Here is a 57,424-nt window from a genome sequence, read left to right as displayed (position 1 = left end):
AAGGTGAAGGAGGAGGAGAAGGTCCGCGCCCTGCGCGACGCCGGGTTCGACATGGACCTGGGCGGCGACGACATCACCTCCGTCCAGTACCAGAACGCCAACAACTCCGTCCGCGTCAACGACGAGTTCATGAAGGCCGTCGAGACCGGGTCGAAGTTCGGGCTGCGCTCCCGCCTGACCGGTGAGGTCATCGAGGAGGTCGACGCCAAGGCGCTCTTCCGCAAGATGGCCGAGGCCGCCTGGGCCTGCGCCGACCCCGGCATCCAGTACGACGACACCATCAACCACTGGCACACGTCGCCGGAGTCGGGCCGCATCACCGCGTCCAACCCGTGCAGCGAGTACATGCACCTGGACAACTCCTCGTGCAACCTGGCCTCGCTGAACCTGATGAAGTTCCTCAAGGACGACGACCAGGGGAACCAGTCGTTCGACGCCGAGCGCTTCGCCAAGGTCGTCGAGCTGGTCATCACGGCGATGGACATCTCCATCTGCTTCGCCGACTTCCCGACCGAGAAGATCGGCGAGACCACCCGCGCCTTCCGCCAGCTCGGCATCGGCTACGCCAACCTCGGCGCGCTGCTGATGGCCACCGGCCACGCCTACGACAGCGAGGGCGGCCGGGCCCTGGCCGGTGCCATCACCTCCCTGATGACCGGCACCTCCTACCGCCGCTCCGCCGAACTGGCCGCCATCGTCGGCCCGTACGACGGTTACGCCCGCAACGCCGAGGCGCACCGCCGCGTCATGAAGCAGCACGCCGACGCGAACGCGGCCGCCAAGCGCATGGACGACCTGGACACCCCGGTCTGGGCCGCGGCCACCGAGGCGTGGCAGGACGTCATCCGCCTCGGCGAGAAGAACGGCTTCCGCAACGCCCAGGCGTCCGTCCTGGCCCCGACCGGCACCATCGGCCTGATGATGGACTGCGACACCACGGGCGTCGAGCCGGACCTGGCCCTGGTCAAGTTCAAGAAGCTCGTCGGCGGCGGCTCGATGCAGATCGTGAACAACACGGTCCCCAAGGCCCTCAAGCGGCTGGGCTACCAGGCCGAGCAGATCGAGGCGATCGTCGCCCACATCGCCGAGCACGGCAACGTGATCGACGCCCCGGGCCTCAAGCCCGAGCACTACGAGGTCTTCGACTGCGCCATGGGCGAGCGCGCGATCTCGGCCATGGGCCATGTGCGCATGATGGCCGCGGCGCAGCCCTTCCTCTCGGGCGCGATCTCCAAGACCGTGAACCTGCCCGAGTCGGCCACCGTCGAGGAGGTCGAGGAGGTCTACTTCGAGGGCTGGAAGATGGGCCTGAAGGCCCTCGCGATCTACCGCGACAACTGCAAGGTCGGCCAGCCGCTCTCCGCCAAGAAGAAGGAGGAGGAGAAGAAGGCCGAGGCCGCTCCCGCCGCGGCGGAGAAGGTCGTCGAGTACCGGCCGGTCCGCAAGCGCCTCCCGAAGGGACGTCCGGGCATCACCACCTCCTTCACCGTGGGCGGCGCCGAGGGCTACATGACCGCCAACTCCTACCCGGACGACGGGCTGGGCGAGGTCTTCCTGAAGATGTCCAAGCAGGGTTCGACCCTCGCGGGCATGATGGACGCCTTCTCCATCGCCGTCTCGGTGGGCCTGCAGTACGGCGTTCCGCTGGAGACCTACGTCTCGAAGTTCACCAACATGCGCTTCGAGCCGGCCGGCATGACGGACGACCCGGACGTGCGGATGGCGCAGTCGATCGTCGACTACATCTTCCGCCGCCTGGCGCTGGACTTCCTGCCCTTCGAGACCCGCTCGGCGCTCGGCATCCACTCCGCGGAGGAGCGCCAGCGCCACCTGGACACCGGTTCCTACGAGCCGGCCGAGGAGGACATGGACGTCGAGGGCCTGGCCCAGTCCGCCCCGCGCCAGGTCGAGGCCCCGAAGGCCGGGGCCGCCCAGGCCCCCGCGGCCACCGTCCCGGCGCCCAAGCAGGCGCACAACTCCACCGAGCTGGCGGAGATGCAGCTCGGCCTGAACGCGGACGCGCCGCTGTGCTTCTCCTGCGGCACCAAGATGCGCCGCGCGGGCAGCTGCTACCTGTGCGAGGGCTGCGGCTCGACGAGCGGCTGCAGCTGATCGTCGTCGGCTCCTGAACCGATCAGGGCCGATCGGAGCCGATCAGGGCGGTGGTACCGGTTTCCGGTGCCACCGCCCTGCGGTGTTTCCGGCCCTGGTCTCTGCGCGTTTCTCTTCTCGGCGTTTCCGGCCTTCCGGCCCGCTGCTTCCGGCCTTTCCGTCCCGGCCTCTCGGCCGGCCGCCGGTTCGGGGCGGGCCGTGACACGCGGCTCAGGAGGGCCGTGGCTCCGGGTAGGACTGGAGCTCGATCAACGTCCCGTCGGGCGCCCGCAGATGGGCGGTGCGCAGGCCGGCGCCCCACTCCGGGCGGTCCTGCGCCGCGGCCAGCACCGTGGCCCCGTGACGGACGAGCACGGCGGAGGCGGCCTCGACGTCCTCCACCGGCAGCGCCAGCATCGCCGTGTCCTGGGCCGCCGCGCGGGACGGCAGATGCGCGGTCCCGGTCACATCGGCGACGGCGGAGCGGGTGAAGACGACGAGCAGGGCCTCGTCGCCGACGGCCCACTTGGCGTAGCCGTCCTCCGGAAGGATTTTGACGGGCTCTATGCCGAGCAGGTCGCGGAGCGTCGGCTCCCAGAATCGGGTGGAGATTTCGAAGTCTTCCACGAGCAGGCGTGGGTAAAGGACGTTCATGGGGCGAGGCTAGCAAGTACCGCTGAACACAAGCCATATGAGATGGGCGACGCGGATTTGCGGAGCCGCGGGCGGAACGGGAGGGTCCGCGGAAATGGCGTGGCGGTCCGTCGGGTTGGTGACGAGGGGCGGACGACACGGTCCCGGGCCGCAGAGGAGCGCCCGCCCGGCGACGGAACGGGGGCGGGCCACCCCATCTCGACGCACCCGCCTTCCCCGTTCGTCCCACGGGTGGTGGTACAGAAGACGGAGCCGGATGTGCGAACGACGTTCACGGGCTCGGTGTCGCCGGCCGTGCGCCCCGGCGGCTCGGGCGGTGAACGGGGAGGCGTGACAGGGGAGTTGCGGGAGGGGCGGGCGGGCCGGTTCCGGACCGTGCCGGGCGGCGTGGGCGCGGCGACGCCCACCCGGGTGTACTCCTCGTGTACGTGATGCGCGCCACTGCGGGCGCCGTACGATGGCCCGGTGCTGGTCAAGTGGATCCGCTGCACCGTGGTGGACCGCCGCGGTTTCGAACGGGGGCAGCGAAAATGGGCGGGATTGCTGGGCGAGCCGGGATTCCGGGGGCAGGGGGGAGGGTGGAGCCGGGGCCGTCATGATGTGGCGCACCTCTTCAACTTCTGGGAGAGCCGGGCCTTTTACGACTCCTTCATGGCGCGCTCGCACGACAGACTGGCGGCCGCGCAGGCCGGCACGTACCGGAACGCACAGGTGCGGCTCTTCGAGCACCGGCTCGACGTGAAGGTGGGATTCAGTCCGCAATTCGCGGACGCCGATGTGGTGCGGGTCGCCCACTGCCGGGTCCGCGCGGACCGGGAGGAGCACTTCCGGCTCATGCAGGAGAAGGTCTGGAATCCGGCGATGGCGGGGTCGCCCGGAATGCTGCGCGGGCTGTTCGGCGAGGCGCCCGGCCCGGAATTCCTGGTGCTGTCGATGTGGAACTCCGAGGCCGAACACGGCAAATACCGGGTGGAGCGGGTGGAGCGCCTGGCACTGCGCGCCCAGACCGAGGCGGACGTGGAGGCGATCGGGGGCGACGTGGTCGAGATAGACCCTTCGTGGACGGTGTGAATGGTGCGGATGGTGTGGCCGGTGCGGACGGTGTGAGGGGCCGGTCGCCGGACGATCTCCTTCCGGTGGAAGCCCGGGCTCTGTCCGGTGGGGCCCGGTGCGGGCCCAGTGGGGTCCGGGTCAGGAGGGGGGCGTGGCGCGGGGGCCGTCCGATGCCGGCCCGTCGGTCACCGGCTCCTCGGGCTCTGCCACCGCGTAGGCGCCCGCCCGGGCCGCCGCGAGCGCGGCCGTGACGGCCTGCCCGGTGGCGGCCTCGTCGAGCGGCTCCCGGGTGACGAACAGCCGGAAGTACAACGGCGCGCTGACGGCCCGGGCCACCGCCCGCGCGTCGGTGCCGGCCGGCACCTCGCCGCGCGCGACGGCGCGTTCGACCAGCGGGGCGCAGCGTCCGAAGCGTTCGTCGTAGAAGGCGCGGAGTGCGACGGCGGCGCGGTCGGACTGGAACGCGGCGGCGATGAAGGCGGAGGGCGCGGCCGCGGTGGCGGGGTCGGTGAAGGTGTCGAGGACCTCGCGGGCCAGGGCCGTCAGGTCGCCGTGGAGGGAGCCGGTGTCCGGCGGCGTCCAGGTGTCCTCGCCGGCCAGGTCGAGGGCGTCGGCGACGAGCCCTTCGACGCCGCCCCAGCGCCGGTAGAGGGTGGTCTTGTGGACGCCGGAGTGCTCGGCGACGTATTCGACGGTCAGGCCCGGGTAGCCGTGCTCGACCAGCCCGGTGAGGACGGCGTCGCGGACGGCCGCGCGGGTGCGGGCGGTGCGGCCGCCGGGCCGGACCGTTCCGGGCGTCCTCGGGGACTCGGCATCCGAAGTCAACTGCAACTCCCGTTGTGTTAGGCGGCTTGGGTGTGCCATCCTGATCGTAACGCGACGAGCGTTGCGTTTGACTGCTGCGGGTTGCCCTGTCGCCGGGGGGGCGAGTGCGCAGACCGTGCACCCAGGAGGGGTGGGCATGTTCGCTCGACTGTTTCTGCTGGCGTGGTCGCTGCTGAGCCGGGTGATCGCGCCTTCCGCCGCTTCTGCCCCTTCCGCTGCTTCCGCCGCATGCGCCTCCGCCGTAGGCGCCGCGTCCGGTGCCCAGGGTGCGCAGGGTGCGCCCGGGGCGGCGGCGGGCAGCCCGGGCGGGACCGGTCGGCACGTCCTAGGGTGGCGCCATGGCGCGGCCCCGGCGCATCGTCCTCCTCCGGCACGGCGAGTCGGAGGGCAACGTCGACGACTCGGTCTACGAGCGCGAGCCGGACCACGCCCTGAGCCTGACCCCGCTCGGCCGCCGACAGGCCGAGGAGGCCGGGGCCCGGCTGCGCGAGCTCTTCGGGGCCGAGCGCGTCTCCGCGTACGTCTCCCCCTACCGCCGGGCCCACCAGACCTTCCGCGCCCTGGGTCTCGACCCGCGCCGGGTCAGGGTCCGCGAGGAGCCGCGGCTGCGCGAACAGGACTGGGGGAACTGGCAGGACCGCGAGGACATCCGCCGCCAGAAGGCCTACCGGGACGCCTACGGCCACTTCTTCTACCGCTTCGCGCAGGGGGAGTCGGGAGCCGACGTCTACGACCGCGTCGGGGCCTTCCTGGAGAGTCTGTGGCGCAGCTTCGACGACCCGCGGCACCCGCCGAACGTCCTGCTGGTCACCCACGGGCTGACCATGAGGCTGTTCTGCATGCGCTGGCTGCACTGGACCGTCGCGGAGTTCGAGAGCCTGTCGAACCCCGGCAACGGGGAGACCCGCGCGCTGGTGCTGGGGGACGACGGGCGGTACCACCTGGACCGGCCGTTCGAGCGTTGGTGTACCCCGGAGTCGTACGGCTTCACCGATTAGAGTTCGCTGCGATGACCGCTGACCGATTCCACCGCGCCCTCGCGAGCCTGCGTGGGCTGGCCGTGGGCGACGCCCTCGGCTCCCAGTTCTTCGTCCCCGCCAACTACCCCTCCCTCCGGCGCCGCGAGGTGCCCCCCGCCCCCTGGCAGTGGACGGACGACACCGAGATGGCCTGCTCCGTGCTGGCCGTCCTCGCGAGGCACGGGCGCGTCGACCAGGACGCCCTGGCACGGTCGTTCGCGGAACACCACGACTTCGACCGGGGCTACGGCCCGACCGTCGGCCGCATGCTGCGGCTGATCAGGGAGGGCGGCGACTGGCGCGAGCTGGCGGCGTCGGTCTTCCAGGGCCAGGGGTCCTGGGGCAACGGCGCGGCCATGCGCATCGCCCCGCTGGGAGCCTGGTACGCGGACGACCCCGAGCAGGCCACCCACCAGGCCGAGATCTCGGCGTACACCACGCACCAGCACCGCGAGGCCGTGGCCGGCGCGATGGCCGTCGCCGCGGCCGCCGCGATCGCGGCCGAGGCGGACGGCGTGCCGGTCACCGGCGGCGCGCTGCTGGACGGCGTGATCGCGCTGGTGCCGCGCAGCGCCGTGCAGGCCGGGCTGCGCCGCGCCCGGGACATGCTCGACTACGACGACGCCGTCACCGTCGCCGCGGTCCTCGGCTGCGGCCGGCGCACCAGCGCGCACGACACCGTGCCGTTCGCCCTGTGGTCCGCGGCCCGCCATCTGGGCTCCTACGAGGCCGGGTTCTGGGCGACGGCGCTGGTCGGCGGGGACGTGGACACCACCTGTGCCATCGTCGGCGGAGTCGTCGCGGCGGCCGGCCGGGGCGCCCCGCCCGCCGCGTGGCTGCGCGACACCGAGCGGCTGCCGGGCTGGCTCCCGGACGCCCCGGGCTGACCGCACGCCCGGGGGAGGGGGCCGGGGAGCCGGGCGGCGGCCCCGGGGCGTACCCTTGCTGGCGCCATGCCCTACCAACCGCCCACCCACAGCGTCGAGCGCTCCCTGCGAGCGACGACGGGAGCCAAGGTCGTCGCCGGCGTCGACGAGGTCGGCCGGGGCGCCTGGGCGGGGCCGGTCACGGTGTGCGCGGCCGTCACGGGCCTGCGCCGGCCGCCCGAGGGACTCACCGACTCCAAGCTGCTCACCCCGAAGCGGCGCCTCGTGCTCGCCCGGGAGCTGGAGTCCTGGGTCACCGCCTACGCCCTGGGCGAAGCCTCCCCCGAGGAGATCGACGCCCAGGGGATGACGGCGGCGCTCAGGCTGGCGGCCACCCGCGCGCTGGAGGCCCTGCCGGTGCGGCCGGACGCGGTCATCCTCGACGGCAAGCACGACTACCTCGGGGAGCCCTGGAAGGTCCGGACGGTCATCAAGGGCGACCAGTCCTGTGTGGCCGTGGCCGCGGCGTCGGTGATCGCCAAGGTCAGGCGGGACACGCAGATGGCCCAACTGGGCGACGGCCACACCGACTTCGGGTTCTGCGACAACGCCGGATACCCGTCGCCGGTGCACCGCGCCGCCCTGGAGCGGCTCGGCCCCACGCCGTACCACCGGTTGTCGTGGGCCTATTTGGACGCGCTGCCCCAGTGGCAGCACCTCAAGCGGCCGCGCCTCGTCGCCGAGGCGGTCCGGGAGAACGCCTTGGAGGCCAGGGGCCAGCTCGGCTTCGACTTCTGACCGCCCAAAGCACCACCCGCCGACGCGACTCGCACCGGCGTTTGATAGACATCAACCCATGCCTCTCATCCCCGAGGAGCCTCAGATTCACGAGAGTGTCCCGGGTCCCCGCACTGTGCCGGCCGCCGGCCGCACCGCGCCGACCCCCCGACCCGTTCCTGGCCCCCGACCGGCGGCTCCCCGCCCCGGCAACCCCGGTGCGCGCCCGGCGCCCCCGGCCCGGTGCGGCACGCCCGGGCCGCAGGCCCCCGCGGCGGCCTCCACTCCGCAGGTCCAGCTGATCCCCGCCCCGGCGGAGGGTGCCCTGGACGCCGCGGACGAGGCCGTCGACCTGCTGCTCGACAGCGGCCGTGCCCCCGGCGAGGTCCTGGTGCTCACCACCGGCGACCCGCACCCCTGGGCCGCGCACGAGCTGTCCTTCGGCGAGGCGTCCTACTGGGCGCAGCACGACGCCGCGGACGACGTCTTCTACGCCGACGCCGCGGCGGACCGGGTGGCCGGCCGTCCGGTCGTGGTCGTCGCGGTCAACGGCGGCGCGGACGCCGAGGTGACCCGGGCGCTGCCCGCGGCGCTGAAGCGGGCCGGTGCCCTGCTGGTCGTCTGCGGCGACCCGCAGCGGGTCAACGCCCTGCTGTCCGTGGGCGTCTGACGGCCGGTTTGCGCGGCGGCGTCCCCACGGGCATACGGCCCGCGGGGCGCTCTCGCCTGCCCGCCGGCCGCCCGGCCTCCGGCCCGCGCGTCACCGCGCCGCGGCGCGGCGGTGCACCACGGTCCCCGGGCAGTCGGTGTCCAGGCGCATGGCGGGGCGCGCGGCCGACCGCGGGCGCCGTCCACTGCGGCCCTCGCCCAGGATCCGCCAGCCCGCCTCCGTCAGCGTGATGTACGCGCCGCAGCGCAGCCCATGCAGGGTGCAGGCGTCGCGCAGCCCCCACATCCAGGCGCCGTCCTCCTCCGTCCAACGGCCGTCCCCGTCACGGCAGTAGAGGAGTACGGCCGTCCGCACCGGTGAGCGCCTGCGCAGGTCGTGCGGGATCACCCGGCGCAGCTGGGCGAGGAGTTCGTTGCGCAGCTCCCAGCCGTCGGGCGGACCGCCCCGGCGGGCGAACGAGGCGCTGGCCGCCAGCCGTTCGTCCGGCCCGAGGACGGCGACCACGGCCGTGGAGGGCGTCGGCAGGTGCCGGGCGTGCAGCCCGGTGACGACCTCACGCGGATTGCGCAGCAGGGGAATTCCGGCGGCGGCCCACTCTGCGGGCTCGAGCAGCCGGCCGGGGCGCGTGGCCGGGCCGGCGGACCGGGACGGAGCGGGACCGAAGGCCATGGTTCTCCCTTCGTCTGCGCCCCCGGCGGATCCGCACGGGGAAACGGCAACGAGGACAGGAGACGGCGGCCCGGCAGGCCGTGAACGGGCGGGCGCGGGGAGCCGGTTCAATTCTCGCGGCCCCGGCCGCCGTACGGCAACGATCAATTGGCGCCACTGACCGGTATCCGGCGGTCCGCTTCCGGCCGCCGGCCTCCCCGGCCGCGCCCCTGGTCAGCCCTGCACGGCCAGCACCAAGGGGAACACCCCTTCCGCGCCGGCCCGGCGCAGCAGCCGCGCGGCCACCGCCAGCGTCCAGCCGGTCTCCGTCAGGTCGTCCACGAGCAGCACCGGCCCCTCGGCGCCGGCCAGCGCCGCGGCGAGGGCGGGCGGCACCTCCAGCGCCCCGTCCAGCGCGCGCAGCCGCTGCGCGCTGTTGCTGCGCGGCACGGGGGCGTCCGCCGCGCCCGCGCGGTACTCCACCGAGCCGAGGAGGGGCATGCGTCCCACCGCCGCGATGTGTTCGCCGAGCGAGCGGATCAGCCGGGGCCGGGTGCGGGAGTCCACGGTGACCACGCCCACCGGCCGCGCGGGGGCGTCGGGGGCGCCGGAGGCCCAACCGCCGGGCCCACGGGCCCAGTCGGCGAGCACCGTGACCACCGCGGCGGCCACATCGTCCGGAATCCGGCCGTCCGGCGCGTGGGGCGCCAGCAGGGGGCGGAGCCGGTTGCCCCAGCCGATGTCGGAGAGGCGGCCCAGCGCCCGGCCGGGAGCGGCCTGGTCGCCGGGCGGGATGCGGCCCTTGAGGTCCACCCCGACCGCGGCCATGCCCGTGGGCCACATCCGGCGCGGCTCGACCTCGACCCCGGGCCGGCCCAGCTCGCCCCGGGAGGACTCCAGCGCCTCCGGCGAGACCTCGCCGCCGAAGCGCGGGCCCGCGCAGTTGTCGCACCGGCCGCAGGGGGCCGCCGCCTCGTCGTCCAGCCGGCGGCGCAGGAACTCCATCCGGCACTGCGTCGTCGTCGCGTAGTCGCGCATGGCCTGCTGCTCGGCCGCGCGCTGCCGGGCCACCCAGGCGTAGCGCTCCGCGTCGTACGTCCACGGCCGGCCCGTGGCCGTCCAGCCGCCGCGCACCCGGCGGACGGCGCCGTCCACGTCGAGCACCTTGAGCATGGTCTCCAGCCGGGAGCGGCGCAGCTCCACCAGCGGCTCCAGGGCGGGCAGCGACAGCGGGCGGTCGGCGGCGGCCAGCACGTCCAGCGTGCGGCGCACCTGCTCCTCGGGCGGGAAGGCCAGCGACGCGAAGTACGTCCAGATCGCCTCGTCCTCGCGGCCGGGGAGCAGCAGCACCTCGGCGTGCTCGACGCCGCGGCCGGCGCGGCCCACCTGCTGGTAGTAGGCGATGGGGGAGGAGGGCGAGCCCAGGTGGACGACGAAGCCGAGGTCGGGCTTGTCGAAGCCCATGCCGAGGGCGGAGGTCGCGACCAGGGCCTTGACGCGGTTGGCGAGCAGATCCTCCTCCGCCTGCTGGCGGTCGGCGTTCTCCGTCTTGCCGGTGTACGCGGTGACGGCGTGGCCGCGGCGGCGCAGGAAGGCCGTCACCTCCTCGGCGGCGGCGACCGTCAGGGTGTAGACGATCCCGGAACCGGGCAGCTCGGCCAGGTGGTCGGCGAGCCAGGCCAGCCGGTGGGCCGCGTCCGGGAGCCGCAGGACGCCCAGGCTCAGGCTCTCCCTGTCCAGCGGCCCGCGCAGCACCAGCGCCCGGTCGGCGCCCTCGCCCGTGCCCAGCTGCTCGGCGACGTCGGCGGTGACCCGGGCGTTCGCCGTGGCGGTGGTGGCCAGGACGGGGACGCCCGGGGGCAGCTCGGCGAGCATGGTGCGCAGCCGGCGGTAGTCGGGACGGAAGTCGTGGCCCCAGTCGGAGATGCAGTGCGCCTCGTCCACCACCAGGAGGCCGGTGGCGGCCGCGAGCTTGGGCAGCACGTTGTCGCGGAAATCCGGGTTGTTCAGCCGCTCCGGGGAGACGAGCAGCACGTCGACCGCGCCGGCGGCGACCTCGGCCTGGATCCCGTCCCACTCCTCGGTGTTGGAGGAGTTGATCGTGCGCGCGTGGATCCCGGCCCGGGCGGCCGCCTCCACCTGGTTGCGCATCAGCGCGAGCAGCGGCGAGACGATCACGGTGGGGCCGCCGCCGCGCTCGCGCAGCAGCGCGGTGGCGACGAAGTACACCGCGGACTTGCCCCAGCCGGTGCGCTGGACGACCAGGGCGCGGCGGCGGTCGGCCACCAGGGCCTCGATCGCCCGCCACTGGTCCTCGCGCAGCACGGCCGTGCCGGTGGTGTCGCCCACGAGACGGGCGAGGACGGCGTCGGCGGCGGTGCGCAGGGCTTCGTTGCTCATGTCCCTATGCAACACGAGGCCACTGACAACGCGCGAACGAGGCCGTGGGAGGGCGGTCGCGCGGCAGCCTTGTCCACAGGGATTCGTACGACAATATCCGCGATATCCACAGGGCTGGTGGGTTCAGGCGGACCTGCGGGACGCTCGGGCCATGGCCCACCACAACGAACCAGCCGGTCCCCCGTCCCCGCCGTCCTCCGCCTGGGAACCGCCCGCGGAGACCCACGTCACCCTGCGCACCCCGGCCGAACTGGCCGACGCGCTCCCGTACTTGCTCGGCTTCCACCCCGACGACAGCATCGTCATGATGGCGCTCCACGGCGAGCGCAGGCGCTTCGGCGGCCGGCTCAGGCTCGGCATCCCGGCGGACGCCAGGGAATGGCCCTTCGTCTCCGACCAGCTCGCCCGCACCCTCGTCACGGCGAGCACGAAGCGCGGCACCACCCCCGACGGGATCGTCCTCTACCTCTGCCAGGACCCGGCGGAGGGGGAGACGGGCCAGGCCGTCATGGAGCGGCTGCGGCCGCTCGCCCAGCGCCTGAGAATCGCCTGCGGCGCCCTCGACGTGCCGGTGTTCGAGGCGCTGTGCCTGTCCGGCGGCCGCTTCTGGTCGTACTGCTGCCCCGACCCCCGCTGCTGCCCGCCCGACGGCACCCCCCTGACCACGCCCGGCACCTCGGTCATGGCGGCGGCCGCCGCCTACGCCGGGATGCGGGTCTGCGGATCACTGCGCGAGGTCGAGGCCCGCCTCGCCCCGCTCACCGGACGGGCGGCCGAGGAACAGCGGTGCGCCCTGGACGCCGCCGCGGCCGAGCTCCTCCCGCGCATGCTGGGCGCCGACTGCGGGACCGTGCGGCACGAGACGCTGGCCCTGGCCGAGCTGGTGCTGCGGCGCTTCGACGACACCCCGCCCGCCGGCCCGCCCCCGGAGGCCGACGCGCGGGACGACGGCCTGGTCTCCGCCGACGAGGCCGCGGCGATCGTCCTCGGCCTCCAGGACCGCGTCGCCCGCGACCGCGCCGCCGAGTGGATGGAGGGCCCACGGCTGCCCGCCACCCTGCGGCTGTGGCGCGCCCTCGCCCGCCGCTGCGTGCCGCCCTACACGGAGCACGCCGCCGCGCCCCTGACCCTGGCGGGCTGGATCGCCTGGGCCGGCGGCGAGCACGCGGAAGCCAAGATCACCCTCGGCCGGGCGCTGACCGCCGACCCCGACTACCTCTTCGCCCAACTCCTGCACCACGCCTGCAACGAGGGCCTCGACCCGGAGGCCCTGCGCGAGTGCCTGCGGCGGGAACGGGCGGACCGGGCCGTCCTGGAAGCGGCCGGCGCCGCCGGGGACGACGGCCCCGCCACGGCGGACGGGCCGCACCGGACGGCCGCCTCCCGGCCACCGCGTCGCAGGCCGCGCGGCGACACCGACGGCTCCGGCCCGGCCACGGGCGGGCCGGAGGGGAAGCCGCGCGCCCGCCGCCAGCCGGGACGGCGCGCGGCCCGCGACCGAAGGTGACCCGGGACACGTCCGGACCCCCGTGACCTCGGCGGCGCCCGTGCCGTTCACCTGAGTGGCCTCGTCCGCGGCCGTCGCCGTCCGCCGTCCGCCCACGTCCGCCGTCCCGGCCCGTGACCTCCACAGGGAGCGCAGACCCGTGCAAGGCACCGCCACCCACACACCGTCCGTCCCCCGCCCGGCAGCGCCCCGGCAGCGGCCCGCCGGCTCCGCCCGGCCCCCGGGCCCGCAGCCGGTGCACGCGGCGCTGATCTGCGTCGCCCTGCCCGCCCTCGCGATCTCCGGCGAGCGGGGGCAGCTCACCGGCGAGGGCCTCGACGGCTTCTACCGGAACGGGCGGCGCCTGCTGGCCCGGTGCCTGATCAGGGTGGACGGAGTCGAACCGGTGCCGCTCCAGGGCCGGTTGACGGACGCGGGCCGGGCCCGCTTCGTGGGCGCGGTGCGCACCGCCGCGGACGACGGCCCGGACCCCGCCGTCACCGTCGAGCGGCTCCGCGACGCGGAGGGCACCGAGCGCATCACCCTGCGCAGCGCCGCCGTCCGCGAGGCCAGGCTCGGCGTCGAGGTGTCCCTCGGGACGGACCTGGCCGAGCTGGGCGCCGTCGCCACCGGCGCCGCGGCCCCCGAGCTCCCCGCCGCCGTGCACGCCTCCGGGCTGCGCTGGTCGGCCCCCGGGCTGGACGCGGTGGTGACGGCCGACCCCGCGCCCGACGACGTCCTGGCCTCGGCGGGCCTGCTGTGCTGGGAGATACGGCTGCCGCCCGGCGGCGCACGGAGCATCGAGCTCCGGGTCCGGCCGGAGACCCCCGGCAGGCCGCTCCCCGTCCCCGGCTCCGCCGCCCGCGGCGGCGCCCCCTGGGGGGACGCCCAGGCGGAGGGCGACGATCCCCGGACCGCCGCCCTGTTCGCCGCCACCCTCGACGACCTGCGCGCCCTCCTCGTCCGCGACCGGCAGATCCCGGGCGACGCCCACCTCGCCGCCGGCGTCCCCTGGCGCTGCGGTCACCTGGCCCCCGCCGAGGCCCTGTGGGCGGCCCGGATGACCCTGCCCCTCGGCACGCGCCTCGCCGCGGGGACGCTGCGCACCCTGGCGCGCACCCAGCTCCCGGGCCCCGGCCCCGACCGGGGCCGCATCCCCGGGGCGCTGCGGCACGCCGGCGCCCACCTGCCCCCGGGGTGCACCGGCGTCGAGGCGACGCTCCTGTTCCCGGCCGTGCTCGCCGAGGCCTGGCGCTGGGGGCTGCCCGGCCAGGAGCTGGAGCCGCTGCTCCCGGCCGCGGAGCGCTGCCTGGCCTGGCTGCGCGCGGCGGCCGGCGAGGGCGGATACCTCGCCGACCCCCACCCCGGCGGGCCGTACCGCTGTGAAGTACAGGCCCACGCCCACCGGGCGGCCCTGCTCGGCGCCGACCTGCTGGAGGCGCACGGCCGTCCCGGCGCCCGGGAGTGGCGGGAGTGGGCCGCCGACCTCCGGCGCCGCTTCCGCGAGGACTTCTGGGTCGACGACCGCGGCGGCGGCCGGCCGGCGGCGGCCGTCACCCCCGACGGGCGGCCGGTGCCCCACCTGGGCTGTGCCGCCGCCCACCTCCTCGACACCGGCCTCACCGCCGGCGGCACCTTCGCCCCCGGGCTGCTGGACCGCGTGCGCACCGAGCAGCTGGCCCGCCTCCTGGGCAGCCCGTCCCTCGACTCCGGCTGGGGCCTGCGCGGCCTCGGCACCAAGGAGCCCGGCCACAACCCCCTCGGGCACCGCGGCGGAGCCGTGCGCGTCCACGAGACGGCCGTGGCCGTGGCGGGGCTCGCGGCCGCCGGGTTCGAGCGGGAGGCGGGCGGGCTGGCGCGCGGCGTGCTCGACGCCGCCGAGACCTTCGGCCACCGGCTCCCCGAGATGTACGCGGGGGAGCAGCGCACCGCGGGCAGCGCGCCGCTGCCGCACCCGGCGGCCTGCCGGCCGGCCGCGGTGGCCGCCGCGGGCGTCGTCCAGCTGCTGACCGCCTTCGCCGGTGTGCGGCCCGACGTCCCGTCCGGCGGGGTGACCGTCCGCCCGCCCGGCTCGGCGCCGCTCGGCGCCCTGCGGTTCACGGGGCTCAGCGTGGCCGGGCGGCCGTTCGCCGTACGGATCAGCAGGCTCGGCCTCGGCATGGTCGAGGAGGCCGCCGACGGCCTCCAGCTGGGGGTGTGACCGCATGCCCAGCGGCCACCCGGGAGGCCCGTCGCCGGTCGCGGCCGCCGTTGGACAAGAACCTGATTATCGTCAGGCAGACGACTATGATCGCGTCATGCCCTACGACCCGTCGGCCTTCCCGCCCTTCGCCGTCACCGTCGACCTGGTCGTGCTCACCGTACGCCGCCACGCCCTGTGCGCCCTGGCCGTCCGCCGCGGTGAGCCGCCCTTCCAGGGCAGGTGGGCGCTGCCGGGCGGATTCGTCCGGGGCGACGAGGACCTGGCGACGGCCGCCGCCCGCGAGCTGGCCGAGGAGACCGGGCTGCACGTCAACGACCCGGCCTGCCCGGCCCCCGCCAACGCCGCGCACCTGGAACAGCTCGCCACCTACGGCGACCCCCGGCGCGACCCCCGCATGCGCGTGGTCAGCGTGGCCCACCTCGCGCTCGCGCCGGACCTGCCCGCCCCGCGGGCGGGCGGCGACGCGCACAGCGTGCGCTGGGCCCCCGTGGAGGACCTGCTGGGCCAGGACGGCGTCGAGGCCGCCCCGCTCGCCTTCGACCACGCCCGCATCCTCGCCGACGGAGTCGAGCGCGCCCGCTCCAAGATCGAGTACTCCTCGCTGGCCACCGCCTTCTGTCCCCAGGAGTTCACCGTCGGGGAGCTGCGCCGGGTCTACGAGGCGGTCTGGGGCGTGGCGCTCGACCCGCGCAACTTCCACCGCAAGGTCACCGGCACCCCGGGCTTCCTCGTGCCCACCGGCGGCACCACCACGCGCCAGGGCGGCCGCCCGGCACAGCTCTTCCGCGCCGGCGGCGCCACCCTGCTGAACCCGCCCATGCTGCGCCCCGAGGCATAGCGCGGGTAATCCCCGGGAGCCGGGACACGCCCCTCCGGACACGCGCCGCGTTCCGCAGCAAATAGGACATATCGGGTTACCGTGCTGCGGAACGTCCCACGTTCCCGCGCACCCACGACGCCCGCGCGGGACGCCGTCCCCGCGAGGGAAGTCATGATCCAGGCCATCGGACTGACCAGCGTCCCCCGTCGCAACCGACCCCCCGCCGTCGACGACCTCACCTTCGAGGCCCTGCCGGGGCGCGTCACCGTCCTCCTCGGCGAATCGGGGGCCGGCAAGACCAGCGCCCTGCGCCTCATGCTGCGCCTCGACCCCGGCCGCGGCATCGCGCTCTTCCGCGGCCGCAGCCTCGACCGCGTCGCCCACCCGGTCCGCGAGGTCGGCGTCCTGCTCGGTGACGTCCCCGGTCACCCCGCCCGCACCGCCCGCGGCCACCTGCGGATGCTCGGGGCGGCCGCCGGCGTCCCGCCCCGGCGCGCGGACGAGGTCCTGGAGGTCGTCGGCCTCAGCGGCATCGCCGACCAGCGCATCGGCGACTTCTCCCACGGCATGGACCGGCGCCTCGGCCTGGCCGCGGCCCTGCTCGGCGACCCCCACACCCTCGTGCTCGACGAGCCGGCCGACGGCCTGTCCCCCCGGGAGACCTCCTGGCTGCACGGCCTCCTGCGCGGCTACGCGGACCAGGGCGGCGCCGTCCTCGTCACCTCCTCCTCCCCCGGGGAGGCGGCGCGCCTGGGCGACCAGGTCGTCACCATCCACCGCGGCCGCCTGGTGGCCGACCAGGAGGCCACCGTCTTCGCCCGGGCCCGGCTGCGGCCCAAGGTCGCCGTCCAGTCCCCGTCGGCCGCCAGGCTCGCCCACGTCATCACCGCCGAGTCCGAGGCCGCCGAGCCGTCCCCCGACACCCCTCCCGTGGAGGTCGTCCACGACGGAGGCAGCACGCTGTCCGTCTACGGCCGCAGCTGCGCCGTGGTCGGCGAGATCGCCCACCGCCACGGCATCCTGGTGCACCGGCTCACCGAGGAGACCGACACCGCCCCCCTGCCCCCGCTGCAGCGCGCCGACGGCCGCCGTCCGGCCGACGGCGACCCCGAGGCCGGCGAGGGGCGGACGCCCCCCGGCCCGCCCGCCCGCATCCAGCCGCCCCTCCCCGCCCCGGGCCCGGTCTGGCCCCTCCGCTACGAACTGCGCCGCGCCACCGGCGTGCGGACGGGCTGGCTGGTGGCGGCCACCGCGCTCCTGCTCTCCCTGGCGGCCTCCGTGCTCCTGGCCCGCGCGGGCGCGCCGGACCTCAGCCTCCTCGCCGGCTGGCCCGCCCCGCTGCCGCTGCCGCCCGCCGCCCTCGGCGCGGGAGTGCTCGGGGCGCTCGCCTTCGGCCAGGAGTTCCGCTACCCCGCGCTGGCCCCCGACGTCGGCAGCGTGCCGCGCCGCCTGGCCCTGCTCGGCGGCAAGCTCGCCGTCACGGCCCTCGCCGCCCTGCTGCTGGCCTTCGCCTCGGTCGCCCTGGACGCCGGAGCGGTGCGGCTGCTCTTCGGCGGCACGGTGACCGTCCTCCCGGACGCCTGGGGCACCGCTCTCGTCGGCTGGGCCGCGCTCACACTCGGCTGCGCCTGGGCCGGACTGCTCGCGGCGGGCCTGTTCCGATCGACGCTCCTGGGGGTTGCGGCGGTCCTCGTGGTGCCGGCGCTGGTGGTGCCGATGGTGAGCGCGGTCCTCGCCCGGCCCGCGGCCCGCTCCCTGGCCGGTCTTCCCGAGCGGCTGCGCTCCACGGCCCTGCTCCAGTGGCCGGACGGTATCGACGAGGGGCTCTCGACGGCGCTGCGGGTGATCGCCCAGCCCGTCGGATGGGCGCTGGTCCTGTCGCTCACCGGGCTGCTCACCGCCTACGTCCTCACGCTGCTGAGGGGGCGGCCGCGCTGAGGCTGTGCTAATGCGGACGAGGGGCCGTTCCGGCGCGCCGCCCGGAGGCGGCGCCGACGCAGAGTGACAATCCGTTCGTCGGCCGAGAGGGAAAGATGGTCGTCATGAGCCGGGGATATGCCCGGGGGCAGCCTGTTGACGGTCCGCCTCCGAAGGCCGTGGCCGTAGCTCTGTGTACTCGCTCAACTCCGCAGCGTGCCCAATTGTGTCCGTTTGGGCGTCAATTGTGAGGTAATGGGCGATCACCCTTTCGTGTGCTTTTCACCAAAGACCTCAAGGCCCGTCGGCCCGTCGCCGACAAAGGAAGCGTGAGTACCCTTGCGCACACCATGATGACCGCGGCTCGCCCCGCCGACTCCGGACTGACGGGCCCGGGCGAGCTCGACCGATACTCCTACGCAGAGCCCCCAGGGGCCGACCGCGGCTCCGCGCACGCCTGGGACGGCGACGCGGAGCTGGGGCGCGCCGGGCGCCGGGCGGCCGGCAGCCGCGGCCGGGGGCTGCACGGCCAGCTCGTACAGCAGCTGGGGCAGATGATCGTCTCCGGTGACCTGGGCGCCGACCGCCCGCTCGTCCCGGAGGAGATCGGGCAGCGCTTCGAAGTCTCCCGCACCGTCGTCCGCGAGTCGCTGCGCGTCCTCGAGGCCAAGGGCCTGGTCAGCGCCCGTCCCAACGTCGGCACCCGCGTCCGTCCCGTCAGCGACTGGAACCTCCTCGACCCGGACATCATCGAGTGGCGGGCCTTCGGCCCCCAGCGGGACGACCAGCGCCGGGAGCTGTGCGAGCTGCGGTGGATCATCGAGCCGCTGGCCGCCCGGCTGGCCGCGGGTCACGGCCGCGAGGACGTCCAGCAGCGGCTCGCCGACATGGCGGAGATCATGGGACACGCCCTGGCGCAGGGCGACTCGCTCACCTTCTCCCGCGCGGACGCCGAGTTCCACACCCTGCTCCTCCAGGTCGCCGGCAACCGCATGCTGGAGCACCTCTCGGGCATCGTCTCCGCCGCCCTGCACGTCTCGGGGGCGTCCGCCGGCGGCTGCGACCGTCCGACCGACGCCGGGGTGGGGCACCACCTGCGGATCGTCGACGCCGTCGGCGCCGGCGACGCCGCGGCCGCCGAGTCGGCCATGCGTCAACTCCTCGTCTCCCACCCGGAGGTCGAGCGCGTGGTGCCCGCACCGCGCGAGCACTGACCGCGGAGCGGGGCCGTACGGACAGGGAGGTACGCGCGGGACTGCTCGTCCGCCCCGCGCGTACGGCCGCGGCGGCCGTGCGGACGGCCATCGCGTCGTGGATCTTGGGGCGGGCTGCACGGAGGTGTAGCGATCTGCCCGGTTCCATGGACTTTCAACCTCTATGTGGTGTGACTCGGGCCACGGGGATTGGGCGTAACGCTCCTTGAGGCAGTGCGATGACTAAAGAGGTGGTGGCCGCGGAGGGAATACGAGCCTCGTTCGAGGCGCTGTGTTGCACCGCACCAGCACCCGCGCCGTCGGTCATCCTTGCCGGCGGTCGTCGGCTCCGGTCCGCAGCGGACGGAGCCGGAAGCCGTTTCCATCGTTCCGAGAGGTTGTTCGTGTCGGCCAGCACATCCCGTACGCTCCCGCCGGAGATCGCCGAATCCGAGTCTCTGATGGCGCTCATCGAGCAGGGAAAGGCCGAGGGGCAGATCGCCGGCGACGACGTGCGTCGGGCCTTCGAGGCTGACCAGATTCCGCCAACCCAGTGGAAGAACGTCCTGCGCAGCCTCAACCAGGTCCTCGACGAGGAGGGTGTGACGCTGATGGTCAGCGCGGCAGAGGCGCCCAAGCGCACCCGCAAGAGCGTCGCAGCGAAGAGCCCGGCGAAGCGCACCGCCACCAAGGCCGTCTCCTCCAAGACGGTGACGTCCCGGCAGGCGGCCGCCACGGCCACCTCCTCCGCCGCCTCCGCGGCGGGCGGTTACGGGGACGAGGCGGGCGACGAGGCCGTGGCACCCGTCAAGAAGGCCGCCGCCAAGAAGACGGCCGCGAAGAAGACGGCGGCCAAGAAGGCCACCGCCAAGAAGGCGACGGCCAAGAAGGCCACCGCCAAGAAGGACGCCGACGAACTGCTCGAGGACGAGCTGGTCGAGGAGACCCCGCTCCCGGGCAAGGGCGACGAGGAGGAGGAGACCGGCGAGAGCAAGGGCTTCGTCCTGTCCGACGAGGACGAGGACGACGCGCCCGCGCAGCAGGTCGCCGTGGCCGGTGCCACCGCCGACCCGGTCAAGGACTACCTCAAGCAGATCGGCAAGGTCCCCCTCCTCAACGCCGAGCAGGAGGTGGAGCTCGCCAAGCGCATCGAGGCCGGTCTCTTCGCCGAGGACAAGCTGGCCAACGCCGACAAGCTCGCGCCCAAGCTCAAGCGCGAGCTGGAGATCATCGCCGAGGACGGGCGCCGCGCCAAGAACCACCTGCTGGAGGCCAACCTCCGTCTGGTCGTCTCGCTGGCCAAGCGCTACACCGGCCGCGGCATGCTCTTCCTGGACCTCATCCAGGAGGGCAACCTCGGTCTGATCCGCGCCGTCGAGAAGTTCGACTACACCAAGGGCTACAAGTTCTCCACGTACGCGACGTGGTGGATCCGCCAGGCCATCACCCGCGCGATGGCCGACCAGGCCCGCACCATCCGTATCCCGGTGCACATGGTCGAGGTCATCAACAAGCTCGCCCGCGTGCAGCGCCAGATGCTCCAGGACCTGGGCCGCGAGCCCACCCCGGAGGAGCTGGCCAAGGAGCTCGACATGACCCCCGAGAAGGTCATCGAGGTCCAGAAGTACGGCCGTGAGCCGATCTCCCTGCACACCCCGCTGGGCGAGGACGGCGACAGCGAGTTCGGTGACCTCATCGAGGACTCCGAGGCCGTCGTCCCGGCCGACGCGGTCAGCTTCACCCTGCTCCAGGAGCAGCTGCACTCCGTCCTGGACACCCTGAGCGAGCGCGAGGCCGGCGTGGTCTCCATGCGCTTCGGCCTGACCGACGGCCAGCCCAAGACGCTGGACGAGATCGGCAAGGTCTACGGGGTGACGCGTGAGCGCATCCGCCAGATCGAGTCGAAGACCATGTCCAAGCTGCGGCACCCGTCGCGCTCGCAGGTCCTGCGCGACTACCTGGACTGAGCAGCGGCACACGGCGACATGGCGGGGCCCGGTTCCCTCTTCGGAGGGGCCGGGCCCCGTCGTTTCCGGATGCGGGGACGGCCGGCGGGGTTGACTCTGGGTGTGCAAGGGACTCCCTCGCGTCAGGAGGTCGTATGCGTGCCGTGGGCCGGTCGCTGGCCGTCGCGCTCGCCCTGCTGCTCGTGCTGCCGGGCGCCACGTCCGCGGACGGACGGGTGGTCGTGGGGGGACAACCGGTCAGGACCTCGGACGTGCCCTGGGTGGTGGCCCTGGCGAGCCGCGAGCGGTTCGGCTCGACGCGGTCCGGCCAGTTCTGCGGCGGCGTCGTGGTGGGGCCCAGGACCGTGGTCACCGCGGCCCACTGCCTCACCCGCGAGGTGCTGGGCACCGATCCCCGCGAGGCCAAGGACCTGCGGGTGCTCGTGGGGCGTGACGACCTGCGCGGCGCGGAGGGGACGGAGGTGCCCGTCCAGGAGGCCTGGGCCAATCCCGGGTTCAACGTCATGACGAACGCGGGGGACATCGGCGTCGTCACGCTGGCGCAGCCGCTCCCCGCCACCCATGTGATCGGGATGGCGCAACGCGGCGAGACGGTCTACGGGGCGAACACCCCGGCCGTCGTCTACGGCTGGGGCGACACGGTGGGCAACGGCGCCTACTCCGAGACGCTGCACGGCTCCCCGGTGCTGGTGCTGGCGGACGAACTCTGCGAGCAGGCCTATCCGGGCGGGGTGGAGGGTGCCTTCAACCGCGCCTCCATGCTCTGCGCCGGCTGGCCGGAGGGCGGCAGGGACGCCTGCCAGGGCGACAGCGGAGGCCCCCTCGTGGCGGGAGGGCGGCTGGTCGGGATCGTCTCGTGGGGGAGCGGCTGCGCCCAGCCGGGGCGTCCGGGGGTCTATACGCGCATCTCCGCCGTTTCCAGGATGGTCACGGCGCACAGTGCGGACGGACGGCCGACGGGCGGGCAGGGGCCGCCTCAGACGGGTCGGCCCGCGGTGCCGTCGTGAGGGAGGAACGCACGACGACGGGCGGCCTCCCCCGTGGGGGCCGCCCGTCGCCGCCCGGCCGCAGGGGGCCGGGACACGCTCGTCGTGGGTGCGATGTGTCGGCGTTCCGCCGGGGGATCCGGCAGTCCGCGGAGCGGACTCAGCGGTCCTCGTCGGACGCGGAGGCCGGGACGGCCGTCAGTCGCTCCGTCTCGTCCTGTATCTCCGCGGCGATCTTCTTGAGCTCCGGCTCGAACTTGCGCCCGTGGTGGGCGCAGAACAGCAGTTCGCCGCCGCTCAGGAGAACGACGCGCAGGTAGGCCTGAGCGCCGCACCGGTCGCAGCGGTCAGCGGCCGTCAGCGGGCTCGCGGGGGTCAGAACAGTAGTCACGTCGCCTCTTCTCTAGCTCGACGAGCTGTCGTACCAGGGTCAACATCCAACCAGGCCGAAAACGTTCCCGCTCGTGGCTTTTCCTCGAAACTTCCTTCCGAGTGAGCCGGATCTTGACCTTTGGCGGCGAATGAGCCGTATCGCTTGGGTTTACGGTTTCACATCGCTAGGGGTTTCCGTCCTCCCGGCCGGCTTGCCGGGTTGTTCTTGAGGACGTGCCCGGAGCCTAAATGGTTCATGCCTCCAAGGGAACGTGATGTGCACGTCACCCCATCGAGTCATCGAACCTGCGTTCGATACTCGACTAGCATGGCCGGTGCCGCGGGTGGCGGCACAAAGGCTCTACCGGGCCTCGGTACCCTCTGAACGGCGACCGAGCCAGCCACAGCGCCCCGAGGTGGGCCAGAAGAAATTCAGCGAGGAGCGAACCGCGTGACCGCCGAGACGTCCGTGCCGTCCACTGCATTGCTGACCGGGGCAGACCGGGACGGATCCAACTACACCGCGCGGCACCTGCTCGTCCTCGAGGGGCTCGAGGCCGTCCGCAAGCGTCCGGGCATGTACATCGGTTCCACGGACAGCCGTGGCCTGATGCACTGCCTCTGGGAGATCATCGACAACTCGGTCGACGAGGCGCTCGGCGGCTACTGCGACCGCATCGAGGTGATCCTCCACGACGACGGCTCCGTCGAGGTCCGCGACAACGGCCGGGGCATCCCGGTGGACGTCGAGCCCAAGACCGGCCTGTCCGGCGTCGAGGTCGTCATGACCAAGCTGCACGCGGGAGGCAAGTTCGGCGGCGGCTCCTACGCCGCGTCCGGCGGTCTGCACGGCGTCGGCGCCTCCGTCGTCAACGCGCTCTCCGCCCGGCTGGACGTCGAGGTGGACCGCAACAGCAGGACCCACACGATCAGCTTCCGCCGCGGCGTGCCCGGCATCTTCACGGAGTCCGGCCCGGACGCCCCCTTCGACCCGGCCAACGGGCTCCTCAAGGGCAAGAAGGTGCCCAAGACCCGCACGGGCACCCGGGTCCGCTACTGGGCGGACCGGCAGATCTTCCTCAAGGACGCCAAGCTCTCCCTGGAGACGCTGCACGGCCGCGCCCGGCAGACCGCCTTCCTGGTGCCGGGCCTGACGATCGTGGTCCGCGACGAGCGGGACCTCGACGGCACCGGCGTCAGCGAGGAGGTCTTCCGCTACGACGGCGGCATCAGCGAGTTCTGCGAGTTCCTCGCGCAGGACAAGGCCGTCTGCGACGTGCTGCGGCTGAGCGGCCAGGGCACGTTCAAGGAGACCGTCCCGGTGCTGGACGACCGCGGGCACATGACGCCCACCGAGGTCACCCGGGAGCTCGGCGTGGACGTGGCGCTGCGCTGGGGCACCGGCTACGACACCACGGTCAAGTCCTTCGTCAACATCATCGCCACCCCCAAGGGCGGCACCCACGTGGCCGGTTTCGAGCGGGCGGTCACCCGGACCGTCAACGAGGTGCTGCGCTCGTCCAAGCTGCTGCGGGTCGCCGAGGACGACGTGGTCAAGGACGACGCCATGGAGGGGCTCACCGCGGTGGTGACGGTGCGCCTGGCGGAGCCCCAGTTCGAGGGGCAGACCAAGGAGGTCCTGGGCACGTCGGCCGCCTCCCGGATCGTGGCCAACGTGGTCGCCAAGGAGCTCAAGGCGTTCCTGACCTCGACCAAGCGCGACGCCAAGCAGCAGGCCCGGGCCGTGCTGGAGAAGGTCGTCGCGGCCGCCCGCACCCGCATCGCCGCGCGCCAGCACAAGGAGGCCCAGCGCCGCAAGACCGCGCTGGAGTCCTCCTCGCTGCCGGCCAAGCTCGCCGACTGCCGCAGCGACGACGTGGACCGCAGCGAGCTGTTCATCGTCGAGGGCGACTCGGCGCTGGGCACGGCCAAGCTGGCGCGGAACTCCGAGTTCCAGGCACTCCTGCCCATCCGCGGCAAGATCCTCAACGTCCAGAAGTCGTCCGTCTCGGACATGCTCAAGAACGCCGAGTGCGGCGCGATCATCCAGGTGATAGGGGCCGGGTCGGGCCGGACCTTCGACATCGACGCCGCACGCTACGGGAAGGTCATCTTCCTCGCGGACGCCGATGTGGACGGTGCCCACATCCGCTGTCTGCTGCTGACGCTCTTCCAGCGCTACATGAGGCCGATGGTGGAGCAGGGACGGGTGTTCTCGGCGGTTCCGCCGCTGCACCGGGTGGAGCTGATCCAGCCCAGGAAGGGCCAGGACAAGTACATCTACACCTACTCGGACAACGAACTGCGGCAGACCCTGCTGGAGCTGGAGCGCAAGGGCATCCGCTACAAGGACTCCGTGCAGCGCTACAAGGGGCTCGGCGAGATGGACGCCGACCAGCTCGCGGAGACCACGATGGACCCGCGGCACCGCACGCTGCGCAGGATCAACATCAGCGACCTGGAGGCCGCCGAGCGCGCCTTCGACCTGCTGATGGGCAACGAGGTGGCGCCGCGCAAGGAGTTCATCACCAACTCGGCCGCCACGCTGGACCGCTCGCGCATCGACGCCTGAGCCTCCACCCCCGGGTGGAGAAGGGGCCCCGGGCCGGGGAACGATCTCCACCCGGGGTCCACCCGTACTCCGATCCGTGGCGCCGGAGCGGTCCGTAGCGTCGGGTGTGTCGTTCCGCGGCGTCCGGTGAGGGCCGGACCGCGTGCGACCGTCGTGTCCGCGCTCCACGGAGGTCTCCCATGTCCGGTCCGCTCACCGTGCCGGCGATCGTCGCCCTGGTGGCGCTGCTGGTCGTCCGCCAGATGAAGCCGCAGAAGGTGGCCTCGGGCTCCCGCCGGTGGTGGGTCGTCCCGGCGGTACTGACCTTCGTCGCCCTCCGCGAGCCGGGGCTGGTGGACGCCGGGCACCGGGTCGCGTCCGTGGGCCTGCTGACGGCCGGCGTTCTCCTCGGCATCGCCACGGGCGCCGCCTGGGCGTGGACGACCCGCATATGGACCGACGACTCCGGGGCGATATGGGCCCGGGGCACGAAGGCGACGGGGGCCGTCTGGGCCGGAGGGATGGTGCTGCGCCTGGGCCTGATGGGGATCGGCCTGCTGATCGGTGTCCACCAGGGCGCTGCGGGAGCCATGCTGACGGTCGCCGCCATGCTGCTGGCCCGCTCGGCGGTCGTTCTGCACCGGGCCGGGCGTGGGGTTCCGTCGTACGGTGTCGTTGCCGGTGGATGAGGCCTGCGCCCCGGCGGAGGAGTGGTACGTGCCCATCGAGAACTGGACCGGATGGCCGCCCCGGGAGGCGCTGTCCGGGGTGGGGGTCCCGCGTCGCCGCCGGGCGCTGACCTGGGTCGTGCGGGTGGTCCTGCTCGCGGTCTTCGTCACGGGCATCGTCCACGAGAACGCGCTGCACGGCTGGGGCTACGCGGTGCCGGCCGTCGGCCTGGCGGTCTGCTCCCTCGCGGTCTGGCGGTGTTTCGGCACCACCCTCCAGCAGCGGCTGTGGCCGTCGATCGGCCTGCTGGCGGTGCTGATCGCGACGGGAGGTGTCGCGGAGTGGGCGGGGACGAGCGTCACCGCCACCGGGCTGTGGTGCGTCGCCGCCGTCATCGCGGTGGAGCGGCTTCCCCTCGGACCGGGGCTCGGTGTCGCGGGTGTGGCCATAGCGGCGTATGTCCTGACGAGCCGGGAGACGCCGCTGGGCACCGCCGGGGCGGTGGGACTGGTGCTCCTCATCGGGTATTCGCTGCGGCTGGACGAGGAGGCCCGGGGGGCGGGGTACCGGCTGCTGGCCCAGGAGCGGCTGGCGCGCCGGGCCGAGGCGGAGTCGGCTGCCCTGGCCGAACGGGCCAGGATCGCCCGGGAGATCCATGACGTCCTGGCGCACAGCCTCTCCGCCCAGTTGGTCCACCTGGAGGCGGCCCGGCTGCTCATCGAGAGCGGGGCCGAGCGGCAGCGGATTCTCGAACGGGTCACGGCGGCGCGGGGGATGGCCCGTGAGGGGCTGGCCGAGACGCGGCAGGCGCTGTCGGCCCTGCGGGGGGAGATGACGCAGCCGGAGGAGTTCCTCCGGGAGATCGCGGCGTCGGAGGGGGCCCGGCTCGAAGTGACGGGCCAGGCACGGCGGTTGCCGGCGGAGGCCGGGCTGGCCGTGCGCAGGGTGGCGCGGGAGGCGCTCACCAATGTGCGCAAACACGCGCCGGGGGCCTGGGTGGAGATGGAATTCTCCTATCTGGACGGGGAGGTGGAGCTGTCGGTTCATGACGGGGGAGCGCGTGGGCAGAACCAGGGTCTGGCGGCCTCCGGTGCCGGGTACGGTCTGCTCGGCATGCGGGAGCGCGCCGAACTGCTGGGCGGCACCCTGGAGGCGGGGCCGGCCGGGCCGGAGCGGGAGGGGTTCGTGGTGCGGCTGAGGGTGCCGGCGTGACGGTGCGGTACGGGGTTTGCGGACGGAGACTGGTTGTGGCGCCGGGTTCTGTGACGGGCGAGGCGGGAGCGGTGTGAACGAGGAGAGCGGGCCGGGGCCCGGGGCCGCCCGGGTGCTGGTCGTCGACGACCAGACGGTCGTGCGCGAGGGCATTGTGATGCTGTTGGGCCTATTGCCCGGCATCGAGGTGGTCGGGTCGGCGGCGGACGGGCTGGAGGCGCTGCGGCTCGTCGAGGAGCACTCCCCGGACGTGGTGCTGATGGACCTGCGCATGCCGCGCTGCGACGGGGTGGAGGCCACCCGGCGCATCCGCGCCCGGTTTCCCGCGACCCAGGTGGTGGTGCTCACCACCTTCAACGACGACGACTCGCTCTTCCCCGCGCTGCGGGCCGGTGCGCGGGGCTATCTCACCAAGGACGCCGGAGGGGAGGAGATCGTCCGGGCCATCGAGGACGTCAGGTCGGGGGAGGCGGGGCTGTCGCCGCGGATCCAACGGCGGCTGCTGGAGCGGCTGTCCGCCGCGGAGCGGCCTCCCGGGGACGCCTGGCGGCCGGGCGGGGGCCATGCCGTCCCCGGAAGCGGTGCCGCGCCCGGGCCGGACGCCGGGGCGGGGGAGGCCACGGCCAGCGGGTGGGCGGGGGACGGGCGGAGGGTGGCCGGGGCCCTGCCCGACGGGCTGACGGCCCGTGAGGCGGAGGTGCTCGGGCTGGTCGCCGAGGGGCTGTCGAACGCGGAGATCGCCCGCCGGCTCCATGTGAGCACGGCGACGGTGAAGACGCATATCAACAACCTCTTCGCCAAGTCCGGTGTGCGGGACCGGGCGCAGGCCGTCCGCTACGCCTTCCGCCACGGGATCGCCCCGCCCCCGGGCCCGCCCCGCGGCTGAGGCGGCCCGGTCACCGGCCGGACCAGGCGTAGCGGTGCTCGGGGCGGCCCGTCTCCCCGTAGCGCAGGGTGAGGCTGAGCCGGCCGGACTCCTCCAGGCGCTTGAGGTAGCGCTGGGCGGTGGAGCGGCTCAGCCCGGAGCGGGCGGCCACCTCGTGGGCGGAGAGCGGGCGGGCGGCGTCGGAGAGCACCCGGCGGATCAGCTCGGCGGTCGGGGCGGAGTGCCCCTTGGGCAGGGGAGGGACGGTGGCGGCGGTGCGCAACGCGCCGAAGATCCGGTCCACTTGGTCCTGCTCCGCCTCCTCCGTGCCCTCCAGGGTGCGCCGCAACTGGGCGTACGCCTCCAGCTTCACGCGCAGGCCGGGAAAGGAGAAGGGTTTGACGAGGTACTGCAGGGCGCCGTAGCGCATCGCCGTGCGGACGGTCGCGATGTCGCGGGCCGCGGTCACCATGATGACGTCCGTCCCGTGGCCGCGCTGGCGGATGCGGCGGACGAGCGAGAGTCCCGTCTCGTCCGGCAGATAGTGGTCGAGCAGCAGCAGGTCGACGGGTTCGCGGTCCAGCACGGCCATGGCCTGGGCCGCGTTGTGGACCGTGGCTCTCACCCGGAAGCCCGGAATCCGGCGTACATAGGCCGCGTTGATCTCGGCAACGCGGAAGTCGTCGTCCACGACGAGGACTTCGATCATCGGTGCACTCCTTCGGGCAGGAGCAGCGCCTCCGGGAGTTCCACCGTGAACACCGCCCCGCCGCCGTCTCGTTCGCCGACCCGTGCCATGCCGCCGTACCGCTCGGCCAGCCGGTGGACGAGCGAGAGGCCGAGGCCCCGGCGGCGGTGGGGGACGGGTTCCTTGGTGGTCCATCCGTCGGTGAAGACCAGCTCCCTCGCCTCCACCGGAACGCCCGGCCCGTTGTCGGAGACCCGCAGGACAACGGTGGATCCCGTCGTCCGCAGGTCGACCTCGACCCACGGTTCCACGGGCGGTCGCCCCGCGCCCCGCTTTCCCGCGGACCCGTCGGCGTTCGCCGCCGCGTCCAGGGCGTTGTCGACCAGATTGCCCAGGACCGTGACCAGGTCGCGCGGCTGCGCCACCCCGTCCGGCAGGTGGCTGCCGTGGCTCAGCCGCAGTGCCACGCCGCGTCCGGCGGCGACGGTGCCCTTGCCCACCAGCAGCGCGCCCACCAGTGGATCGTGCACCTGCTCGGCCACCCGGTCGGCGGTGAGCGGGCGTTCGAGGGCCGCGTCCGTCAGTCCGGTCGTCTCCGTCAGGAAGGCCGACGCCTCCTCGTAACGGCCCAGTTCGAGCAGTCCGGCCAGGGTGTGCATCCGGTTGGCGTGCTCGTGTCCCTGGGCGCGCAGCGCCTCGGTGAGGCCGCGGGTGCCGTCCAGCTCGCGCCCGAGGTGCTCGGCCTCGGTCCGGTCGCGCAGGGTCGCCACCGCCCCGCCGTCCGCCGTCTCGCGGCGGTTGACGACCAGGACGCGGTCGCCCCGCACCGCCGGCAGGTCCGTCCCCGTCACCCGTCCCGCCAGGACGTCGGCGGTCCGGCCGGGCGGCAGCACGGCGTCGAGCGGGCGCCCGGCCGCGTCCGGCCCGAGGCCGAGCAGCCGCCGGGCCGCGTCGTTGACGAGCCGGACGCGCCCGTGCCGGTCGAGGGCGACGACGCCCTCCCCGAGGCCGTGCAGGACCGCCTCCCGCTCCGCCAGCAGGGAGGGGATCTCGGCGAGTTCGACGCCGCGGGTGCGGGCGCGCAGCCGCCAGGAGACCGCGACGGAGGCCAGGGCGCCCACGGCCAGCGCCGCGCCGGCGCACAGCAGGACGCCGGGCACGGAGCGCAGCAGCAGGGCGCGGACACCGGCGTAGGAGATCCCGACGGACACGGCGCCGACGACCTTGCCCCGGGCGTCGCGCAACGGCACCTTGCCCCGGGCCGAACGCCCGAGCGTCCCCTCCTCGATGCCCGTCCACTCGTGCCCCGCCAGGGCCGGGCCGGGGTCGGTGCTGACGCGCCGGCCGATGCGCGCCGGGTCGGTGTGGGAGTAGCGGATCCCCCGGGTGTCGAGCACCACCACGTAACGTGCCCCGGTGGCGCGGCGGATGCGCTCGGCGCCCGCCTGGACGGGCCCGTCGGGCAGGGGGCGGGCGGACTGGAGGTCGCGCACGAGGCCGGGCTGTGCGGCGGTCGTCTGGGCGATGGCCAGCGCCCGGTGCGTCGCCTGGTCGTCCAGGCGGGCGGCGAACGGCGCCAGGGCGAGGCCGGCGGTGAGCACGGCGACCCCCGTGACCATCAGCAACTGCGCCGACAGGACCTGGGTGAAGACGCGGCGGGGCCACCACCGGGGGCGCATGCGTGTCCCTTCCGTGTCACGTGCACCCCTGCCGGAGCGCCGAGTTGGGGGAAGCCTGGGGGCAGGTCCGGTCGCCGCGCGTCCCGTGTCGTCCGCCGGCCTCCGGTGTCCCGCCCCCTGTTCTAGCGTGAGCAGAACGAGCAGAACAGGGTTCGTGCGCTCAACCCGCACAGCGCTCACAAGGCTGCCCGCCGTTCACGGCCCGCTCCTAACCTCCGCACGGCGCCCCGCACATGATCGCGGGGCCGAGCGGCGGCGGAGGCGAGCGGAGGCGGACGGATGACCATCGGAGATCCACCGGGTGGTGCCCCGGCCATCGAACTGCGCGGTGCGACCAAGGTGTTCCGCACGCCGTCGGGAGCGGGGCACACGGCCGTCCGCGCGCTCGACCTCACCGTGGAGCAGGGCGAGTTCGTGGCCGTGGTGGGCCCGACCGGGTGCGGCAAGTCCACGACGCTGACCCTGGTCAGCGGCCTGGAGGAGCCCACCGAGGGCGAGGTGCTGGTCGGCGGCCGGCCCGTCGCGGGCATCCCCCCGCAGGTAGGTTTCGTCTTCCAGCAGGACGCGGTCTTCCCGTGGCGCACGGTCCTGTCCAACGTCATGGCCGGGCCGCGCTTCCGGGGTGTGCCGAAGACCGAGGCCCGGGACCGGGCCCGGGACTGGCTCCGCCGGGTCGGGCTCACGGCCTTCGAGGGCCGGTATCCCCACCAGCTCTCCGGCGGCCAGCGCAAGCGGGTCGCCCTCGCCCAGACCTTGGTGAACGACCCGGAGATCCTGCTCATGGACGAGCCCTTCTCGGCGCTCGACGTGCAGACCCGGGCACTGATGTCCGATGAACTCCTCCACCTGTGGGGCGGATCCGGCACCGGCGGCCGCGCCTCCCGCGCCTCCGTCGTCTTCGTCACCCACGACCTGGAGGAGGCCATCGCCCTGGCCGACAAGGTCGTGGTCATGACCGCGGGACCGGCCACCGTCAAAGAGGTCTTCCCCGTCCCGCTCCCGCGGCCCCGCAAGGTCGAATCGGTGCGCCTGGAGCCGCGGTTCGTCGAGATCTACCGGGAGATCTGGGCGTCGCTCGGCGAAGAGGTGCGCATCACGAGGGAGAGGGGGGCCGGCCGTGCCGCCTGAGTCCGTGAGCCTGCCCGTGGCGGCGGAGCGGCCCGTCGGCGACCGGGGCGTCGCCCGGGCGCGCGCCGCCCGCAACCGCCGGATCCTCGTCCTGCTGACCCGGGTGCTGCTGCTCGCCGCGCTGCTGGCCGCGTGGGAGGCGCTCGCGCGGGCCGAGGCGATTGATCCGTTCACCTTCTCCATGCCGTCGGAGATCTGGGACCAGGTCTGGCAGTGGACCGCCCACGGCACGCCGCAGGGTTCGCTGGGCGAGCAGATATGGGTCACCCTTCAGGAGGCCCTCCTCGGCTGGGGGACCGGTGTGGCGGCCGGTGTCGTGCTCGGCATCGCGCTGGGCCGGGTGCCGTTCCTGGCCGACGTCCTTGGCCCGTTCATCAAGGTGCTCAACGCGCTGCCGCGGATCGTCCTGGCCCCGATCTTCCTCATCTGGTTCGGGCTGGGCCCGGCCTCCAAGGTCGCCTCCGCGGTGGTGCTCGTCTTCTTCCCGGTGTTCTTCAACGCCTTCCAGGGGGCGCGCGAGGTGGACCGCGACCTGGTCGCCAACGCCCGCATCCTCGGCGCCGGCCGGCGGCGCGTCATGCTCCAGGTGGTCGTCCCGTCCGCCACCTCGTGGATCTTCACCAGCCTGCACATCAGCTTCGGCTTCGCCCTCATCGGCGCCATCGTCGGCGAGTACATCGGCGCCTCGAAGGGCATCGGCCTGCTGGTCTCCGCCTCCCAGGGCACCTTCAACACCGCCGGGGTCTTCGCGGCGATGGTGATCCTCGCCACCGTCGCCCTGCTCGCCGAGGGGTTGCTGACCTTCGTGGAGAAACGGTTGTTCCGGTGGAAGCCGCAGAGCCGGGACGGGGGGCGCTGACGCCTCGTACGCCCACGCCGCACTTCGTACGCCCCGGCCCGTACGCCCCGGCGTCCGGCCGGTCGCACACCCCCCGATCCGTGCACCACGACCCGAAGGACTCAACGCATGCGCACGTTCCGCACGTTCAGCAGAATCTCCGCGGCGGTGACCGCGGGGGTCCTGTGCCTCGCGCTCGCCGGGTGCGCCGACGACGCGTCCGGCGGCTCGGGCCCGAAGAGCCGGAACGCCCTCACCGGCGAGCAGGTGAGGATCATGGTCGGTGGCCTGGACAAGGTCATCTACCTGCCGGTGATCCTCACCGAACGGCTCGGCTACTTCCACGACGAGGGCGTCTCGGTCAAGCTGCTCACCGAGCCCGCCGGGGTGCAGGCCACCACCGCCCTGGTCTCCGGGGAGGTGCAGGGGGCGGTCGGCTTCTACGACCACACGCTCGACCTCCAGGCCAAGGGCAAATCCGTCGAATCGGTGGTCCAGTTCGCGCAGGCGCCGGGCGAGGTGGAGATCGTCTCGAAGAAGGCCGCCTCCGGCATCGCCTCGCCCAAGGACTTCAAGGGCAGGAAACTCGGGGTCACCGGCCTCGGTTCGTCCACCGACTTCCTGACGAAGTACCTGGCCGTGAAGAACGGGGTGCGGGTCAGCGAGTTCACCCCCGTCGCGGTCGGCGCCGGGCAGACGTTCATCGCCGCGCTCGAGCGGGGGTCCATCGACGCGGGCATGACCACGGACCCGACCGTCGGCCAGGTCCTCGCCCGGGACGCCGGGAAGGTCCTGATCGACATGCGGACCCCCGAGGGATCCAGGGCCGCGCTCGGCGGGCTCTACCCCTCCTCCAGCCTCTACATGAACACCAGTTGGGTCAACGCGAACAAGGACACCGTCCAGCGGCTCGCCAACGCCCTGGTGAGGACGCTGAAGTGGATGTCCTCGCACAAGCCCGAGGAGATCGCCGCCAAGATGCCCGACGACTACGCCAAGGGCGGCAAGGAGCTCTACACCAAGGCGATCGCCAGCACGCTGCCGATGTTCACCGAGGACGGGGTGATGCCGCAGGACGGGCCGCGGACGGTCCACGAGGTGCTCGCGTCGTTCAAACCCGAGCTCAAGAAGGCCTCGATCGATCTGAGCAAGACGTACACGACCGAATTCGTGAAGAAGGCGGGTGAGGAGGGCTGAGCGGGAGGGCCGGCGCCGGGCCGCGTCAGACCACCGGGGCGATGTGGACCACGTCCATGCGGGCCGGTGGGACCGCGGCGCGGCCGCAGCTCTCCGGGCGGGCCGGTGCCGCGGCGCCCTGCTCGACGACGACCTGCCACGACCGTCCGTCGGTGTGGGTCACGGTCACCGTCCAGCGCGGCGCCGCGCCCGTCGTCGCGGACACGTCCAGGGCCTCCGCGGCCTCCTCGCCGGTGAGCGCCCGGACCGCCAGGTCCGCGGCCTGTGCCGGGCGTGCCCAGGCGGAGCGGCCGCGGCTGTTCGCGGTGACGATCCGGCCCTCGCGCGCCGCCTCCAGGGCCTCCTTGGCCGCGGGGGCCGTGGCGCGCCCGTAGGCGTAGCCGTACGGCAGGACGAGGAGGGTCGGCGCGAAGCGGTGGCCGCCTATGTGCGTCACCTCCCAGACCTCCGTCCCGCCCGCCCCGGCCAGCTCGGCCGCCAGCGGCCGGCCCAGCAGGGCGCAGCAGCGGTCCCGCCGGCCGTTGGTGCATACCAGTGCGAGGGGGTCGCCCTCGTACGGTGCGCCCAGGCCGCCGTGGTCCCCGGCGCCGAGCGCCGTGAAGTCCAGGTCCAGCAGGCGTGCGGGGTCGGCGAGTTCGGCCGTGCGGATCCAGGAGCGGCCGGGTGCGGTGTGGGCGACGAAGATCCGCCGGGTGTTCAAGGGGTCGCAGTCGGCGTGCCGTCCGGGGCGGCGGATCAGGGCGATCCGTACGCCCGTGCCGTCCGCGGCCTCCTCCAGGGCCCCGCCCGTCGCGGGGTCGAGGCGGCTGGCGCGGAGCGCCTTGGCGCCCCACGGACCGGGCTGTTCGATCAGGAGCCAGGTGCGCGCGGGGGCGGCGGTGCCGGAGAGGGGTTCGGCCAGGAGGCGGGAGGCGGTCGCGCACGTGCTCACATAGGCGAGCCTAACCTGACCGGGGGAACGGTTCGACCCGGAAGTCCGTTTCCGGTACGACCATATCCTGGTGCGGGCGGGGCTCGCGGGCCCCATGTGCCCGGCTTCCCCTGTTCCCCCGAGTGTTCCCCCGAGCGCCCCGGGCCCCCGGGCGCTCCCTGCCGACGACGGAGGCTTTTCCGCGTGACCAAGCGACAGATCCCGGTCATCGTGCTGGCCGGCTTCCTCGGCTCCGGCAAGACCACCTTGCTCAACCACCTGCTGACGCACAGCGGCGGCAGCCGGATCGGGGTCGTCGTCAACGACTTCGGCAGCATCGAGATCGACGCGATGAGCGTGGCCGGGCAGGTGGGGTCGTCCATGGTGTCCCTGGGCAACGGCTGTCTGTGCTGCGCCGTGGACACCAGCGACCTGGACGCCTTCCTGGACCGGCTGTCGCGGCCCGCCGCCCGCATCGACGTCATCGTCATCGAGGCGAGCGGGCTGGCGGAGCCGCAGGAGCTCGTGCGCATGATCCTCGCCAGCGACAACACGGAGATCATGTACGGGGGGCTGGTGGAGGTGGTGGACGCCGCGGAGTTCGGCCGGACCCGGGTCCGGCACCCCGAGCTCGACCGGCATCTGGGCGTCGCCGACCTCGTCGTCCTCAACAAGACGGACCGGATCGGGGAGGCGGAGCGGGAGGAGCTCGCCGGGGTGCTGGCGGAGCTGGCGCCGGGGACGCCGGTGGTCGCCGCGTCGTACGGACGGGTCGACCCGGAGCTGCTCTTCGACCGGAGGCCGCGGGAGGAACGGCTGGAGGGGATCCGGCAGTTGTCGTTCGAGGATCTGGTGCGGGATGGACACGAGCATGGCTGTGGTCATGACTCTGGTCATGGCTGTGGTCACGGCTGTGGTCATGACCAGGGCCATGAGGGGCACCTGCACGCGGCTTACGAGAGCGTCGAGTTCGTCTCCGAGGAGCCGCTGCATCCGCGGCGGTTCATGGAGTTCCTCGACCGGCGGCCGGAAGGGCTGTACCGGATCAAGGGGTTCGTGTACTTCGGCGTGCCCGGGCACCGGCAGAAGTTCGCACTGCACGCGGTGGGGGATTTCCTGCGGATGCACCGGTCGGCGTGGGGGCGTTCGGAGGCGCGTGTCACGCAGTTGGTGATGATCGGGAGCGGGATTGACGGGGGTGCGTTGAGGGAGGGGCTGGAGGGGTGTCGGTGGGGTGGTGGGGGTGTGAGCGGTGCTGGGGGTGCGGGGGACGGTGGGGATGGTGGGGGTGTTGATGTGGATGTTGATGAGCGGAGCATGTGGGGTGTCTTGCGGTATACGCAGGGCTGAGGTGGGTGGGGGAGGGTTGCCCCGGACCCGCCCTTTCACCGTTTCCCCCAGGGGCTGCGCCCCTTCGCACCCCCGCGGGGGGCATCGGGGCCGCGCCTTGGCCGGGCGGCCCTGGGCGCAGCCAGGCGCGGGGCTTCGCCCCTGCGCCTTGGGGCGGCCTTGCCTTGGGGCGGCCTTGCCTTGGGGCGGCCTTGCCTTGGGGCGGCCTTGCCTTGGGGCGGCCTTGCCTTGGGCGGCCTCGCCCCGCCGCGCCGTCACCAGGGGGCGCCCAAGCGCCCCCATGCCCCAAGCGCACCCTTGACATCCACCAGGGCCCCGTCGGCGTCCGCCGGGGTTCCCCGCACTCACCCCAGCCCGGCGGTGACCCCATTCGATGACCGCACCGGAGGCCACACCGGCCCCCGGCCAGCCCGGCCACACCGGCCCCCGGCCACACCGGCCCCCGGCCACACCGGCCCCGGCCAGCCAGGGGCCGGCCTCGCCCAGCGCTGCCTACACCGGCCCCGCCACCGCCGCGATCGGCTTCGTGAGCGGGGTGCCCGAGCCGTCGCGGCGGGGGTCCGGGGTGGGGAGGGGGGCGGGGGTGCCGGAGGGGCCGGCGGCGCGGGCGGGGGTGGCGCCGGCCCAGGCGAGGACGAGGCAGTCCTCGCCCTTGAGGAAGCGCTGGCAGCGGACGCCGCCGGTGGCGCGGCCCTTGCGGGGGTACTGGTCGAAGGGGGTCAGCTTCGCCGTGCCCTCCGAGGCGGCGCCGGGCAGGCCGCCCCTGGCGCCGGCCACGGAGAGGACCACGGCGTCCTCCGCCGGGTCCACGGCGGTGAAGGAGATCACCTTCGCCCCGGAGGACAGCTTGATGCCCGCCATGCCGCCGGCCGGCCGGCCCTGCGGGCGGACCTGCGCGGCCGGGTAGCGCAGCAACTGCGCGTCGTCGGTGATGAAGACGAGGTCCTCGTCGCCGGTGCGCAGCTCGACCGCGCCGACGATCCGGTCGCCCTCCTTGAGGCCGATCACCTCCAGCTCGTCCTTGTTGGCCGGGTAGTCGGGGACCACGCGCTTGACGACGCCCTGCTCCGTGCCGATCGCGAGGCCGGGGGAGGACTCGTCGAGGGTGGTGAGGCAGACGACCCGCTCGTCGTCGTCCAGGGAGAGGAACTCCGAGAGGGGGGCGCCGCCCGAGAGGTTGGGCGCGGACGCCGTCTCGGGGAGCTGGGGCAGGTCGATGACGCGCAGGCGCAGCAGGCGGCCGGCGGAGGTCACCACGCCCACCTCGCCGAGGGCCGTCGCCGGGACGGCCGAGACGATGACGTCGTGCTTCACGCGCTTGGCCTCGCCGGCCTCCGGCGCGAAGGGCTCGCCCGTGGCCGTACGGGCCAGCAGGCCGGTGGAGGAGAGGAGCACCCGGCAGGGGTCGTCGGCGACCTGGAGGGGGACGGCCGAGGCGGGGGCGCCGGCCGACTCCAGCAGGACGGTGCGCCGGTCGGTGCCGAACTTCTTGGCCACGTCGGCCAGTTCGGCCGAGACGAGCTTGCGCAGCTCCGCGTCGGACTCCAGGATCCGGGTCAGCTCCTCGATCTCGGCGGTGAGCTTGTCGCGCTCGCCCTCCAGCTCGATGCGGTCGAACTTGGTCAGCCGGCGCAGCGGGGTGTCGAGGATGTACTGGGTCTGGACGTCGGAGAGCGAGAACCGCTCCACGAGTGACGCCTTGGCTTCCGACGCGTTGTCGCTCGATCGAATGATCCTGATGACCTCGTCGATGTCAACGAGCGCGGTCAGGAGTCCCTCGACCAGGTGGAGCCGGTCGCGCCGCTTGCCGCGCCGGAACTCGCTGCGGCGGCGGACCACCTCGAAGCGGTGGTCGACGTAGACCTCCAGCAGCTCCTTGAGGCCCAGGGTGAGCGGCTGGCCGTCCACCAGCGCGACGTTGTTGATGCCGAAGGACTCCTCCATCGGCGTGAGCTTGTAGAGCTGCTCCAGCACGGCCTCGGGGTTGAAGCCGTTCTTGATCTCGATGACCAGGCGCAGGCCGTGGGCCCGGTCGGTGAGGTCCTTCACATCGGCGATGCCCTGGAGCTTCTTCGAGCCGACCAGGTCCTTGATCTTGGAGACGACCTTCTCCGGACCCACTGTGAACGGCAGCTCGGTGACCACCAGGCCCTTGCGGCGGGCGGTCACGTTCTCGACGGAGACGGTGGCGCGGATCTTGAAGGTGCCGCGGCCGGTCTCGTACGCGTCCCGGATGCCGCCGAGGCCGACGATCCGGCCGCCCGTGGGCAGGTCGGGGCCGGGGACGTACTTCATCAGGGTGTCGAGGTCGGCGTTCGGATGCCGGATCAGGTGCCGGGCGGCGGCGACGACCTCGCCCAGGTTGTGCGGCGGCATATTGGTGGCCATGCCGACCGCGATGCCCGTCGCGCCGTTGACCAGCAGGTTCGGATAGGCGGCGGGGAGGGCGACCGGCTCCTGCTCGCTGCCGTCGTAGTTGGGCGCGAAGTCGACCGTGTCCTCGTCGATGGAGGCGGTCATCAGCGAGGTCGTGGAGGCCATCCGCGCCTCGGTGTACCGCATGGCGGCCGGCGGGTCGTCGTTGCCCAGCGAGCCGAAGTTGCCGTGGCCGTCGACCAGCGGCACCCGCATCGAGAACGGCTGCGCCATGCGCACCAGGGCGTCGTAGATGGAGGCGTCGCCGTGCGGGTGGAGCTTGCCCATGACCTCGCCGACGACGCGGGCGCACTTCACGTAGCCGCGCTCGGGCCGCAGGCCCATCTCGTTCATCTGGAAGAGGATGCGGCGCTGCACCGGCTTGAGGCCGTCGCGGGCGTCGGGCAGGGCGCGGGAGTAGATGACGGAGTAGGCGTACTCGAGGAAGGAGCCCTGCATCTCGTCGACGACGTCGATGTCGAGGATCCGCTCCTCGAACTCTTCCGGCGGCGGGGTCTTCGTGCTGCGGCGGGCCATCGCGGCTGCGGCTCCTTCGATCGATTGCCGGGGGCGGGTATGACGCCGACCATTGTGGACCGCCCCACCGACAACCCCGACCGCGACCCGTCCGCAAGAGGGGACCGGCCGGGAACTTCGCGGGATGTCAGTGCGCTTGCATACAGTGACAGCACAGTTCATCCGCGAGCCGTCGCGGGCGCCACATTGATGCGGCGGCGCGCGATGCGCGAGAAGCAAGCGATCGAAGGGACGTACATGCCCATGGGTCACACGGCCGCGCAGCGGGCCGGTACCGGCGGCCTGACAGCGACCGAGCACCGCCTGGCCAATGGCCTGAGGGTCGTGCTCTCCGAGGACCATCTGACCCCGGTCGCGGCCGTCTGCCTCTGGTACGACGTCGGCTCGCGGCACGAGGTCGCCGGCCGCACCGGCCTCGCCCACCTCTTCGAGCACCTGATGTTCCAGGGCTCGGCCCAGGTCAAGGGCAACGGCCACTTCGAGCTGGTGCAGGGCGCCGGCGGCTCGCTCAACGGCACCACCAGCTTCGAGCGGACCAACTACTTCGAGACCATGCCCGCCCACCAGGTGGAGCTGGCGCTGTGGCTGGAAGCCGACCGGATGGGCTCCCTGCTCACCGCCCTCGACGACGAGTCCCTGGAGAACCAGCGCGACGTCGTCAAGAACGAGCGCCGCCAGCGCTACGACAACGTGCCGTACGGCACCGCGTTCGAGAAGCTGACGGCGATGGCCTACCCCGAGGGCCACCCGTACCACCACACGCCCATCGGCTCCATGGCCGACCTGGACGCCACCTCCCTGGAGGACGCGCGGGAGTTCTTCCGCACGTACTACGCGCCGGGCAACGCCGTCCTCGCCGTCGTCGGCGACATCGACTCCGGGCAGACGCTCGCCTGGATCGAGAAGTACTTCGGCTCCATCCCCGCCCACGACCGCAAGCAGCCGCCGCGCGACGGCCGCCTGCCGGACGTCATCGGCCGGCAGCTGCGCCAGGTCGTCCACGAGGAGGTGCCCTCCCGGGCCCTGATGGCCGCCTACCGCCTGCCGCACGACGGCACCCGCGAGGCGGACGCCGCCGACCTGGCACTGACCGTGCTCGGCGGCGGCGAGTCCTCCCGCCTGCACAACCGCCTGGTGAGGCACGACCGCAGCGCCGTCGCCGCCGGCTTCGGCCTGCTGCGCCTCGCGGGCGCCCCCTCGCTCGGCTGGCTGGACGTCAAGGCGTCGGCCGGCGTCGAGGTCCCCGCCATCGAGGCCGCGGTCGACGAGGAGCTGGCCCGCTTCGCCCTGGAGGGGCCCACCCCGCAGGAAATGGAGCGCGCCCAGGCCCAGTTGGAGCGCGAGTGGCTCGACCGGCTGGCCACGGTCAGCGGCCGCGCCGACGAACTCTGCCGCTACGCCGTGCTCTTCGGCGACCCGCAGCTCGCCCTCACCGCCGTGCAGCGCGTCCTGGAGGTCACCCCGGAGGAGGTGCGGGCCGTCGCCCAGGCCCGCCTCCACCCGGACAACCGCGCGGTGCTCGTGTACGAACCGACCGGCCCGCAGTCCGACGCCGCCGACGCCCAGGCCGACGAGAACGCACAGGAACAGGAGACGGCCCAGTGACCGACGCCGCAGTCGTGGGCGCCACCGACACCGCCGAGCCCACCATGCACTTCCACCCGCAGCCGCGCCCCGGCACGGCCACCCCCTGGGACTTCCCGGCCCCCGCCCGGGAGGTCCTGCCCAACGGCCTGACGGTCCTGCGCTGCCACCGCCCCGGCCAGCAGGTCGTGGCCGTCGAGATCAGCCTGGCCGCGCCGCTGGACGCCGAGCCCGCCGGGCTCGACGGCGTCGCCACGATCATGGCCCGCGCCTTCTCCGAGGGCACCGACAAGCTCAGCGCCGAGGACTTCACCGCCGAGCTGGAGCGCTGCGGCGCCACCCTCGACGCGCACGCCGACCACCCGGGCGTCCGGCTCTCCCTGGAGGTCCCGGCCTCCCGGCTGCCCAAGGCCCTGGGCCTGCTCGCGGACGCCCTGCGCGCCCCCGCCTTCCCCGACAACGAGGTCGAGCGCCTCGTCCGCAACCGCCTCGACGAGATCCCCCACGAGCTGGCCAACCCGGCCCGCCGGGCCGCCATGGCCCTGTCGGCCGCGCTCTTCCCGGCCGACTCGCGGATGTCGCGGCCGCGCCAGGGCACCCAGGAGACCGTCGAGCGCATCGACGCCGCCTCCGTCCGCGCCTTCTACGAGGCGCACGTCCGCCCCGCCACCGCCACGGCCGTCGTCGTGGGCGACCTCACCGGCGTCGACCTCGACCAGGCGCTCGCCGACACCCTCGGCGCCTGGACGGGCTCCCCGGCCCAGCCCCGGCCCGTGCCGCCGGTCACCGCCGACGACACCGGCCGTGTGATCGTCGTGGACCGCCCCGGCGCCGTCCAGACCCAGCTGCTCATCGGCCGCACCGGCGCCGACCGGCACGACAGCGTCTGGCCCGCCCAGGTGCTCGGCACCTACTGCCTGGGCGGCACCCTGACGTCCCGGCTCGACAAGGTGCTGCGCGAGGAGAAGGGCTACACCTACGGCGTCCGCGCCTTCGCCCAGGTCCTGCGCTCCGCCCCGGACGGGACGGGCGCCGCGATGCTGGCCATCAGCGGCTCGGTGGACACCCCCAACACCGGCCCGGCGCTGGCGGACCTGTGGACGGTGCTGCGCACCCTCGCCGCCGAGGGCCTGACCGACACCGAGCGCGACGTCGCCGTGCAGAACCTCGTGGGCGTCGCCCCGCTCAAGTACGAGACGGCGGCGGCCGTCGCGGGCACCCTCGCCGACCAGGTCGAGCAGCACCTGGCCGACGACTTCCAGGCCCGGCTCTACGAACGCCTCGCGGAGACCGGCACGGTGGAGGCCACCGCGGCCGTCGTGGCCGCCTTCCCGGCCGACCGTCTCGTCACCGTCCTGGTCGGGGACGCCGCCGAGATCGTCGAGCCCGTCAAGGCGCTCGGGATCGGCGAGGTGACGGTGGTGTCCGCCTGACGACCGCTCAGGGAGCGGCCGGCGCTGCCGAGTACGGAGGCGCGTGGGACCACCGGGGCCCACGCGCCTCCGTTATGCCCGAATTGGCAGGACGGTTGCACGGGAAGCGTGTGGCGTGCGTCACGAAAACGCGGTTCCGTTTGCCGTTCGAATCTGACGCCGATTAGCTTCGGGGCGGCAGTCCGTCAGATCGGAGCCGCAACCGCGGCCCCGGGCAGCCATCGCCGAGTCCCCGTACGGCACGAGCCAGGGGAGCCGGGGAACCACCTGTTCCCTGGGGTGAATCGGGCTCCTCTCCGGAGGGGGCCGTAGGAGACCTTCCTGCTCCGAACCCGTCAGCTAACCCGGTAGGCGAGAGGGAAGGAAAGGAACAGCCGCAGCCATGGCGTTCACCCGTGCCACCGGGAAGCACCGTCGTCCGAGCCGCGCCGCCCGCGTCGGCGCCAACGTCGCCGGGATAGCCACCCTCACCGCCGCGGGCGTCGTCGCCGGCGTCGCCGCTCCGGCCTTCGCCGCCGCCCCCGACGACGCGCAGCGTCACGAGGACACCGGCCTCACCCAGGCGGTCGTGCTCTCCGACCACGTGGCCGACAGCCTCGGCGAGCAGGCCCACATGCAGCAGGGCTCCGCCGACCAGGCCGCCGCCCGCCGGCAGGCCGAGGCCGAGGCCACGCAGCAGGCCGCCCAGGTCAAGAAGCGCGCGGACGAGGCCAAGCGCAAGGCCGAGGCCGAGCGCGCCGAGAAGGAGCGCGCCGCCCGCGAGGCGGAGCGCAAGCGGCTCAACGCCTTCGTGATGCCGATCGCCGGTTCGTTCGTCTCCACCGCCTACAAGGCCAGCAGCGGCCTGTGGTCCTCCGGCAGCCACACCGGTGTGGACTTCCACGCCGCCGAGGGCACCACCGTGCAGGCCGTCGGCGCCGGCACCGTCGTCGAGGCCGGCTGGGGCGGCGCGTACGGCAACAACATCGTCATCCAGCACAACGACGGCACCTACACCCAGTACGGCCACCTGTCGTCCATATCCGTGTCGGTCGGCCAGACCGTCACCCCCGGCCAGCAGATCGGCCTCTCCGGCTCCACCGGCAACGTGACCGGCCCGCACCTGCACTTCGAGGCCCGCACCGCGCCCACCTACGGTTCGGACATCGACCCGGTCGCCTACCTGCGCGCCCACGGCGTCGACCTGTAGGACGCCCCCACCGCCTCGCGAAGGCCCCGGCCCCCGGCCGGGGCCTTCGGCGTGCCCCCCGGTGTGCGTTCCGTATGGCCAAAACGATTCCCCGGGGGCCGGCGGGCCATCGGATTTCGCAAGTGATTGCAATAGAGTCGATCGTCCCCGGGCATCCCCGAGCGGGCGCCGGCCGGATGCCGTCCGGCCGCGTCCGGCGGACGGCACGGGGCGGTGCGGGGCGATACGGAGGGGTTCGTCGATGCGGGGACGTTCGTGAACGGCGAGGGCGACGAGGGGCGGGACGCCCGCCGCGTCTCCGCCCAGGCCGTGTGCGCGGCCATCCGCGACGACATCGTCTCCGGTGCCTTCCCGCCCGGCAGCAGGCTCATCGAGGAGCTTCTCGCGCGCCGCTACGGCGTCTCCCGCGTGCCCGTCCGCGAGGCCCTGCGCACCCTGGCCTCCGAAGGCTTCGTGACCACCCGCCGGCACGCCGGGGCCTGCGTCGCCGAGCCGACCGAGCAGGAGGCCGCCGACCTGCTCGACGTCCGCGCCCTGCTGGAGCCGCTGGGCGCCGCCCGCGCGGCGCAGCGGCGCACCGACGCGCATCTGAAGGTGCTGCGGGGGCTGGTGAGACTCGGCCGCGAACGCGTCCGGTCGGGGCGCACGGGCGACCTGTGCGCGCTGGGGGACTGGTTCGACGAGACGCTCGCCCAGGCGTCCGGCAGCCCCAGCCTCGCCGCCCTGCTCACCCAGGTCCGGCGCAAGATCGCCTGGGTGTACGCGGCCGAGCCGCCCGCGCGGCCCGCGGAGGTGTGGGACACGCACGCGGCCCTCGTGGACGCCGTGCTGCGCCGCGACGCCGAGCGCGCGCGGTCGATCGCGGCCGTACGGGCCCAGCGGCCGCCGGGCGAATTCCGGCTGCGGCACCCCGTCCCGCCGGCCGGTGTGCCGCGGACGGCGGACGGGAAACGCGCCGTCAACACGGCCGGCGCCCGCCTGTAACAACCCCGCGCTATCCAGGTGGGCGGAAGGGACGCCGACCGGGGATTGTGGCGGTTCCCGGGCGGCGTCCGCCCGCGCGCCGGCGTGCGCGCGGCGGGGCCGCGGCGGGCCCCCACCGGGCCGCCGCGGCCCCGCCGCGTCAGGGGTTCAGACGGTCTCGGGGAGCTCCTCCAGCCCCTCGGCGACCAGCTTCGCCAGGCGGTCGAGCGCGGCCTCGGCGCCCTCGGCCTCGCTGGCGAGGACGAGCTCCTCGCCACCCTGGGCGCCCAGGCCCAGCACGGCCAGCATGGACGCGGCGTTGACGGGGGTGCCGCCGGCCTTGGCGACCGTCACCGGGACCCCGGCGGCCGTCGCCGCACGGACGAAGATCGACGCCGGGCGGGCGTGCAGACCCTCGGCCCAGCCGACGTTCACTCGGCGCTCAACCATGGTGTTGCCCTTCAAGTCGGGGAGGTTGTCTAGACCAGTGTCGCACGGTGCGGACCGTGCTCGGTCGCGGTGTCGGTGCCCGGCCGTACGCTGGCCCCATGCAGACGCCGTCCGAGCACGCTTACCCGGCCCACTGGGAAGCCGATGTCGTCCTGCGCGACGGCGGCACCACCCGGATCCGCCCCATCACCCCCGACGACGCGGAGCGCCTGGTCGGCTTCTACGAGCACGTGTCGGACGAGTCCAAGTACTACCGCTTCTTCGCCCCTTACCCCCGGCTGTCCGACCGGGATGTGCACCGCTTCACCCACCACGACTACAACGACCGCGTCGGCCTCGCCGCCACCGTCGGCGGCGAGTTCATCGCCACCGTCCGCTACGACCGCATCGACCCCCGGGGCCGCCCCGCGGCGGGCGCGACGGACGAGGCGGAGGTCGCCTTCCTGGTCCAGGACGCCCACCAGGGCCGCGGCGTGGCCTCCGCCCTCCTGGAGCACATCGCGGCGGTGGCCCGGGAGCGCGGCATCCGCCGCTTCGCCGCCGAGGTCCTGCCCGCCAACACCAAGATGATCAAGGTGTTCACGGACGCCGGCTACACCCAGAAGCGCAGCTTCGAGGACGGCGTCGTCCGCCTGGAGCTCGACCTGGAGCCCACCGACCGCTCGCTCGCCGTCCAGCGCGCCCGCGAGCAGCGCGCCGAGGCCCGCTCCGTCCAGCGCCTCCTCGCCCCCGGCAGCGTCGCCGTCGTCGGCACCGGCCGCGAGCCCGGCGGCCTGGGCCGCGCCGTCCTGCGCAACCTCCTGGCCGGCGGCTTCACCGGCCGGGTGCACGCGGTCAACCGGGCCTTCCCGGAGGGGCGGACGCGGCTCGACCCCGAGGGCGTCCCCGCCGTCCGCTCGCTCCGCGCGATCGACGGCCCCGTCGACCTCGCCGTCGTCGCCGTGCCCGCCGCCGAGGTGCTCCCCGTCGTCACCGACTGCGGCGAGCACGGCGTCCAGGGGCTCGTGGTGCTCTCCGCCGGATTCGCCGAGAGCGGGCCCGAGGGCCGCGAGCGCCAGCGCGAGCTGGTCCGCCGCGCCCGCTCCTACGGCATGCGCATCATCGGCCCCAACTCCTTCGGCCTGGTCAACACCGCCGCCGGCGTCCGGCTCAACGCCTCCCTCGCGCCCGAGCTGCCCGCCCCCGGCCGGGTCGGCCTCTTCAGTCAGTCCGGGGCCATCGGCATCGCCCTCCTCTCCGGCCTCCAGCGGCGGGCCGCGGGCCTCGCCGGGCTCGCCTCCGTCTCCACCTTCGTCTCCACGGGCAACCGCGCCGACCTCTCCGGGAACGACTTCCTCCAGTTCTGGTACGACGACCCCGGCACCGACGTCGCCCTCATGTACCTCGAATCCATAGGAAACCCGCGGAAGTTCACCCGCCTCGCCCGGCGCACCGCCCGCCGCAAGCCCGTCGTCGTGGTCAAGGGCGCCCGGCACGGCGCCGCCGCCCCCGCCGGGCACACCGTGCCGACCACCCGCATCCCCGACGCCACCGTCTCCGACCTGCTGCGCCAGGCCGGCGTCATCCGGGTCGACACCGTCACCGAGCTCACCGACACCGGGCTGCTGCTCGCCGCCCAGCCGCTCCCCGCCGGACCCCGCGTCGCCATCCTGGGCAACTCCCAGTCGCTGGCCCTGCTCACCTACGACGCCTGCCTGACCGACGGCCTGCGCCCGCGCCCCCCGCTCGACCTCACCACCGACGCCCGCCCGGAGGACTTCCGCGCGGCCCTCGCCGCCGCCCTGGCGGACGACGCCTGCGACGCGGTCGCCGTCACCGTCATCCCGAGGGTCGGCGAGGAGTCCGCCCAGGAGCTCGCCGCGGCCCTGCGCTCCGCCGTCGCCGCCGCCCCCGCGGCCAAGCCGGTGTGCGTCGTCCACCTGGAGATGCCCGGCCTCGCCGAGGCCCTCGCCGCCGTGCCCGAGGAGGCCGGGACGCCCGCCTCCGTCCGCATCCCCGCCTACCCCGCCGCCGAGCGGGCCGCCGGGGCCCTGGCCCAGGCCGCGCGCTACGCCCGGTGGCGCCGCCGCACCGAGGAGGCCCCCGGCCGCGTCCCCGAGTACGACGACATCGACGAGGCGGGCGCCGCCGCCGACATCGAGGTGCTCCTCGACGCACACGGCGCCGCCACCACCACCGGCGGCACCGGCCCGCGCGCCGTCACCCTCTCCGCCGCCGACACCCAGCGCCTGCTCGCCCGTTACGGCATCGCCGTGCTCCCCGCCCTGCCCGCCCCCGACCCCGACGCCGCCGTGGCCGCCGCCCACCGCCTCGGCTTCCCCGTCGCCCTCAAGCCCACCGCGCCGCACCTGCGCCACCGCGCCGACCTCGGCGGCGTCCGCCTCGACCTCGGCGGCGAGGCGGAACTGCTGCGCGCCTACGCCGAGTTGACCGAGCTGCTCGGCAAGCCCTCGGAGACCCGGCTGGTGGTGCAGGCCATGGCCCCGCGCGGCGTCGACACCGTCGTCCGCGCCGCGATCGACCCGGCCGCCGGCGCCGTCCTCTCCTTCGGCCTGGCCGGCGCCCCCTCCCTGCTCCTCGGCGACACCGCGCACTGCCTGGTTCCGGCCACCGACCGCGACGCCGCCGAGCTGATCCGCTCCGTGCGCACCGCGCCCCTGCTCTTCGGCTGGCGCGGCGCCGCCCCGGTGGACACCCCGGCCCTGGAGGAGCTGCTGCTGCGCCTGTCCCGGCTGGTCGACGACCACCCCGAGGTCGTCGGCGCCGACCTGGAGCCGGTGATCGTCGCCCAGCACGGCGTCCACGTCCTGGGCGCCTCGCTGCGCCTGGCCCCGCCCCCGCCGCGTTCGGATCTCGGCCCCCGCCGTCTCCCGTCGTACTGATCGTGCGCCCGCGGCGCCGGACATGGCCGGGATCCGCCGGACCGGGGCGGGCATCGGCGGCGGCCGGGCTCCGTACGCCCCGTAGGATGGGCGTATGGCGAAGACCGGTACGACGACCCAGGGGCTGCGCGCGGCGATCGAGCGCAGCGGCTACTACCCGGCCCTCGTGGCCGAGGCCGTGGAGGCGGCCGTGGGCGGGGAGCCGGTCGTGTCGTACCTGGTGCACCAGGAGACGACGTTCGACTCCAACGAGGTCCGCCGTCACGTGACGGTCCTCGTCCTCACCGGCACGCGGTTCATCGTCAGCCACACCGACGAGCAGGCCGCCGACGGCACCTCGCCGTCCCCCTACGCCACCACCTCGACCGAGTCCGTGAAGCTGGAGCGGATCTCCTCGGTCGTCGTCAGCCGCGTCGTCGCCAACCCCGAGTCGTACACCCCGGGCGCGCTGCCCCGCGAGGTCGTGCTCACCATCGGCTGGGGAGCGGTCTCCCGGATCGACCTGGAGCCCGCCGCCTGCGGCGACCCCAACTGCGACGCGGACCACGGCTACACGGGCTCCACGACCGCCGACGACCTCAGTCTGCGCGTCAGCGAGGCGGGCGACGGGCCGGACAGCGTCCGCCAGACCCTCGCCTTCGCCCAGGCCCTCTCCGAGGCGACCGCGGTCGCCGGCCGCTGATGTCCCACCCGACGACGGCGGGCTCCCCCTGGTACGAGCCCGCGCCCCTGGACCCGCGCTCCGCGCCGCTGCCGCGCTACGGCACCGGCTCGCTGGCCGACCTGCTGCCCTCCGCCGTGGCCGGCCTGGGCGTCCCGGGCTTCCGCTCCGGACTGGAACTGGCGCCCGCCGACCGGGTCTGCGTCTTCCTGATCGACGGTCTGGGCTGGGAGCTGCTGCGCGCCCACCCCGCCGAGGCGCCGTTCCTCCACTCCCTGCTGGGCAGTTCGGGCAACGGCACCGGTACGCCGCTGACCGCGGGCTTCCCCTCCACCACGGCGACCTCGCTGGCCTCGGTGGGCACCGGCCTGCCCCCCGGCGTCCACGGCCTGCCCGGCTACACCGTCGCCGACCCCGCGACCGGACAGCTGATGAACCAGCTGCGCTGGCGGCCCTGGACGGATCCGCACCAGTGGCAGCCCTACCCCACGGTCTTCTCCCTCGCGGACGACGCGGGGATCCACACCTGCCAGGTCTCCGCCCCCGACTTCGAGCACACCCCGCTGACGAAGATCGCGCTCAGCGGCGGCACCTTCCACGGCCGGCTCTCCGGCGAGGACCGGATGGACTTCGCGGCCGAGCAACTCGGCGCCGCCGACCGCTCGCTGGTGTACACGTACTACAGCGAGGTGGACGGCAAGGGCCACCGCTTCGGCGTCGACTCCGAGGAGTGGCGCGGCCAGCTGATGTACGTGGACCTGCTGGCCCAGCGGCTCGCCGAGCAACTGCCGCCGCGTTCCGTGCTGTACGTCACCGCCGACCACGGCATGATCGACATCCCCTTCACCCCCGAGGCGCGCGTCGACTTCGACGAGGACTGGGAGCTGCGCGCCGGCGTGGCCCTCCTCGGCGGCGAGGCGCGGGCCCGGCACGTCTACGCGGTCCCCGGCGCGGCCGCCGATGTGCTCGCCGTGTGGCGCGAGGTGCTGGGGGAGCGGATGTGGGTGGCCGGGCGCGACGAGGCCATCGAGGCGGGCTGGTTCGGCCCGCCGGGCACCGGTGTGGACGACCGGGTGTACGCGCGGATCGGCGACGTCGTCGCCGCCGCGCGGGACGACGTCGCGATCGTCGCGACCGAGACCGAGCCCAACGAGTCCGCGATGGTCGGCCTGCACGGTTCCATGACCCCCGTCGAGCAGCTCGTCCCGCTCCTCGAAGTGCGCTCCTGAGCACCCCGCCGACCCGCACGACCCCGCACGACCCCCACGAACGAAAGGCATTGGCCTTCCCATGCCCGAGCTGGTGTTCTTCTCCGGAACCATGGACTGCGGAAAGAGCACCCTCGCTCTGCAGATCGAGCACAACCGCTCGGCCCGCGGACTGCAAGGGATGATCTTCACCCGCGACGACCGCGCGGGCGAGGGCAAACTGTCCTCGCGGCTCGGCCTGGTGACGGACTCCGTCGAGGCGGGCGAGGGCTTCGACTTCTACGCGTACATCGTCGGCCACCTCTCCTCGGGCGGCCGCGCCGACTACGTCATCTGCGACGAGGCCCAGTTCCTCGCCCCCGAGCAGATAGACCAGCTGGCCCGCGTCGTCGACGACCTCGAACTGGACGTCTTCGCCTTCGGCATCACCACCGACTTCCGCACCCGGCTCTTCCCCGGCTCACAGCGGCTGGTCGAGCTCGCCGACCGCATCGAGGTCCTGCAGGTCGAGGCGCTCTGCTGGTGCGGGGCGCGCGCCACCCACAACGCCCGCACGGTCGGCGGGCAGATGGTCGTCGAGGGCGCCCAGGTCGTCGTCGGGGACGTCAACCAGCCGGAGGCGGTGGTGGGTTACGAGGTGCTGTGCCGCCGTCACCACCGCCGGCGGATGACGGCGGCCGCGGCGCGGGCGGCCGCGCTCTCCCCCGACGTGCTGCCGGTGGACCCCGAACCCGTCGTCGGCGCCGAATCGGCCGGCGCGGCTAACGGGCCGTCCGCAGCAGGGTGAAGACGGCACCCTCCGGATCCTCGACCGAGGCCGTGCGGCCCGCCGGTTCGTCGTGCGGCGGGGTCAGCACCCGGCCGCCCAGCTCCTCGGCCCGCCGGACGGCGTCGTCGGCGTCGGACACCTCGAACCAGGTGGTCCAGTGCGGGTCGCGCAGCGCCGCCCCGGCGCCGCGGACCGAGGCGACCGGCCGGCCGTCCAGTAGCAGGGTGATCCGGTCGCAGTCGGCGGATCCGGCCGGCTTGGTCTCGTAACCGAACAGCGAGCGGTAGAACTTCACGACCGCCGCCGCGTCCTGGGTGACCAGCTCGTGCCACACCGGCGTGCCCGGCACGCCGGAGGGCTGCGGACCCGTCAGCTCCTGCCCCTGCCAGACGCCGAAGGGCGCGCCGGCCGGGTCGGACGCGAGGACCAGCCGGCCGATGTCGTCGGCGGCGAGCGGCCCGACCCCGACCGTGCCGCCGGAACAGCGGATCCACTCCGCGGCGGAGTCCGCGTCGTCGCTCGCCAGATAGGTGGTCCACGCCGTCGTCGGCCGCCGGTCGGGCGGCAGTTCGCCGATGCCGGCCACGTCCCGCCCGTCGATCGTCGCGCGGACGTACGGACCGAGCTGGCGCGGCCCGGGGCTGTAGTAGCTCCAGCCGAACAGGCCGCCGTAGAAGTCCTTGGTCGCTTCCAGGTCGTGCACCAGGAGGCTCGTCCAGCAGGGAGTGCCGGGGGCGTGCCCGGCGGGCCGCCCCCGCCGCGGGGAGGAACCCCATACCTCGGTCATCGTCGCTCTCTCCTCGGACCATCGTGGTGGCCGCGCGTTCTCCCGTGCGGGGACCGATGTGCGCGGGGTGGTACAGGACGGTGCCTGAGTGCAGATGTTTGCACCACCGGTGGTGACATGCCCCCCGGCCGCGCCGGATTTCACTGGTTCCCGCGGGAACTCATGGGAAGAGACCGGAAATCGCGTTTCGCTTCCGTTTCGGGGCCGTTGCCGTCCAGTATCGATCGGCCGGAACCGGGGCACCAGGGCGCCTGTCGGTCGCACGCCGACTACGCCAGGATGGCTGCCATGAATGCGATCATCAGCGCAGAGGAACTGGGCGCGGAACTGGCGGGGGAGCGGCCGCCGGTCCTGCTCGACATCCGCTGGGAGATGGGCGCGGTGTCGCGCCGCCCGGACTACGACGCCGGGCACATCCCCGGCGCGGTCTACCTCGACCTGGAAACGGAGTTGACGGGGCCGAAGGGGCCCGGCCCCGGCTGCCGTCATCCGCTGCCCGAGCCGGGCGCGTTCGGCGCGGCGATGCGCCGGGCCGGCGTCCGGACCGACCGCGGCGTCGTCGTCTACGACGGCGGGCAGGGCTGGGGCGCCGCGCGCGTATGGTGGCTGCTGAGCTGGACGGGACACCCCTCGGTACGCGTCCTGGACGGCGGTCTGCCCGCGTGGACGGCGCGCGGCGGGGCGGTGACGACCGAGGTGCCCGACGTGCCCGAGGGCGACTTCGTCCCCGCGCCCGGGGCGCGCCCGCTGCTCGTCGACGCGGACGAGGCCGCCGCGCTGGCCCGGCGCGGGGTGCTGCTGGACGCGCGGGCGGGGGAGCGCTACCGCGGCGAGGTGGAGCCGCTGGACCCGGTCGCCGGGCACATCCCCGGCGCGCACTCCGCGCCCACCATGGAGAACGTCACCGCCGACGGCCTCTTCCGGCCCGCCGGGGAACTGGCGGAGCGCTTCGCCGCGTTCGGCGCCGTGCCGGGCGCGGAGGTCGGCGTCTACTGCGGTTCCGGCGTCTCCGGCGCGCACGAGGTCCTGGCGCTCGCGGTGGCGGGGGTGCCGGCGGTGCTGTACGCGGGGTCCTGGAGCGACTGGACGGCGGACCCGGCGCGTCCGGTGGCCACCGGGCCGCAGCCGGGCTGATGCCCGGGGGCGGCCCCTCGCGGGAGGGGCCGCCCCCGGCTACTCCTGTTGCTTGCGGCTACTCCTGCTTCTTGCGGCGCGTGCCGAAGACGATCTCGTCCCAGCTGGGCACCGCCGCGCGGCGGCCCGGACGGACCCCGTCCGCCTCCGCCTGGCGGTCCGTGGTGCCGATCAGCCGCTCGCGGTGCCCCGCGACGGAACGCGGCATCAGCACGTCCGCGTAGGCCGCACCGGCGCTCGCCGCCGGGGCGGGCGGCTCCACGGCCTCGGCCTCCTCCGCCGGCGCCTCCTCGGCCGCCGGGGCCGGCGACGGCTCGGGGACGACCATGTCGCCCCGGAAGCTGGGCACGGCCTCCAGCAGGCTGGTCAGGGAGTCCCGCTCCTTGCCGCCCTCCTCCGGCGCGGTGGCGTCCCCGGACTCCGGCGCGCCGCCCGGGGGCGTCCGCTCCGCGCGCTCCGGGTGCCGCTCGCGGGGCAGCCGCGCGATGCGCGGGACGAAGGGGAAGCTCGGCTCCGGGGTGTCCTCGGTCTCGCCGATCAGCGCCCGGGCCTCGTCGTCCAGCGCAGAGACGATCCGCCGGGGCGGGTCGTACGTCCAGCTCGCGGCGCGCGGCTCACCGGCCACGCGGTAGACGAGCAGCACCTCCCAGGTGCCGTCGTCGCGCCGCCACGAGTCCCACTGGGCGGTGTCCTTCTCGGCGCCGCGCAGCAGCAGCCGCTCGGCGACGGCCTCGCCGAGCTGCGGCCCGGTGCTCTCGCCGGGCCGGCGCACGGGCGTCTTGCGGGCGCGCTCGGCCATGAACGCGCGCTCCGCCAGGACGGGCCCCTCGAAGCGCCGCACGCGCTCGACGGGGATGCCGGCGAGCTGGGCGACCTCCTCCGCGGAGGCACCGGCCCGGATCCGGGCCTGGATGTCCCGGGGCCTGAGGTGGCTCTCCACCTCGATCTCGATCTGGCCCAGGCGTGCGCGGTCGTTGCGCACGGCGGCGCGCAGCCGCTCGTCGATGGGGAGGGTGTACTCCGTGCTGTCCGCTGCCTTGAGCACCAGCCGTGTGCCGTCGTTGGAGACGGCCACGACACGCAGTTCGGGCATGGGGACCTCCCGGGTGGTGCCTGCCGACGTCACGTGCGTCGCTGCTTCCGCTAGTCGAGTGTGGCCTGCCCGGGTAGCAGCCTGCCACAACATTGCCGAGTTGACGGGGCGAGAGCCGCCCGGGCCCTTCCCGGTCGGGTCCGGGCAGCCGGACGGAATACCGGGGCCGGGCTCGCCACAGTACTCCATTCGGACCACTGGGGGTGGAGCGGCGCGCCATCGATGTTCACGTCCGGCAAGGGAGTTGATTGTGCCCTCGTGCGCCGGAGACCTTCCCACGGGTGGCGAGTTTCACACAATCAACGGATTCGGAACTGTTCGTTACGCTCGAATGTCTCTTCTGGCTGCAAGAGGTGCGAAAGGTTCGACAGAGGCCGGAGATGGACGACAAAGCCGAAAGTGACGCAAAGGCCAAGGGCAGGCGCCTGGACTTGAGCGTCGCCCAGGTCGCCGGGAGTGCCCTCGCGGCCGTCGTCGCGGCGCTGCTCGCGGGCCGGCTCGGTGTCTACGGCACCGTGCTCGGCGCCGGTGTCGTCAGCGTGATCGCCACCACGGGCGGCACCGTCTTCCAGCACCTGTTCCGGCGCACGGGCGAGCAGGTGCGGGACGTGGCCGTCCAGGCCGCGCGGCCCCGGGCGCGGCAGGTGCCGCCGCTCGACGACGGGGCGCACGCCGGTGCGCACCCCTTCCCGCCCGGGTACTCCACCGAATACTCCGAGGGCACGACGCATGGCACCCGGCTGCGCGGGTGGAAGCGCTCACTGCTGGCCGCCGGCTCCGTCTTCGTCCTGGCGATGGGCGCGGTGACGGCGGTCGAGCTGGTGTCCGGGAAGAGCGCGGACGGGGAGAAGGGCGGGACGACGATCGTGCGGACGTTCCAGGGCGGGGGCTCGGGCGGGGCGTCGGGGCACGAGCAGAAGAAGGAGAAGGAGAAGGGGAGGTCGTCGGTGCCGGACTCGGGTACGTCCGGTACGTCCGGCGGCACGTCCGGTGCATCCGGAACTCCGGATTCCGGATCGGATTCCGGTTCCGGGGCCGCCTCCGGCGGGGGCGGCGAGTCGGACGGCAAGGACGGGTCCTCGCCGTCGCCCGACGCCTCGGGGAAGGAGTCGCCGGACGCCGGCGGCTCGTCCTCCGGTGGCTCCGGCTCCTCCGGAGGCTCCGGCGGGTCCTCGCCGAGTCCGGACAAGTCGCCGGATGCGGCTGGTGGCGGGTCCTCCGGTGGCAAGACGCCGCCGCCGGTGACGGCTCCGCCGGCGACTGCGGCGCCGTAGGAGGTTTGCCCCAGCCCCTCCCCCAGAGGGGCCGGGGCCACTCACTCGCCGAGCACGCGGCGCAGGTACGCGTTCGCGAACACCCGTCCGGGATCCAGGCGGTCCCGCACGGCGGTGAACTCCGCGAAGCGGGGGTAGACGCCGGACAGGTAGGCCGCGTCACGCGAGTGCAGCTTCCCCCAGTGGGGCCGCCCCCCATGCGCGACCATGACCTGCTCCGCGGCGGAGAAGTACTCCCGGTACGGCGCCCCCCGGTACATGTGCACGGCGATGTACGCCGTCTCCCGCCCGGACGCCGTGGACAGCGGGATGTCGTCCGCGGGCGCCGTCCGCACCTCCACGGGGAAGCTCACCCGCAGCCGGCGGCGCTCGACGACCGAGCGCAGCTCCCGCAGGGCGGACAGCGCCGCCTCGCGCGGCAGGGCGTACTCCGTCTCCAGGAAGCGGACGCGGCGCGGGCTGGTGAAGACCCTGTACGGGATGTCGGTGTAGGTGCGGGCCGACAGGGCCCGCCCGGTGAGCCGGGCCATGCCGGGCACGGTCGCGGGAACGGCCCGGCCGAGCGCGCACACCGCTCCGAACAGGCCGTTGGAGAGCAGCTCGTCGTCCAGCCAGGCCGCGGCACGGCCGAGCGGCGCCGCCGGCCCCGCGGCACGGTTGTTGCGCTTGGTGGTGCAGTGTTCGGTGTGGGGGAACCAGTAGAACTCGAAGTGCTCGTTCTCGGCCACGAGCCAATCGAACTCCGCCATGACCCGCCCCAGGGACATGGGCTCCTCACGGGCCGTCAGCAGGAACTCCGGCTCCACGGCGAAGGTGAGCGCCGTGATCACGCCCAGGGCGCCGAGCCCCACCCGGGCCGCCGCGAAGACCTCCGGGTGCCGCGCGGCGGAGCACTCCAGGACCGTGCCGTCCGCGGTGACCAGCTCGATTCCGCGCAGTTGCGCGGCGATGGCGGCCGAGTCGCGGCCGGTGCCGTGGGTGCCGGTGGCGACCGCGCCGGAGACGGTCTGCTCCATGATGTCGCCCATGTTCGTCAGCGACAGACCGTGGGCGGACAGCAGCCGGTTGAGGGTGCCGAGCCGCATGCCCGCGCCGACCGTCACCGTCCCGGCCGCGCGGTCGACCGCGCGCACGCCGGTCAGCCGGTCGGGGCGTATCAGCAGTCCGTCGGTGACGGCCGCCGCGGTGAAGGAGTGCCCCGAGCCGACCGCCTTGACCCGCAGGCCGTCCGCCGCGGCGGACGCGACGGCCTCGGCCGTCTCGCGCGCCGTGGCCGGCGCCGCGGTCCGCGCGGGGCGGGCGGTCACGTTCCCCGCCCAGTTACGCCACGCGCTCGTCCTCACTGTCCCCGTCATGTGCCCCAGCCCCTCCCCTTGCTCGCGGAACGGATGCCTCCGCCCGCTCCGGCGCCGGCCGCAGCCGGCGGTATCCGAGGAACGCGACCACCGCGGCCAGCGCGCCCGAGGCACCGGGCACCGCGTACCCCGGGCCGGCCCCGGCGGCGTCGACCACCGAGCCGGCGACGGACGAACCGAGCGCCGCACCGACCGCCATGCCGGTGCTCATCCAGCTCAGGCCCTCCGTGAAGTTCGCCCGGGGCACGTGGTGCCCGACGAGGGCCATGGTGGTGACCATCGTCGGTGCGATGGCCAGACCCGCGAAGAAGAGCGCCACGGCCAACACGGCCAGGTTCCCGACCAGTTGGAGGGGGATCATACTCACGGCCATGGCGCACACGCCCAGCAGCCAGCGCAGCGCCGGGTCGCCCTTGGGGTGCAGCAGCCCGAACACCGCGCCGGCCAGGCACGACCCGAGGGCCCACACCGCGAGCACCAGGCTGGACGCCGCCTTGTGGCCGTGCTCCTCGGCGAAGGCGACCGTCACCACCTCTATCGAGCCGAACAGCCCGCCGGTGGCGACGAAGGTGACCACCAGGACCCGCAGTCCGCGCGAGCGCAGCGCCGAGCCGCCGGAGCGGTGGGCGGCCGGGGCCGGCGCGGGCTCGGTGGCGCGCTGCGCGGTGAGCCAGAAGACGCCGGCGACGAGGAAGACGCCGGCCAGCAGGGGACCGGCCTCGGGGAACCAGCCGGTGGACAGGCCGATGGCGAGGAGCGGCCCGGCGATGAAGACCACCTCGTCGATCACGGACTCGGCGGAGTAGGCGGTGTGCAGCCGCTCGGGGGAGTCGGCGTAGAGGGCGGACCAGCGGGCCCGCACCATCGAGCCCACGCTCGGCACGGTGCCCACGCCCAGCACGAAGAGGAACAGGGTCCACTCGGGCCAGCCCTGCTGGGCGCTCAGCAGGAGGGCGGCCGTCGACGCCGCCGCGACCAGCGTGGCGGGCCGCATGACGCGGCGCTGTCCGTGACGGTCGACCAGGCGCGAGACCTGCGGGCCCATCACGGCGGTGGCCAGCGCGAGGGTCGCGGAGAGCGCTCCGGCCAGCCCGTACCGGCCGGTCAGCTCGGAGACCATGGTGACGATGCCGATGCCCATCATCGACAGCGGCATGCGGCCGAGGAGTCCGGCCGCGGAGAAGCCCTTGGCGCCGGGAGCGGCGAAGATCGCACGGTAGGGACTGGACAAGCCGACTCCGCACTCAGGGGAACGCGAGGTTCCGGGAACGAGAGGTTCGACACGAGGGTGCCGTAAGGGCCTTGGGTGGCCCATACAGCTTACGAGTGAACGTCTGTTCGTCGCACGGCAATTTCAAGCCCTGGGGCACCGTCGGTAACCCGAGCCGGGTGCGGCGGCTGTCAGTGGCGGGTGGCAGGATCGGAGCCATGTCGGATCAGCCAGCCCACGCCCCGTACGACGCCCTGCTGTTGCTCTCCTTCGGCGGCCCCGAGGGCCCGGACGACGTCGTCCCCTTCCTGGAGAACGTGACGCGCGGCCGCGGCATCCCCCGCGAGCGGCTCAAGGAGGTCGGCCTGCACTACTTCCTCTTCGGGGGCGTCAGCCCCATCAACGACCAGAACCGCGAGCTGCTCCGCGTCCTGCGCGAGGAGTTCGCCGCCGCCGGCCTCGACCTGCCGGTCTACTGGGGCAACCGCAACTGGACGCCGTATCTGACCGACACCCTCCGGCAGCTCGTCGCCGACGGCCACCGCCGCGTCATCACCCTGGCCACCAGCGCCTACGCCTCCTACTCCGGCTGCCGCCAGTACCGCGAGAACCTCGCCGACGCCCTGGCCACCCTGGAGGCCGAGGGCCTGCCCGTGCCGCGGATCGACAAGCTGCGCCACTACTTCAACCACCCCGGCTTCGTCCGCCCCATGGCCGACGCCACGCTCGCCGCCCTGGCCGAGCTGCCCGAGGAGGTCCGCGCCGGGGCCCACCTCGCCTTCACCACCCACTCCATCCCCACCGCCGCCGCCGACACCTCGGGCCCCGTCGAGGACCACGGCGACGGCGGCGCCTACGTCGCGCAGCACCTGGACGTCGCCCGGACGATCGCCGAGGCCGTGCGCGCCGAGACCGGCACCGACCGCCCGTGGCGGCTCGTCTACCAGTCCCGCAGCGGCGCCCCGCACATCCCCTGGCTCGAACCCGACATCTGCGACCACCTGGAGACGCTGCACGGCGAGGGCGTCCCGGCCGTCGTCATGGTCCCCATCGGCTTCGTCTCCGACCACATGGAGGTCAAGTACGACCTCGACACGGAGGCCACCGCCAAGGCCGCCGAGCTGGGCCTGCCCGTCGCCCGCGCCGCGACCGTGGGCGCCGACCCGCGCTTCGCCGCCGCCGTCCGCGAGCTGGTCCTGGAGCGCGCCGCCGCCGAGCGCGGCGAGCGGCCCGAGCGCTGCGCCCTGGGCGCCCTCGGCCCCTCCCACGACCTGTGCCCGGTCGGCTGCTGCCCGGCCCGTTCCCCCCGCCCCGCCGCCGCGGGCGCCGACAGCCCGTACGCGTAAGGAAGCACCATGAGCAACTCCGAGCTCCTGGCGGTGGCCCTGGAGGCCGCCGCCCGGGCCGGCGCCCTCCTCAAGGACGGCCGCCCGGCCGACCTGGGCG

The 57,424-nt window shown here is 74.1% G+C and carries 47 protein-coding genes and 1 riboswitch (2 of these 48 cut by a window edge); of the genes, 33 read left to right on the top strand and 14 right to left on the bottom strand.

The window, feature by feature from the left end:
• On the top strand, positions 1-2,112 hold the 3' portion of the coding sequence (locus tag AC230_RS17260) for a vitamin B12-dependent ribonucleotide reductase (RefSeq protein WP_049717159.1). 762 nt of this gene lie to the left of the window's left edge; the window shows 2,112 of its 2,874 coding nt (coding positions 763-2,874); the start codon falls outside the window, past its left edge; it ends in the stop codon at positions 2,110-2,112.
• Between the two features lie 210 nt (positions 2,113-2,322).
• On the opposite strand, the gene AC230_RS17255 is transcribed toward AC230_RS17260, so the two are convergent.
• Positions 2,323-2,745 (bottom strand): VOC family protein, encoded by a 423-nt coding sequence (locus tag AC230_RS17255; RefSeq protein ID WP_049717158.1) that lies wholly within the window; start codon positions 2,743-2,745, stop codon positions 2,323-2,325.
• 465 nt (positions 2,746-3,210) lie between these two features.
• Here AC230_RS17255 and AC230_RS17250 point away from each other — a divergent pair, with 465 nt between their 5' ends.
• Positions 3,211-3,816, top strand: a complete 606-nt coding sequence (locus AC230_RS17250) for a YdbC family protein (RefSeq protein ID WP_078871332.1) — start codon at positions 3,211-3,213, stop codon at positions 3,814-3,816.
• Between the two features lie 120 nt (positions 3,817-3,936).
• Here AC230_RS17250 and AC230_RS17245 read toward each other — a convergent pair whose 3' ends face one another.
• Complete coding sequence (locus AC230_RS17245; protein WP_078871331.1) at positions 3,937-4,662, bottom strand: TetR/AcrR family transcriptional regulator; 726 nt, start codon at positions 4,660-4,662, stop codon at positions 3,937-3,939.
• A 299-nt stretch (positions 4,663-4,961) separates the two neighbouring features.
• Here AC230_RS17245 and AC230_RS17240 point away from each other — a divergent pair, with 299 nt between their 5' ends.
• The 4 genes from AC230_RS17240 to AC230_RS17225 all read left to right on the top strand — a co-directional run bounded on the left by AC230_RS17240 (position 4,962) and on the right by AC230_RS17225 (position 7,955).
• Positions 4,962-5,621 carry a histidine phosphatase family protein gene (locus tag AC230_RS17240; protein WP_049717156.1) on the top strand — a complete coding sequence of 220 codons (660 nt, stop codon included), beginning with the start codon at positions 4,962-4,964 and terminating at the stop codon, positions 5,619-5,621.
• 11 nt (positions 5,622-5,632) lie between these two features.
• Entirely contained in the window at positions 5,633-6,529 is an 897-nt protein-coding gene (locus tag AC230_RS17235) for an ADP-ribosylglycohydrolase family protein (protein ID WP_049717155.1), read from the top strand.
• Positions 6,530-6,595: 66 nt separating this feature from the next.
• A complete protein-coding gene (locus tag AC230_RS17230) occupies positions 6,596-7,306 on the top strand; it encodes a ribonuclease HII (protein ID WP_049717154.1) in 711 nt (236 codons plus the stop codon).
• 58 nt (positions 7,307-7,364) lie between these two features.
• A complete protein-coding gene (locus tag AC230_RS17225; protein WP_049717153.1) occupies positions 7,365-7,955 on the top strand; it encodes a hypothetical protein in 591 nt (196 codons plus the stop codon).
• 90 nt (positions 7,956-8,045) lie between these two features.
• On the opposite strand, the gene AC230_RS17220 is transcribed toward AC230_RS17225, so the two are convergent.
• Both AC230_RS17220 and AC230_RS17215 read right to left on the bottom strand, forming a co-directional pair.
• Complete coding sequence (locus AC230_RS17220) at positions 8,046-8,624, bottom strand: hypothetical protein (RefSeq protein ID WP_049717152.1); 579 nt, start codon at positions 8,622-8,624, stop codon at positions 8,046-8,048.
• 213 nt (positions 8,625-8,837) lie between these two features.
• Positions 8,838-11,003 carry a RecQ family ATP-dependent DNA helicase gene (locus AC230_RS17215; protein WP_049717151.1) on the bottom strand — a complete coding sequence of 722 codons (2,166 nt, stop codon included), beginning with the start codon at positions 11,001-11,003 and terminating at the stop codon, positions 8,838-8,840.
• A gap of 151 nt (positions 11,004-11,154) precedes the next feature.
• On the opposite strand from AC230_RS17215, the gene AC230_RS17210 reads away from it, so the two are divergent.
• The 7 genes from AC230_RS17210 (at position 11,155) to AC230_RS17180 (ending at position 21,596) form a co-directional block, all read left to right on the top strand.
• Positions 11,155-12,510, top strand: coding sequence for a DUF4192 domain-containing protein (locus tag AC230_RS17210; protein WP_049717150.1), 1,356 nt, complete (start codon positions 11,155-11,157; stop codon positions 12,508-12,510).
• 139 nt (positions 12,511-12,649) lie between these two features.
• Complete coding sequence (locus AC230_RS17205) at positions 12,650-14,689, top strand: glycogen debranching N-terminal domain-containing protein (RefSeq protein WP_078871330.1); 2,040 nt, start codon at positions 12,650-12,652, stop codon at positions 14,687-14,689.
• Positions 14,690-14,786: 97 nt separating this feature from the next.
• Positions 14,787-15,530, top strand: coding sequence for an NUDIX hydrolase (locus AC230_RS17200; RefSeq protein ID WP_049717149.1), 744 nt, complete (start codon positions 14,787-14,789; stop codon positions 15,528-15,530).
• Positions 15,531-15,683: 153 nt separating this feature from the next.
• The gene (locus AC230_RS17195) at positions 15,684-17,450 is read left to right on the top strand and encodes an ABC transporter ATP-binding protein (protein WP_049717148.1); all 1,767 of its coding nucleotides are present in this window, start codon (positions 15,684-15,686) and stop codon (positions 17,448-17,450) included.
• A gap of 254 nt (positions 17,451-17,704) precedes the next feature.
• Positions 17,705-18,643 carry a FadR/GntR family transcriptional regulator gene (locus AC230_RS17190; protein ID WP_078871329.1) on the top strand — a complete coding sequence of 313 codons (939 nt, stop codon included), beginning with the start codon at positions 17,705-17,707 and terminating at the stop codon, positions 18,641-18,643.
• A 383-nt stretch (positions 18,644-19,026) separates the two neighbouring features.
• Positions 19,027-20,589, top strand: coding sequence for an RNA polymerase sigma factor (locus AC230_RS17185; protein WP_078871338.1), 1,563 nt, complete (start codon positions 19,027-19,029; stop codon positions 20,587-20,589).
• A gap of 134 nt (positions 20,590-20,723) precedes the next feature.
• A complete protein-coding gene (locus AC230_RS17180; RefSeq protein ID WP_049717145.1) occupies positions 20,724-21,596 on the top strand; it encodes a S1 family serine peptidase in 873 nt (290 codons plus the stop codon).
• Between the two features lie 139 nt (positions 21,597-21,735).
• Here AC230_RS17180 and AC230_RS17175 read toward each other — a convergent pair whose 3' ends face one another.
• A complete protein-coding gene (locus AC230_RS17175; RefSeq protein WP_004949045.1) occupies positions 21,736-21,966 on the bottom strand; it encodes a DUF7455 domain-containing protein in 231 nt (76 codons plus the stop codon).
• A gap of 432 nt (positions 21,967-22,398) precedes the next feature.
• Here AC230_RS17175 and AC230_RS17170 point away from each other — a divergent pair, with 432 nt between their 5' ends.
• The 4 genes from AC230_RS17170 to AC230_RS17155 all read left to right on the top strand — a co-directional run bounded on the left by AC230_RS17170 (position 22,399) and on the right by AC230_RS17155 (position 27,265).
• A complete protein-coding gene (locus tag AC230_RS17170) occupies positions 22,399-24,519 on the top strand; it encodes a DNA gyrase/topoisomerase IV subunit B (protein WP_049717144.1) in 2,121 nt (706 codons plus the stop codon).
• Positions 24,520-24,698: 179 nt separating this feature from the next.
• On the top strand, positions 24,699-25,187 hold the full coding sequence (locus tag AC230_RS17165) for a hypothetical protein (RefSeq protein WP_049717143.1): 489 nt from the start codon (positions 24,699-24,701) through the stop codon (positions 25,185-25,187).
• A gap of 28 nt (positions 25,188-25,215) precedes the next feature.
• Complete coding sequence (locus AC230_RS17160; RefSeq protein WP_049717209.1) at positions 25,216-26,379, top strand: sensor histidine kinase; 1,164 nt, start codon at positions 25,216-25,218, stop codon at positions 26,377-26,379.
• A 73-nt stretch (positions 26,380-26,452) separates the two neighbouring features.
• The gene (locus AC230_RS17155) at positions 26,453-27,265 is read left to right on the top strand and encodes a response regulator transcription factor (RefSeq protein ID WP_049717142.1); all 813 of its coding nucleotides are present in this window, start codon (positions 26,453-26,455) and stop codon (positions 27,263-27,265) included.
• Positions 27,266-27,275: 10 nt separating this feature from the next.
• On the opposite strand, the gene AC230_RS17150 is transcribed toward AC230_RS17155, so the two are convergent.
• Positions 27,276-27,953 (bottom strand): response regulator, encoded by a 678-nt coding sequence (locus AC230_RS17150; protein ID WP_049717141.1) that lies wholly within the window; start codon positions 27,951-27,953, stop codon positions 27,276-27,278.
• Positions 27,950-29,611 carry a sensor histidine kinase gene (locus AC230_RS17145; protein WP_049717140.1) on the bottom strand — a complete coding sequence of 554 codons (1,662 nt, stop codon included), beginning with the start codon at positions 29,609-29,611 and terminating at the stop codon, positions 27,950-27,952. Before AC230_RS17145 ends, AC230_RS17150 begins: the two co-directional genes overlap by 4 nt.
• Before the next feature lie 279 nt (positions 29,612-29,890).
• On the opposite strand from AC230_RS17145, the gene AC230_RS17140 reads away from it, so the two are divergent.
• From AC230_RS17140 to AC230_RS17130, 3 genes are all read left to right on the top strand, one after another.
• On the top strand, positions 29,891-30,739 hold the full coding sequence (locus AC230_RS17140) for an ABC transporter ATP-binding protein (RefSeq protein ID WP_049717139.1): 849 nt from the start codon (positions 29,891-29,893) through the stop codon (positions 30,737-30,739).
• A complete protein-coding gene (locus AC230_RS17135; RefSeq protein WP_049717138.1) occupies positions 30,729-31,598 on the top strand; it encodes an ABC transporter permease in 870 nt (289 codons plus the stop codon). The genes AC230_RS17140 and AC230_RS17135 overlap by 11 nt, the downstream gene beginning before the upstream one ends.
• Before the next feature lie 108 nt (positions 31,599-31,706).
• Entirely contained in the window at positions 31,707-32,774 is a 1,068-nt protein-coding gene (locus AC230_RS17130; protein ID WP_049717137.1) for an ABC transporter substrate-binding protein, read from the top strand.
• 25 nt (positions 32,775-32,799) lie between these two features.
• Here the strand turns inward: AC230_RS17130 and AC230_RS17125 are convergent, their stop codons facing one another.
• Entirely contained in the window at positions 32,800-33,705 is a 906-nt protein-coding gene (locus AC230_RS17125) for a sucrase ferredoxin (RefSeq protein ID WP_049717136.1), read from the bottom strand.
• A 183-nt stretch (positions 33,706-33,888) separates the two neighbouring features.
• Here AC230_RS17125 and AC230_RS17120 point away from each other — a divergent pair, with 183 nt between their 5' ends.
• Positions 33,889-35,034 carry a CobW family GTP-binding protein gene (locus AC230_RS17120; protein ID WP_078871328.1) on the top strand — a complete coding sequence of 382 codons (1,146 nt, stop codon included), beginning with the start codon at positions 33,889-33,891 and terminating at the stop codon, positions 35,032-35,034.
• 492 nt (positions 35,035-35,526) lie between these two features.
• On the opposite strand, the gene AC230_RS17115 is transcribed toward AC230_RS17120, so the two are convergent.
• Positions 35,527-37,986 (bottom strand): DNA gyrase/topoisomerase IV subunit A, encoded by a 2,460-nt coding sequence (locus AC230_RS17115; RefSeq protein ID WP_049717135.1) that lies wholly within the window; start codon positions 37,984-37,986, stop codon positions 35,527-35,529.
• A 243-nt stretch (positions 37,987-38,229) separates the two neighbouring features.
• Here AC230_RS17115 and AC230_RS17110 point away from each other — a divergent pair, with 243 nt between their 5' ends.
• The 4 genes from AC230_RS17110 to AC230_RS17095 all read left to right on the top strand — a co-directional run bounded on the left by AC230_RS17110 (position 38,230) and on the right by AC230_RS17095 (position 43,176).
• Positions 38,230-39,591 (top strand): M16 family metallopeptidase, encoded by a 1,362-nt coding sequence (locus tag AC230_RS17110; RefSeq protein WP_049717134.1) that lies wholly within the window; start codon positions 38,230-38,232, stop codon positions 39,589-39,591.
• A gap of 44 nt (positions 39,592-39,635) precedes the next feature.
• Positions 39,636-41,003, top strand: coding sequence for a M16 family metallopeptidase (locus AC230_RS17105; protein ID WP_049717207.1), 1,368 nt, complete (start codon positions 39,636-39,638; stop codon positions 41,001-41,003).
• A gap of 212 nt (positions 41,004-41,215) precedes the next feature.
• Positions 41,216-41,372, top strand: a riboswitch (cyclic di-AMP (ydaO/yuaA leader).
• 13 nt (positions 41,373-41,385) lie between these two features.
• Positions 41,386-42,192 carry a M23 family metallopeptidase gene (locus AC230_RS17100; RefSeq protein WP_049717133.1) on the top strand — a complete coding sequence of 269 codons (807 nt, stop codon included), beginning with the start codon at positions 41,386-41,388 and terminating at the stop codon, positions 42,190-42,192.
• A 255-nt stretch (positions 42,193-42,447) separates the two neighbouring features.
• Complete coding sequence (locus tag AC230_RS17095; protein ID WP_049717132.1) at positions 42,448-43,176, top strand: GntR family transcriptional regulator; 729 nt, start codon at positions 42,448-42,450, stop codon at positions 43,174-43,176.
• Positions 43,177-43,323: 147 nt separating this feature from the next.
• On the opposite strand, the gene AC230_RS17090 is transcribed toward AC230_RS17095, so the two are convergent.
• Positions 43,324-43,605 carry an HPr family phosphocarrier protein gene (locus AC230_RS17090; protein WP_049717131.1) on the bottom strand — a complete coding sequence of 94 codons (282 nt, stop codon included), beginning with the start codon at positions 43,603-43,605 and terminating at the stop codon, positions 43,324-43,326.
• A 98-nt stretch (positions 43,606-43,703) separates the two neighbouring features.
• On the opposite strand from AC230_RS17090, the gene AC230_RS17085 reads away from it, so the two are divergent.
• From AC230_RS17085 to AC230_RS17070, 4 genes are all read left to right on the top strand, one after another.
• Positions 43,704-46,487 carry a bifunctional acetate--CoA ligase family protein/GNAT family N-acetyltransferase gene (locus tag AC230_RS17085; protein ID WP_049717130.1) on the top strand — a complete coding sequence of 928 codons (2,784 nt, stop codon included), beginning with the start codon at positions 43,704-43,706 and terminating at the stop codon, positions 46,485-46,487.
• A gap of 94 nt (positions 46,488-46,581) precedes the next feature.
• Complete coding sequence (locus AC230_RS17080) at positions 46,582-47,169, top strand: DUF5998 family protein (protein ID WP_049717129.1); 588 nt, start codon at positions 46,582-46,584, stop codon at positions 47,167-47,169.
• The gene (locus tag AC230_RS17075) at positions 47,169-48,377 is read left to right on the top strand and encodes an alkaline phosphatase family protein (RefSeq protein WP_049717128.1); all 1,209 of its coding nucleotides are present in this window, start codon (positions 47,169-47,171) and stop codon (positions 48,375-48,377) included. Before AC230_RS17080 ends, AC230_RS17075 begins: the two co-directional genes overlap by 1 nt.
• A gap of 61 nt (positions 48,378-48,438) precedes the next feature.
• On the top strand, positions 48,439-49,143 hold the full coding sequence (locus AC230_RS17070) for a thymidine kinase (protein WP_049717127.1): 705 nt from the start codon (positions 48,439-48,441) through the stop codon (positions 49,141-49,143).
• On the opposite strand, the gene AC230_RS17065 is transcribed toward AC230_RS17070, so the two are convergent.
• Complete coding sequence (locus AC230_RS17065) at positions 49,118-49,912, bottom strand: VOC family protein (protein ID WP_049717126.1); 795 nt, start codon at positions 49,910-49,912, stop codon at positions 49,118-49,120. The two genes, AC230_RS17070 and AC230_RS17065, sit on opposite strands and share 26 nt — an antisense overlap.
• A 288-nt stretch (positions 49,913-50,200) precedes the next feature.
• Here AC230_RS17065 and AC230_RS17060 point away from each other — a divergent pair, with 288 nt between their 5' ends.
• Positions 50,201-51,046 (top strand): sulfurtransferase, encoded by an 846-nt coding sequence (locus AC230_RS17060; protein WP_049717125.1) that lies wholly within the window; start codon positions 50,201-50,203, stop codon positions 51,044-51,046.
• Positions 51,047-51,104: 58 nt separating this feature from the next.
• On the opposite strand, the gene sepH is transcribed toward AC230_RS17060, so the two are convergent.
• The gene (gene sepH, locus AC230_RS17055) at positions 51,105-52,172 is read right to left on the bottom strand and encodes a septation protein SepH (protein ID WP_078871327.1); all 1,068 of its coding nucleotides are present in this window, start codon (positions 52,170-52,172) and stop codon (positions 51,105-51,107) included.
• A 347-nt stretch (positions 52,173-52,519) separates the two neighbouring features.
• Between sepH and AC230_RS30355 the strand changes: the two genes are divergently transcribed.
• A complete protein-coding gene (locus AC230_RS30355) occupies positions 52,520-53,413 on the top strand; it encodes a hypothetical protein (RefSeq protein ID WP_053161221.1) in 894 nt (297 codons plus the stop codon).
• 41 nt (positions 53,414-53,454) lie between these two features.
• On the opposite strand, the gene AC230_RS17045 is transcribed toward AC230_RS30355, so the two are convergent.
• Positions 53,455-54,768: a D-arabinono-1,4-lactone oxidase gene (locus tag AC230_RS17045; protein WP_049717123.1), complete on the bottom strand. Its 1,314-nt coding sequence runs from the start codon at positions 54,766-54,768 to the stop codon at positions 53,455-53,457.
• Complete coding sequence (locus AC230_RS17040; RefSeq protein ID WP_049717122.1) at positions 54,734-55,999, bottom strand: MFS transporter; 1,266 nt, start codon at positions 55,997-55,999, stop codon at positions 54,734-54,736. Before AC230_RS17040 ends, AC230_RS17045 begins: the two co-directional genes overlap by 35 nt.
• Positions 56,000-56,196: 197 nt before the next feature.
• Between AC230_RS17040 and AC230_RS17035 the strand changes: the two genes are divergently transcribed.
• Together AC230_RS17035 and AC230_RS17030 are read left to right on the top strand one after the other, a co-directional pair.
• Positions 56,197-57,324, top strand: coding sequence for a ferrochelatase (locus tag AC230_RS17035; protein ID WP_049717121.1), 1,128 nt, complete (start codon positions 56,197-56,199; stop codon positions 57,322-57,324).
• Between the two features lie 9 nt (positions 57,325-57,333).
• A protein-coding gene (locus AC230_RS17030) for an inositol monophosphatase family protein (protein WP_049717120.1) crosses the window boundary here: on the top strand, positions 57,334-57,424 show its beginning. Its footprint extends 701 nt past the window's final position; 91 of the gene's 792 nt are visible here — the first part of the coding sequence; the start codon lies at positions 57,334-57,336; its stop codon lies off the right edge, out of view.

This window comes from Streptomyces caatingaensis (assembly GCF_001187435.1).
In the GTDB taxonomy this organism is placed as follows: domain Bacteria; phylum Actinomycetota; class Actinomycetes; order Streptomycetales; family Streptomycetaceae; genus Streptomyces; species Streptomyces caatingaensis.
This window is presented reverse-complemented; position numbering and strand designations above follow the sequence as displayed.

Excerpts from the sequence above, each read along its gene's own strand:
- AC230_RS17255 (WP_049717158.1), bottom strand. The coding sequence starts at position 2,745 with ATGAACGTCCTTTACCCACGCCTGCTCGTGGAAGACTTCGAAATCTCC.
- AC230_RS17245 (WP_078871331.1), bottom strand. The coding sequence starts at position 4,662 with ATGGCACACCCAAGCCGCCTAACACAACGGGAGTTGCAGTTGACTTCG.
- AC230_RS17240 (WP_049717156.1), top strand. The coding sequence starts at position 4,962 with ATGGCGCGGCCCCGGCGCATCGTCCTCCTCCGGCACGGCGAGTCGGAG.
- AC230_RS17235 (WP_049717155.1), top strand. The coding sequence starts at position 5,633 with ATGACCGCTGACCGATTCCACCGCGCCCTCGCGAGCCTGCGTGGGCTG.
- AC230_RS17230 (WP_049717154.1), top strand. The coding sequence starts at position 6,596 with ATGCCCTACCAACCGCCCACCCACAGCGTCGAGCGCTCCCTGCGAGCG.
- AC230_RS17225 (WP_049717153.1), top strand. The coding sequence starts at position 7,365 with ATGCCTCTCATCCCCGAGGAGCCTCAGATTCACGAGAGTGTCCCGGGT.
- AC230_RS17220 (WP_049717152.1), bottom strand. The coding sequence starts at position 8,624 with ATGGCCTTCGGTCCCGCTCCGTCCCGGTCCGCCGGCCCGGCCACGCGC.
- AC230_RS17215 (WP_049717151.1), bottom strand. The coding sequence starts at position 11,003 with ATGAGCAACGAAGCCCTGCGCACCGCCGCCGACGCCGTCCTCGCCCGT.
- AC230_RS17210 (WP_049717150.1), top strand. The coding sequence starts at position 11,155 with ATGGCCCACCACAACGAACCAGCCGGTCCCCCGTCCCCGCCGTCCTCC.
- AC230_RS17200 (WP_049717149.1), top strand. The coding sequence starts at position 14,787 with ATGCCCTACGACCCGTCGGCCTTCCCGCCCTTCGCCGTCACCGTCGAC.
- AC230_RS17195 (WP_049717148.1), top strand. The coding sequence starts at position 15,684 with ATGATCCAGGCCATCGGACTGACCAGCGTCCCCCGTCGCAACCGACCC.
- AC230_RS17180 (WP_049717145.1), top strand. The coding sequence starts at position 20,724 with ATGCGTGCCGTGGGCCGGTCGCTGGCCGTCGCGCTCGCCCTGCTGCTC.
- AC230_RS17165 (WP_049717143.1), top strand. The coding sequence starts at position 24,699 with ATGTCCGGTCCGCTCACCGTGCCGGCGATCGTCGCCCTGGTGGCGCTG.
- AC230_RS17150 (WP_049717141.1), bottom strand. The coding sequence starts at position 27,953 with ATGATCGAAGTCCTCGTCGTGGACGACGACTTCCGCGTTGCCGAGATC.
- AC230_RS17145 (WP_049717140.1), bottom strand. The coding sequence starts at position 29,611 with ATGCGCCCCCGGTGGTGGCCCCGCCGCGTCTTCACCCAGGTCCTGTCG.
- AC230_RS17140 (WP_049717139.1), top strand. The coding sequence starts at position 29,891 with ATGACCATCGGAGATCCACCGGGTGGTGCCCCGGCCATCGAACTGCGC.
- AC230_RS17130 (WP_049717137.1), top strand. The coding sequence starts at position 31,707 with ATGCGCACGTTCCGCACGTTCAGCAGAATCTCCGCGGCGGTGACCGCG.
- AC230_RS17115 (WP_049717135.1), bottom strand. The coding sequence starts at position 37,986 with ATGGCCCGCCGCAGCACGAAGACCCCGCCGCCGGAAGAGTTCGAGGAG.
- AC230_RS17110 (WP_049717134.1), top strand. The coding sequence starts at position 38,230 with ATGGGTCACACGGCCGCGCAGCGGGCCGGTACCGGCGGCCTGACAGCG.
- AC230_RS17105 (WP_049717207.1), top strand. The coding sequence starts at position 39,636 with ATGCACTTCCACCCGCAGCCGCGCCCCGGCACGGCCACCCCCTGGGAC.
- AC230_RS17100 (WP_049717133.1), top strand. The coding sequence starts at position 41,386 with ATGGCGTTCACCCGTGCCACCGGGAAGCACCGTCGTCCGAGCCGCGCC.
- AC230_RS17090 (WP_049717131.1), bottom strand. The coding sequence starts at position 43,605 with ATGGTTGAGCGCCGAGTGAACGTCGGCTGGGCCGAGGGTCTGCACGCC.
- AC230_RS17085 (WP_049717130.1), top strand. The coding sequence starts at position 43,704 with ATGCAGACGCCGTCCGAGCACGCTTACCCGGCCCACTGGGAAGCCGAT.
- AC230_RS17080 (WP_049717129.1), top strand. The coding sequence starts at position 46,582 with ATGGCGAAGACCGGTACGACGACCCAGGGGCTGCGCGCGGCGATCGAG.
- AC230_RS17075 (WP_049717128.1), top strand. The coding sequence starts at position 47,169 with ATGTCCCACCCGACGACGGCGGGCTCCCCCTGGTACGAGCCCGCGCCC.
- AC230_RS17070 (WP_049717127.1), top strand. The coding sequence starts at position 48,439 with ATGCCCGAGCTGGTGTTCTTCTCCGGAACCATGGACTGCGGAAAGAGC.
- AC230_RS17065 (WP_049717126.1), bottom strand. The coding sequence starts at position 49,912 with ATGACCGAGGTATGGGGTTCCTCCCCGCGGCGGGGGCGGCCCGCCGGG.
- AC230_RS17060 (WP_049717125.1), top strand. The coding sequence starts at position 50,201 with ATGAATGCGATCATCAGCGCAGAGGAACTGGGCGCGGAACTGGCGGGG.
- AC230_RS30355 (WP_053161221.1), top strand. The coding sequence starts at position 52,520 with ATGGACGACAAAGCCGAAAGTGACGCAAAGGCCAAGGGCAGGCGCCTG.
- AC230_RS17045 (WP_049717123.1), bottom strand. The coding sequence starts at position 54,768 with ATGACGGGGACAGTGAGGACGAGCGCGTGGCGTAACTGGGCGGGGAAC.
- AC230_RS17035 (WP_049717121.1), top strand. The coding sequence starts at position 56,197 with ATGTCGGATCAGCCAGCCCACGCCCCGTACGACGCCCTGCTGTTGCTC.